The following is a 54,363-nucleotide window of genomic DNA, read 5'->3' on the forward strand; positions in this document are numbered from 1 at the left end:
GATGTTTCCTCTCATACCGTGAGACCGGACGGCCTCACCCAAGATTTCTTGTCTGCACGAACCCGCGGCGAGATCGAGAATCGATTCGCTGCGATCAGTTCGCGCGGTCTGCGCACTGGGACGGCGCACAGCCAAACGCCGAGTCTACGTCAGGATCGCGTCGCGCGCAAACGCCATAGGTTCGTCAGCTTGTATCACGCTCAGCGCTCTAAAGAATGCTGCTCGCGCTGGACCTGCGCGAGACGATTTTCGGCCTGAGCGTATGCGAGCGATTCTTGCTCAAGAGCATACTCGAGATCACCGAGATTCGTCCGTACGATCTTCACGATGTCATCGAGTTCCGCCCGAGCTCCCACCTGCTCGCTGATCCGCCCCTCCGCCTCACGTATTCGCTCGTGCTCAGCCTCCAACGCAGCTTTTGCTTGGCCCAGATTCTGGCGCACAATCTCGGCCTCAGATTCGACCAGGCTCTTCCCGCGTACGAGAGACTGCAGTTCGTCTTCCGCCGCACGTCTCGCGCGATGCAGCCGTTCCGCTTCCTTTTCGGCGAGACGCCGCTCCCATTCTGGAAGCGGCCGGTCGCGTCTCCCGGGCTCCCCCGCGACCGGATATCTCGGTGCAGACGGCAGATCGCTCGTCCCCGCTCCTCGCGGCTGCCCAACGTTGCGCGATATCCAATCCGAAAGCATGGGAGTGGCATTGATATGCCCGCCGACGCTCTCCCGGAGCTCGGGAAACTTCGCGGCGATTTCAGCGAGTTCCGCGGGCCCTGTCATCGGCTTGGACAATAGTTCACGGGCTATGTCAAACGTGATTTTCAAAGTCATGAAGTTTCTATTTCAGGACTCGTCGAACGAGCGCTGCGCCGCGCCGAGAAGCGCCAAACGCTCCTCGAGCTCAACGCGCAACAGCCTCTCCCGACGCTCGCGGTCCTCTGCGGCCGAACGACTGTCGCTCTCCGCGTCGAGTCTCGCCTCGAGTGCCAGGCGCGACTGCGACTCGTCGAAGATCGTCTGTTCCAACTGCCGCGCACGAGTTCGCTCTTCCGTCAGCGCCGCCTCCAGCTCGGTGACGCGCAACTCAAGCTCAGCCTCCGCTGCGACAGTGGCAACCGAACGCTGCTCGGCCTGACGCTCCATCTCGGAGCGAAGCGACTCGAGTTCGTTCTGAACTCCGAGCAGCTGCTCGTTGAGTTCGTACGCCTGCCCCTCGGCGCCCTTTCGAGCGCTTCGCTCGACTGCAACCTGCGCCTCAAGCTCGGTTCGCATGAGCGATTCATTGCGTGCACGAGCCTCCGCCTCCGACCGCGTATCCGCTTCTGCCGCGAGCAACGCTTCCGTCTCGAACGCCAACTGCGAGACGACGGCGAGCCGCTCCTCGAGCGTCGCCCGCTCCCCTTCAAGTTGCTCCAGGTGATCCGCAGCCTGTTCGAGTTCACTCTCGATCGATGCCCGCTGCTGCACCTCGTTCTCGTGCAGCGCTGTCAGATCCTCGATCTCACGTCGCACTTCAACGAGTTGCGCTTCGAGGCTGCGGCACACCTCTGCTTCGTTCCGCGCAAGGGATTCTGCGCGTTCGCGCGCCTCCACTTCAAGCTTGCTCTGCGCCTCTGCTGAAGCACGCGCTCGCGCCTCAGCGAGCGTCTCCTCCTGTGAACGGTCTCGCGCCTCGAACGCGAGCTGCACTCTCGCTTCCGCTTCGAGCCTCGCCTTCACCTCCGCGTCCAGTTGAGTTCGCATCTCCCGGAGTCGATTGTCGGAATATTCGCGCAACTCCGTGTCTCGACCCACGGGCGACCGCGAGTTCTTCTGCTCCTCGAAAGTCGCAGCGTACCGGGCGCGAAGTCTCTCTAGCGAAGTCTGGCTCGAACTCGCCTGGGGCGCGGCGGCACTTGATGCGCCAACCTGCCCGTCGAATGCAGTTTTCGGCTGAGCTTCTGCGGTCCGGACCCCGGTCTTCGGACCGTCCCGGTCCTCCGCGTCACCGCGTGACTGCGCAGTGCCCGCTACCTCAATTCGCTCGTGTGCGGTCGCGGCGTCGGGCCGTCTCGGCGGTACCGCAGCCGGCGACGAAGGAGAATCAGCCTTCCCCTGGTACTCGGGCACGCTCAAGCCGTCGCCGGAGTCATCACCGCTCGACTCACGTTTCGCGACTTCGTCCATCCACTCGATGAGATCCTCGTAGACGTTCGGGTGCTGGCGAATGCGGTCGCGCAATGCCGCGTGTTGCGCGGCTATCTCTGCGAGGATCCGCGAAGACGTGCTCTGATCGGCAACGAGAATCTCCGCGGTCTGATCACTGATCTGCAATCTCATGTCGACACTCCTCCACTATCCGTTGTGACGGTCAGCACTTGCCTGGCGAAGATGCTCTTCGATCTGCGCGATGACGGTCTCCGTCTTTCTCGAAACACGGTGGTCATCGATGAACGTTCGAATGAACTCGGCTTCGTCATTGAGCGCTTCGAACCGCGCTTGAGCACGGGCATGGACCTTGTCCGAGAACATCTCGACCTGATTCACGAGGTTGTTGGAGTAGAGCTGTGCTTGTTCGATGAGGTCGGAGGCACGCTTCCGCGCCTCCGCGTGCTGCCGCTGCACCTCCTCCCGGAGACGCTCATGCAAAGCCTCGCTCTCCTGCCCGACGGCATACGCGCGCTCATTGATCTCCGCCGCCTTGAGGTTCGCCTGGTCCAGGATGGCCGACGAACGCTCAGTTGCCTCTGAAAGAACTCGATCGCACTGGGCTTCGACGTCGGCCTGACGTTCCAGCAGCGCGCGTTCGACTTCGATCGCATGGTGCTCGGTTTCTTCTCGGAGGCGGTGAATCTCTTCGCGCTGCTGGTCGATATGCGCCTGCGCTTCCTGTCGCGCCTGCATGATCTCGCCCTCGGCAACTGCGCGAATGTTCGCTGCGTCACGCTTGGCTTGCGTCACGGCCTCACTGGCCTCTCCCAGCCGAGCGTTCGCGATCGCCGCGACTTCGACAGCTGCCGTTTCTCCTTGTAGTGCTGCGTCTTTCGCTCGACGCTGCGCTTCATTGAGGATCTGCGCCGCCTGTTCCTCGCTGCTTCGGATCAGTCGTTGCGCCGCCGCCTCTGCTTCGACGGTGATCGACTCAGAGCGTCGTTTCGCCTCGTCGAGCATGTGCTCGGCCTGCACTTCCGCAGTGCGGAGCACCTCTTCAAACTTCGAACCCAGTCCAGAAAATGTCGGCTTCTGCGACTGAGCCTTGCTCAGGTTCTTATTGGCGATCTCGAGTTCTGTCTCGATCGCCCGCATACGTTCCATGAGCGAGCTTCGTTCACCCTGGAGTTCGTCGATCGTAGCATCGAGGTTTCTGAGCAGTCGGTCTACTTCGTGGCGAGAGTACCCCTTCCGTTCCGGGGAGATCGCGTAAGTGTGCATACCCATTGCGTGCATGTCTTTCTAGTAGGAGCTTGGCGTACTGCTGCGAATGTGACGTGGCTTGGTTCGCGAGCCAGTACGTCTCAAAATGTCGTCCGGTGACAAATGGAGAGTGCGGTGATCAAGGAAGCGAGAACTCGGAAGACGACAATCTCGGCGTGGGCAATGGCGCGTCATATGTTCATCTCGACATTCGCTCGGATGTATCCGGGAATCTCCGATGCATCGCTCATGGCGTCGGTGCTCTCGGCGAAAACAGGTGAGAAGTACACGTGAGGAAGCGACCAACTGGACATCGCGTTCATGACCGTTGGCAGGGCGAAGACCGCAATCACAGCGATGAGGAGCAGCACGACGAGAATCGCGAGAGCGATGTCCACGAAGCTCCACTTTTCATCGGCGCCCTGCGCATCGGCTTCTGCGACCGTGGTTCCGGCTGCCGCCTGGCCCGATTGCCCCGTCTTCTTCGCTTTGACCGCGGCGCGCATCTGCCGTTTGCGTTCCTTCGCGCGGTGCTTTTCTTCGCGCTCCTCGTGCCGAAGGTACTTCCGAGCATCACGGTCCGCTTTCTTGCGCTCTTTCTTGTCCAGTTCATCGATCGTTTCAGGTGGCTGGAATCCCGCACGCCGACGCGGGGAATCCTCGATCGTCTGCGAATCGCCCGGTTCGTTACGCGTCGAGGGAGCAGAGGTCGGCTCCTTCACCGCCGGTGCTGTAGGCGATGAAGGAGAGGCGAAGAGCTTCTCGGTTCCTGCAGAAGCCGCGGAACCGTCTACCCCGTCGACACGTAGAGTCTCCGGTTCCGCCATCGTATGCTGCGAATCAGCGAGGTTGGCGTCTCCGGCAGTGTGCCCCGCCGACCGAGTTGCTCCCTGTTGATCGGGCTCGAAGATCTCGATGTGAGGGCGTGGCGAATCCCCCGTCCGTTCGCCGTCCTCGACCGGTGTCGGGGACGGCGAACATGCTCGCGGGTTTTCCAGTGGGGAGTGATCTTCCGGCCCCGAGGCCTGCGCCTCGACCACAGCAGGCGCACCTGCACGTGCTTCAGGAGCGGGCACCTCGGGGGCGGGGGCGGGTGCCTGTGACTCGACACGCGGTGAGGGCACCTCGACACGCGGTAGGTCGCGAGTTGCGGCAGCGGCTCTCAACTCTGCCGTGTTTATGAGAGCTGCCCGGTGCGTGACGTCGGCACGGTTCTTCCGCAGAACAGCGACATTCGACTCGATCTTGGTCTGCTGCACCCGAAGATCTTCGAGGGTCGCTCTGACCCGCTCGAGCGCTCTACCCTCATCGGCCAGTCGCTGTTCGACCACGTGGCGCTTCTGAGCTGCCCGCTGAACCTGTCGCTGAACGGCTGCCAACTCCTCTCGAAGTTGCAGAAGCGTGACCTCGGCGGCTGCTTTCTCGCGCAACATTCGCAACAGCTCACGGTCGATCATGGCGCGAGATCGATCATCGCGGAGGGAGCGCGCCTGGGCCGAAGCGCGCCAATGGAAGTCAGTGCTGGTCTCCCCCATCACAGTCTCCCGATTCTTCACCTGCCCTTGGCCTCACGCGCTGGTGAAACTCCGCGTTCATCAGTTGTCACGCTCGGCTGGCACACCATGGAGCCAGCACTCGCACCGAGAAGCACGCCACCGGGTCCTGCACGACCCATCGGGTGAGCATGACTGGAGGCACTCGCATATTTCGGGTAAATGTACTTCGAACTACGTCACTGGCGGAGACGTTGCCCGGGATTTACGTACGATTTCACTGATCTTGCGTGATGCTTGCGCGTCGCCTCGCATTTGAAACGCGTATTTACGCGCTGTGGCTCCCGCAGCTGCGTGCGGCGATGGGCGTAGGCTGGGCCCGTGAGCGAGCCGCACGAAGCCACTGAACGGGCCCCGATCCGGTACGTCGCCATCGGCGATAGTTTCACCGAGGGGGTCGGCGATGAGCGACCCGACGGCTCCGTTCGCGGGTGGGCCGACCTCGTGGCGCAGGGGCTCGCGGATGCAACGGGCGCCGCCGTCGATTACGCGAACCTCGCCATTCGGGGGCGACTGCTCGCTCCCATCATCGCCGAGCAGCTCGAGCCGGCACTCGCCCTGCAGCCGACGGTCGTGACGTTCAACGGCGGCGGCAATGACATGCTGCGCCCGCGCACGAATATCGCGTGGGTCGCCGCGCAGACGGAGCACGCGCTGATGCGCATCCGCGATTCGGGCGCCGAGCCGATTCTGCTCGCCGGCGCCAATCCGACGGCGGGGCTACCCGGCGGTGCCCGTGTGCGAGTGAAAGGCGACGAACTCGTGCGAGCCGCGCGCGCCATCGCCGAGCGCCTCGACGTGCGCTTCGCAGACAACTGGAACGATCCGGAACTCGCCGGCGGGCAGTACTGGTCGCCGGATCGCCTGCACCTCGCGCCGGTCGGGCATCGCCGCGTCGCCGCCAACGTGCTGCGGGCGATGGGCTACACCGCGCCGGCCGATTGGGAGCTGAACGCCGCGGCGATCCCGCGCCCGACTCGGAGGGATCAGCTGCGCTACACCCGTGAGCACGTCGTCCCCTGGGTGCAGCGCCGCCTCACCGGGCGCTCCAGCGGAGACGGACGCACCGCGAAGTACGCCGAGTGGACGCGTGTGGAGCCGCGCGCACTCGGCGCCGACCCCGAGGCATGACCCAGCCCCGCGACTCGAGCGCCGGCCGCACGGGGCCGCTCGCAGCGGCATTGGCGCTCGCCGGGCTGCTGCTCGTCGCCGGCAACCTCCGAGCGAGTCTGACCTCGGTCGGCCCGATCCTCGATCGCCTGCAGACGGAACTCGAACTGAGCTCGCTCGCCGCGTCGATGCTCATCAGCCTGCCGCTGCTCGCGTTCGCCGGCGTTTCACCGTTCATGCCCAGGATCGCGCTCCGCTTCGGGCTCGAACGCCTGCTCGGCGGGAGTCTCGCGCTGCTCGCCGCCGGAATCGCGCTCCGGTCCGTCGGAGGGGTGTGGCTCTGGGCGGGCACCATCGTGCTCGGCGTCGCGATCGCCGCGCTCAACGTCTCCCTGCCCTCGTTGGTGAAGCGGGACTACCCGAAGCGCATCGGGCAGGTGACGGGTGCGTACTCCGTGGTGCAATCGGTCTTCGCGGCGATCGCAGCCGGCGTCTCCGTGCCGCTCGCCGACGCCTCAGAGCTGGGGTGGCGGGCGTCGCTCGGCATCTGGGCGGGGTTCGCACTCCTCGGGCTTGCCGCGCTCCTTCCGCGGATTCTGCGCTCGCGATCACCGCGCAACGAGCCGCCGAGTGAGACCATCGCACTGCCCGGCGGCGGCACCTCGCGCGACCGATTCTCCCCGTGGAGATCGGCACTCGCCTGGCAGCTCACCGCGTTCATGGGCGTGCAATCCGTCGCCTACTACATTCTGATTCTGTGGCTGCCCTCGATCGAGATCGCCGCCGGCATCTCCCCCGCGGCGGCCGGCTTCCACCTGCTCATCATGAACGCCGTCGCCATCGTCGGCAGCACGGTGTGCTCGGCCCTCATCCCCCGGTTCCGCGATCAGCGCGGCCTCGGCGCCGTCTCCGGCGTCTTCTTCGTGGTGGCGGCGGTCGGGTTGGCGTTCGCGCCCGAATGGGGAGCGCTGTGGGCCGGCTGCGGTGGGCTCTCGGGCGGAATCTCCATCGTGCTCACCCTCTCCTTCTTCGGCCTGCGCACGCATCATCACCGTCACGCCGCTGCCGTATCGGGCATGGCCCAAGCGGTGGGGTACCTCTGCGCGGCCGCCGGGCCTCCCGCCATCGGGCTGCTGCACGACGCGACCGGCTCATGGGCGCCGGCGCTCTGGACGCTGGGCGGCATCGGCGTGCTGGTCATGGGCCTCGGCGTGCTCGCGGGCCGCGACCGTTACGTGCGGTGACCGGGGCGGACCCGGCGCACGGAGCCACGCGGGGAGCGCGAATGCCTCGGAGAATCGGCGCGGGAGCCGCTTCCGGCTTCCCGGAATCATCCCGCGGGATGATCCGAAATGGTACCGGAGCACGATGCCGTCGAACGGTTCACCGGCCAAGCTGAAAGGGTTGATCTCGCCGCTCGGCCCGCGCCCGGCTGCGTTCCCCGTCACGCCGCTCCACGATGCACGGTCGCCGACGAATCCTCGGATCCGTCGGCCCCGATCCATCACGCAGTGCGAGACCCCAGCCGAAAGCGTTCATGTCGTTCCTCACGCGCACCAGTCTCAAGAACCGACTCATCGTCGGGCTCACCACCCTCGCGATCGCCGTGATCGGCATCGTCTCGATGGGATCGCTCAAGCAGGAGCTGATGCCCTCGATGCAGGTGCCGATGGCGTATGTCATGGCGCAGTCGCAGGGGCTCGCGCCCGAGGAGATGGCACGCACGGTCACCGAGCCGGTGGAGCAAGCGCTGCTCGCCGTGCCCGGTGTCACGAGCGTGACGTCGACGACGGCCAGCGGTGACGCGCAGATCCTCGCGGAATGGACGTTCGGCACCGACGACGACGAGACGTTGCGCGCCATTCGGAGTGCGGCCGAGGCGCTGCGGCCGACATTCCCCTCGGGCAGCGAGCTGCAGGTCATGTCGGGCGGCGCCGACGACATGCCTGCGATGATGCTCAGTGCTGGAACGTCGGGCGACCAGGAGGCCTTCGGCGACGCGCTCGCCCAGACCGTGGTCCCGGCATTGCAGAACGTCCCCGGCGTGCGCACGGTCGAGCTCGCCGGGCAGGAGGAGCATCGGATCTCGATCGACCTCCGCCCCGCAGACGTCACCCGCCTCGCAGTCGATCCGTCGACGCTGCAGCCCATCCTCCAGGCGAACGGCGCGGCGCTTCCCGCCGGTCAAGCCGAATCCGCCGAGGGGCCGATCTCCGTCACCGTCGGGGCCGCGCTCACGTCGATCGAAGACATCTCGAATCTGCCCGTGCCCACCGCGGAGGGTGCAGTGCGCATCTCCGACTTCGCCGACGTCGAAATGGAAGCGGTTCCCGCGCAGAACATCTCTCGCGTGAACGGCAACCCCTCGCTGACGCTGCAGATCACGCCGTCGCAGGGCGCGAACGTCGTAGACATCTCGCACGCGGTGAACGCCGAGCTCGATCGCCTCGCCCCCACCCTCGACGCCGAGTTCATCACCATCTTCGATCAGGCACCGTACATCGAGCAGTCGATCCACGATCTCTCGGTGGAGGGCGGGCTCGGACTCCTGTTCGCCGTGCTGGTGATTCTCGCGTTCCTCTGGTCGTGGAGGTCGACCATCATCGCCGCGGTGTCCATTCCGCTCTCCCTGCTCATCACCCTCATCGGCCTCTGGTCGAGCGGCAACACGCTCAACATCCTGACCCTCGGCGCGCTCACGATCGCGATCGGCCGTGTCGTCGACGACTCCATCGTGGTCATCGAGAACATCAGCCGACGGAGGGGCGACGGGCCGCTCACGATCGAGGGCGTCGTCGCCTCGGTGCGGCAGGTGGCCGGCGCCATCACCGCATCGACGCTCACCACCGTCGCGGTGTTCCTGCCGATCGCATTCGTGTCGGGCATCGCGGGCCAGCTCTTCCGGCCGTTCGCCATCACGGTATCGATCGCGCTCCTCGCCTCGCTCGTCGTCGCACTCACCATCGTGCCCGTGCTGGCCTTCTGGTTCCTGAAGAACGCCCCCGCCCATCGGGGCGAGCCCAGCGCCGAGACCGACGCGTCGGACGACGCCGAGCAGGATCCCGCCGCGGTCTCCGAACTCGACGAGATCCACACCGCACCCGACCGACTGCAGCGCACCTTCATGCCCGCGCTCAACGCCACCCGGCGCCACCCGGCCATCACGCTCGTCGTGTCTGGCCTGCTGCTCGTCGCCACACTCGGCATGACCGCGTTCATTCAGACGGACTTCCTCGGCTCCTCCGGCCAGGAGAGCCTGCAGCTCACGCAGGCGCCGCCCCAGGAGACCGGCGATGACCTCGTCGCCGCAGCTGAGCCCGTGGAGGCCGCACTCAGTGAGATCCCTGGCATCGCGGATGTGATGACGTCGATCCCCATGCCCACCCCGGGCACCCCGAGCACCATCAGTTACGATCTGCAGCTCGCCGATGACGCAGAGGTCGCCACAGTCGAATCGGCCGTGCAAGACGCGATCGATGCGCTGCCGGACTCGGGCGAGATCTCGCTCGCCTCGCAAGACGCGTTCGTCGCGGGGGCGGGCGACGGCATCGCGCTGCAGATCTCGGGCAACGACTCCGAGGCGCTCCGCGAGGCCAGCGACCTGCTCGAGCAGCAGCTCGCCGACGCCGACGGGGTCCGCTCCGTGACGAGTGAACTCTCGGGGGAACAACCCGTGCTGCGCGTGCGGGTCGACGAGCTCGAAGCGACGCGTCTCGGGTTCGACCGGACGACCATCGCGACAGCGGTGCAAGAGGCCCTCACAGGATCGACCGTGGGCTCGCTCATGCTCGACGGCCAAGAGCGCGACATCATCGTGCGCACCCCCGGCACTGCGCGCGCCGCCGACCAGCTCGGCGAGGTGCTGCTGCCCGTCACAGCTCAACAGACGGCGGAGGCGCAGAAGGCCGCGAACCAGGTGCTCGAGGACAGAGCCAAAGCCGAAGCGGAGACCGCGCGCATCGAGGCGGCGAACGAACTCGACTCCCAGATCGCCGAAGCGGCGAATCAGCGGGCCGAGCTGGTGTCCCAGATCGGAGCGCTGAACGAGCAGCTCGCACAGCTCTCGAGCGCGCCGATCGTCCCGGAGGAGCCGCGCACCCCCGACGAGGATGCGATGCTGCGGGCGCAGCAGGAACGCGCTGAGCAGCTCGCCTCGCTGCAGGGCGCGCTCGAAGGCGCCCAGTCGGGCATCACCGGCATGGATGAGCAGATCGCCTCGCTCCGCCAGGCGCAGAACGATGCGGCGACGCAGCAGGCCGAAGCCGAGGCGGCGGAGGCCGAACAGCGCGCAGCCGCCGAGGTCACCGGCGCCGCGATCCCCCTCTCCGCGATCGCGACCGTCGAGGAGGAACTCACCGCGCCGACGATCACGCGCGCCGATGGCGAGCGTCAGGTCTCGCTGACCGTGACTCCGAAGGAGGGCGAGCTCGAGACCGCGAGCCTCTCGATCGACACCGCGATCGCCGAGACCGAGCTGCCGGCCGGCGTGCAGTTCGAACAGGGCGGCGCGGCGGCCCAGCAAGACGAGGCGTTCGGCCAACTCGGCCTCGCGATGCTCGCCGCGATCATGCTCGTACTGCTCGTGATGGTCGCCACCTTCCGCAGTTTCCGCGGGCCCCTGGTGCTGCTCATCTCGATCCCGTTCGCCGCGACCGGCGCCATCATCGGGTTGCTCGTCACCAACACAGCCCTCGGGCTTCCCGCCCTCATCGGCCTGCTGATGCTCATCGGCATCGTGGTGACGAATGCCATCGTGCTCATGGACCTCGTGAACCGCCTCCGCGAGGCCGGCGCCACCCTCGACGAGGCGGTGGAGCACGGCACCCGACTGCGTCTGCGCCCGATCCTCATGACCGCGGCAGCCACGGTGTTCGCCCTGATCCCGATGTCGCTGGGCCTGACCGGGGGCGGTGTGTTCATCTCGAAGCCCCTCGCGATCGTCGTGATCGGCGGCCTCGTATCATCGACGCTGCTCACGCTCATCCTGGTGCCGATCCTCTACACGCTCGTCGAGCGCCGCCGTGACCGCAAGATCGCGAAGCGCGAGGCGCGTCGCGCGAGAAAGCTGGAGCGGCAGGCCGAGAGTGCGGGCGCTCCCGGCGAGGCCCGCGAGGCCCAGCGAGCATTCGCTGCCGAGCAGCGCTCGGCGAAGGGCTCCGCCCGCGAGGCGAAGCGCGAAGCCAAGCGCGAGGCGAAGGCGGCCCGCCGGGATGCTCGCGCGGCGCGCAGGGAGAGCGGCAGTCGGGAAGACGAGAGCGGCGAGGCAGGTGAGGTCGGGCAGTAGCGCCGCACCTTGGTGCGTCCCGCCCCGCCCCGGGTGCTCGGCTGCGCGGCGCGAAGCTGCGCGGCGCGAAGGCACAGCCTCGGCGCAATGGCGCGACGGGGCGACGGCGCGAGACGCCTGAGCGGTGCCTCACGCCGCGGCCTTCAACCCGGACCCGGTGAGCAGCACGACCGTCGTCTCGGAGGGCAGGACCGCGCCGCGCGCGACGAGCTCGCTCACCGCTGCGGCAGCCGTCGCGCTCGTCGGCTCGGCGTAGAGTCCGTGCGAGGCGAGCTCCGCGTGCGCTGAGCGGATGTCCGCTTCCGGAATCGCCACCGTGCCGCCGCCGCTCTCGCGCAGTGCGTCGAGCATCGCGCCGAGCCGCAGTGGGTGGGAGATCGCCGTGCCTTCGGCGATGGTCGCGCGCACCGGGCGGTTCGGCACCGGTTCTCCTGGTTTCACGTGGAACGCCGCATCCATCGGCGAGCAGTTGAGCGGCTGCGCGGCGTAGAGCCTCGGCACGCGCTCGATCTGGCCGGCGCGCAGCAGTTCGCGGAAGCCGAACGCGCACCCGAGCAGGCTGCTCCCCGCACCCACCGGCAGCACGACGGCGTCGGGAGCGCGGAACCCGAGGTCCTCCCAGATCTCGTAGGCGAGGGTCTTCGTACCCTCCAAGAAGAACGGCTGCCAGTTGTGGCTGGCGTACCAGCCCGCACCGTGCGCAGCCGCAGCGATCGCCGCCTCCTGCGAGGCGACGCGCGGTCCCTCCACCAGCTCGATGCGCGCCCCGTACGCGCGCGCCTGCACGAGCTTGCCGGGCGAGGTGGTCGCCGGCGCGAAGACCGTGACGCCGAGCCCGCCCGCGGCCCCGTAGGCGGAGATCGCGGCTCCGCCGTTGCCCGAGCTGTCCTCGATCACCGCGCGCGCCCCCTGCTGCCGCAGCACCGAGAGCATCACGCTGGCGCCCCGATCCTTGAAGCTGCCGGTCGGGGAGCACCACTCCAGTTTCCACAGCGGCCGAGCGCTCCCCCAGACGCCGGGCACCAGCGGAGTCCGCCCCTCGCCGAGCACGAGTGGTTCGTCGACGTCGAGGGCGAAGGCGGCCCGGTACCGCCAGAGCCCGGGAGCGCCGTGCTCGATATCCGCGCGGGTGATCCCCCGGCCCGGCGCGAGCAGCAGCGGTCCTCCCGAGTCCGAACGCCAGCGACCCGGCTCGAGCGCGTATCGTGCACCCGTCGCCGGGTCGAGGTAGGGAAGGTCGTCGCTCACGTGCGCCTCAGCGAGAGATCAACGGGTCCGGCGGCGGCCACCGGCATCGTCGTCGCCGTCGGTCGCGCCGAGCCCTGCACCGAGCTCACCGCCGATCGAGGCCGCCACCGCTGCCGGCTTGGCCGCGGCCGTCGGCTTTCCGCTGCGCGTCGCTGCGAGCCGGCCTGCACGACGACCGAGCCACGACACCGTGAGGTTGATCGCCAGGTAGATCACGACGGCCACCACCCAGAAGGTGAAGAGGTATCGGTTGCCGTAGAACGTGGACGCCTGCTTCACCGTCGAGGCCAGCTCGGAGTAGGCCACGATGTAGCCGAGCGAGGTGTCCTTCAAGAGCACGACGAGCTGCGCGATGATGATCGGCAGCATCTGAGTGAAGGCCTGCGGGAACTCGATGAGCAAGCGCGTGCGCACCGGGGTCAGACCGATGGAGAGCCCCGCCTCCCGCTGGCCCTTGTTGAGGGCCACGATGCCCGCGCGCAGGGCCTCGCCGATGATCGCCCCGTTGTAGATGATGAGTGCGATGACCACCGCGCCGAACGCACCGGTCGACGCCACGAGCAGGATGAAGAGCATCATCAGCAGCACGGGCATCCCGCGGAAGAATTCGAGCAGCACGGTCGTCGGGATGCGGATGAATGCGTTCGTCGCCAGTCGTCCGAACGCGAAGACCATGCCGAGCAGCACCGCGCCGACCATCGCGACCGCAGCGGCGCGCAGGGTGTTCCACACGCCCCGTCCGATGAACTGCCAGACCTCGCCGTAGGCGAGCACGTCCCAGCGCGACGCGTCGAACATTCCGGGGTTCTCGTTGCCGTTGACCGAGATCTGCGGCTGAGCCAACCGCCAGACCACCCAGCCGAGCAGTGCCGCGAGCGCGATGACTCCGACGACGGAGATGATGCGGGATCGCCGACGCGCTTTCGGGCCGGGGGCGTCGTAGAGAACGGTCGCACTCATCGCAGCACCCGCACCTTCTTCTCGATCTGCCCGGCGAGCAGGCCGAGCGGAATGGTGATCAGGAGATAGAAGCAGGCGACACCGACGAGAATCGGGATCACCGCCTGGCCGTTGCTGTTGGTGAGCTGCCGTGCGGTGGCGAACAGCTCGACCACGAAGAACCCGCCGGCGACCGACGTATTCTTCGTCAGCGCGATGAAGACGTTGATCAGGGGCGGGACGACCATGCGCAGCGCCTGGGGCAGCACGATCAACGAGAGCGTCTGCCCGAAGCCGAGCCCGATGGAACGGGCGGCCTCGGCCTGACCGACGGGCACGCCGTTGATGCCGCTGCGGAGCGCCTCAGCCACGAATGGCGAGGTGTAGACGGCGAGCCCGATGGAGGCGAGCAGCGCGTAAGGCGGCTTGTCCGGCACGATCAGCGGCAGCACGAAGACCATGAAGAGCAGCAGCAGGGTCAGCGGAATATTGCGGATCAGCTCGGTGTATGCCGTCGCGAAGCCGCGCAGCGACGACACCGGGCAGATGCGCAGCACGGCGACGACGAGTCCGATGAGCAGCGCGCCGACACCTCCGAAGAGCAGCAGCTGCAGCGTCATCAGGAAGCCGGCGAGAATGTCGTCGGCGTTCGCCAGTAGGACGTCCACGATCGGGATCCCTTCTTGAGGGCGGATCCCGGGGGCGGCTCGCACCGCCCCCGGGTCAGCTCAGTTCCGAACGAGTGGATGGATAGGAGAAAAGGTGTCGAGCGAGGTCAGTAGCGGTCGATCGCCGGGGGTTCCGGCGTCTCCAGCACCTTGCCGGCGGTCTTCTCCCAGGCCGCCGCCCAGTCGCCGTTGTCGAAGGACTCCTCGAGCGTGTCGTTCACGAAGGCGCGGAACTCGTCGTCGCCCTTCATGAGCCCGATGCCGTAGGGCTCCTCGGTGAACGGGTTCTCGACGACCTCGAACTCGCCCTCGTTCTGGTCGGCGAGGCCGGCGAGGATCACGTTGTCGGTCGACACTGCGACGACCTCACCCGAACGAAGCGGCTCGAGGCAGTTGGAGTAGGTGTCCGTGGCGAGGACCTCGACGCCGGCCTCCTTCAGGTTCTCCTCGGAGGTCGAACCGGTGACCGAGCAGACCTTCTCGCCCTTCACATCGTCGATGCCCGTGATGCCGTCGGGGTTGCCCGAGAGCACGAGGAGGTCCTGACCCGCGGTGTAGTAGGGGCCGCCGAAGTCGATGACCTTCTTGCGGTCGTCGTTGATCGTGTACGTGGCGATGACCAGGTCGACCTCGCCGTTCTCGATGAAGGGCTCGCGGTTCGCGGAGACCGCTTCCTTCCACTCGATCTGGTCTTCCGAGATGCCGAGCTTCGCGGCGATGATCTTGCCCATCTCGACATCGAAGCCCTCGGGGGAGTTCGTGGTGGGGTTCATCAGGCCGAAGAGCGGCTGGTCGTACTTCGTGCCGATCGTGATCTTGCCGGCTTCATTCAGCTTCGCCATGGTCGTGCCGTCTTCGAAGCTGACGTCCTCCGCCGGCGCCGGCGCCGACGATTCCTCGCCGGCGTCGTTCGGCGAGCCGGAGGCGCAAGCGGTGAGGGCCAGGAGTCCTGCTGCGGCGAGGACGGCTCCGTACTGAGCAATTCGCATCATTTCTGCTTTCTCTTCGGTGAGTTGGGGCGCGGTGACGCTGTCGGCCTGCGGCCAGCGGCGTCGAATTCGTTGCGGGGGGGGGACGAGTCAGTGGCCCAGGATCTTCGACAGGAAGTCTTGCGACCGCGACGTCTTCGGGTCGGTGAAGAACTGCTCGGGTGTCGCCTCTTCGACGATCTGGCCATCCGCCATGAAGATGATGCGATCGGCCGCGCGCCGGGCGAAGCCCATCTCGTGCGTCACCACCAGCATCGTCATCCCGTCGTTGGCCAGCCCGATCATCACGTCGAGCACTTCGTTGATCATCTCGGGATCGAGTGCCGAGGTCGGCTCGTCGAGCAGGATGAGCTTCGGATCCATCGCGAGTGAGCGGGCGATGGCGACGCGCTGCTGCTGGCCGCCGGAGAGCTGCGAGGGCAGCTTCTGCGCCTGATTGGCGATGCCGACGCGTTCGAGCAGCGCCATCGCCTTCTCCTCCGCATCCTTGCGAGAGAGCCCGCGCACCTTCATCGGACCGAGGGTGACGTTCTGCAGGATCGACTTGTGCGCGAACAGGTTGAACTGCTGGAACACCATGCCGACGTCGGCGCGCAGCGTGGCGAGCCCGTTCCCCTCTTCGGGAAGCGGCTGGCCGTCGATCGAGATCGTGCCGGAGTCGATCGTCTCAAGGCGATTGATTGCGCGGCAGAGCGTCGATTTTCCGGAGCCCGAGGGCCCGAGCACGACGACCACCTCGCCACGGCCCACCTGCGTGTTGATGTTGTTCAGCACATGCAGATCGCCGTAGTGCTTGTTCACCGAATCGATGATGACGAGCGGCTCCCGATCGTCGCGGACCACTCTGACCGCTGTCGTGTCTCCCATGCTGCGATCGTACAAACAGAGCGGCTCGCGGTGCTAGTTCTTGTGCCACTGCCACAAAGCTGGTTAGGGTGAGGGAAAACGCCTGATGATCGGCCAGAACGCTCGAAGATGCGCACCGAAGTGCCGAGCGTTCTCGAATGAATGCCCGAATCGGTGACGCAATCGTTACCGAGCTGACACCTTCCGGGCGCCCCATACCGCGCAGATGAGGAACATCGCGGTGAGCACGAGCCCGACCGATCCACCCGCCGCGATCGAGAACTCCCTCGAGATCCACAATCCGATCAGACCCCCCGCGATCCCCAGCACGGCCGAGATCACCGGTATCCACTCGAGCCGCTGAGTCAACGCGCGCGCAGCCGCGGCAGGGGCGATGAGCACTGCGACGCCGAGGATCGCGCCGACCGCAGGCATCGCGACGACGACCGATGCGGCGATCACTCCGGTCACGGCGAGCTCGATCGGCCAGCTGCGGAAGCCGGCCGCGGAGAAGCCGACCGGGTCGAACGTGTGGAAGAGCATGCGGCGCCCGAACACCGCGACGAGCACGAGGGCTGCGACCAGCACGCTCGCGGTCACGACGACGTCGGTGAGGCTCACCCCGAGCGGCGAGCCCACGAGCAATGCCTCGACCGGTACGCCGAGCCCGGGGTTCAGTGCGGCGAGCAGCGTGCCGAGCGCGAAGCCGAACGAGAGCACCACTCCGCTCGTGACCTGACGACCCTGTCCGGGAATGCGGGCCAGCACCGTCATGGCGAGCACGAGCACCGCTGCGAAGAGCGCCTGGCCGATCAGCAGGTTCCACCCGGCCAGCGCGAACACCACGCCGCCCGGAAAGGTCGCGTGGCTGAGCGCCACGGCGAAGAACGAGCGCCGGCGCAGCACGATCAGCGTGCCGGCGACTCCGGAGAGCAGGCCGAGCAGCACGAGTTCGAGCGACGCGAGTGCGAAATAACTCATGCCGCGACCGACCTCCGCAGGGCCGCGGCACCTCCGCGGATCAGTGCCGCGACCACATAGGCGGCGACGAGCAGGAGCACCACGACAGCCCCCGGAGACACCGTCGCCCCCAGCGACGTCGACCACTCGAATGAGAGCCACAGCCCCGCGATGCCCGCCCCGAGGGGAAGCAGGATCGCGACGGGGATGAGCAGCGCGAATCCGCGCGTGAGCAGTCGCGCCGCGGCCATCGGAACGGTGAGCAGTGCGATGACCATGAGCACGCCCAGCGCCTGCACCCCGGCCACGACGAGCAGCGCGACGGCGACCGAGAGTGCGAGGTCGGCGCGCAGCACCCGGAACCCCGCGGCCTCAGCCCCGGCGGCGTCGAACGAGCGGAAGAACTGCGCGCGCCAGGTGAGGCCCACGACCGCGACCGCGACGATCGCGACGATGAGGATCTGCCAGAGCTGCGTCTCGGTCACCGTGAGGAGACGCCCGAACAGCAGTTCCTTGAGTTCCGAGACGTAGCCCTCCTGCTTCGACACGAGCACCACGCCGAGGCTGAAGAGCCCGGTGAGCACCACCGCGATCGCCGCGTCGGCCCCGACGCCGCCCCGATGCTCGATGACGGTGAAGAGCACGGCTGCGAGGATCGCGGCGACCACCGCTCCCGGGAGCAGACCGGCGGAGCCGCCGATCGCGGAGCCGACGACGAGGCCGGGAAACACGGAGTGCACGAGACCGTCGCTCACGAACTCGAGTTCCCGAAAGCTGATGAAGAGCCCGACGATGCCGGCCGCGACCGCGAGGATCGCGACGGTGACCAGGGCGCGCCACATGAACGGCAGTGAGAAGATGTCGATCGGACCGAGCAGCATGAGGTGGAAGGCGGGCGACAGCACCGACGGCATCACTCGGTCTCCCGCGTCGTCGTCACGGTGTGGTGATCGAGTTCCACCGTCGTGTCCTGGAACGCGTGCTGCACCGCGTCGAGGGTGAGCGCCTGTTCGACGGGACCGTACGCCGCCGGATGGCCCGGCTGATTCGGGTGGTGACCGCTCGCGAGCAGCAGCGCGTGGGAGCACGCCTCCTGAGCGATCTCCAGATCGTGCGTCGACACGATGATCGTGCGCCCCTCTGCTCGCAGCTCTCTCACGAGACGCAGCAGCACGTCGCGGTTCTCCCGATCGAGCCCGTTGAAGGGTTCGTCGAGGAGGAGGAGCTGCGGGTCGGAGACGAGCGCCCGCGCGAGAATGCCCCGCTGCTGCTGACCGCCCGAGAGCTCGCCGAAACGGCGCGACGCCCAGGCGGAGAGACCCACGCGTTCGAGCGCGCGAGAGACCGCCTCGCGGCCGGTTCGGCCGATCGGGCGCAGTGCTCCGCGCGAGCGGTAGAGACCCATGGTCACGACCTGGCGGAGCGTGACCGGAAGCGTCGCATCGCGGGTGTCCGCCTGCGGCAAGGACCCGATGCGGCGCCTGGCACGATCCGGAGTCTCGCCGAGCACCCGGATCGAACCGCCGGTGAGTTCGGCCAGCCCCAGGATGCCGCGCAGCAGCGTCGATTTGCCCGAGCCGTTCGGTCCGATCAGCGCGACCGCAGCACCCACGGGAACCGCGAGCGTCAGGCCCTCGACCCGCGACGTCCCGTGGTATCCGAAGGCTGCCCCTTCGAGCACCAACGCCGCATCGGAGGCTGCGAGCGCGCCTCTCTCGGCACCCCCGTCGGCCCCGCCTGCCTGCATCGGCTCCGGGGCTGCGCAGTGCTGCGCGTCGCCGGGATCAGATGCTGCTGCGTCGCGTGCGGCCGTCATCCCTGCAGACTATCGGGCACCGCATCCACCTGGGCGCCCCACGCGTCGAGAATGAGTTCCGTGTTGTGCACCGTCGCGCCGATGTAGGTCGCTCCATCGCTGTCGGGTGCGCCCAGCGAATCCGCGTAGAGGTTCTCGGAGTCGACGACCTCGACGCCCGCCTCGTCGGCGATCGTCTGCGCGAGCTTCGGGCTCATCGACGACTCGACGAATACCGCTCGCACGCCGTGCTCTTCGATGGAGGCGACGAGCGCGTCGATTTCGGCGGCGCTCGGCTCGGCGTTGTCTTCGAAGCTGGGCAGGATCGACCCGGCGAACTCGATCCCGTAGTCATGCAGGTAGTACCGGAGCGAATCGTGGCCGCTCACGAGCACCCGCTCGTCTGCCGGCACCCGTTCGAACTGCGCGGCGATCCACGTGTCGAGCTCTTGCAGACGCTCGGTGTACGACGCGGCGCGCTGCTCGTAGTCGCCCGCGTGATCCGCGTCCGCCGCTGCGAGTCCGTCGGCGATCTCCGTCACCATGCCGACGGCGTTCTTCGGCGACGTCCAGATGTGCGGGTTCACGTCGCCGTGATCGTGGTCGTGCTCGGCATCATCCGCGTGATCGTGTTCGTGATCCGCTTCGTCAGCGTGCTCGGCATCGCCAGCGTGCTCGTGCTCGTGCTCGTCCGTTGCGGCACCCTCGGCGGTGATGTGCTTCGCCTCGTCGAGGTCGATGCCATCGGCCGCCGTGATGATGGTGCCGTCGAAGCCGGAGGCATCCACCGCATCGTCGACGAAGCTCTCGAGGTCGGCCCCGTTCACGATCAGCACGTCGGCCTCCCCGAGCGCCAGCAGATCGGCGGGGCTCGGGTCGAAGTGGTGCGCCGAGGCGTTCGGGGCGAGCAGGCCGGTGAGCTCGATGTCGTCGCCCCCCACTTCGCTCGCGAAGTCGGTCAGCTGCGTCGTGGTCGCGACGACCTTGAGCCCGGCGTCGCCGCCGTCGTCGGCATTGGCGCCGCCGCTGCAGGCGGTGAGTGCCAGGAGCGATGCGAGTGCTGCGGCGGCGAGAACGGCGGGTTTCACGGAGCGGGGCTTCTGAGTCATGACACACTTTCTAATGAGAACGAGTATCACTATACACCCCACGCCGGGAACGGCGTCCTCGCTGCACCGGCACCAGGCACCTCGGAGGAACGGACGCGCTTCGACGCGCATTCCCGGCGCTGGCGCTCGTAAGCTGGGCGGATGGAAGACGCGACGGCGGAGACCGCGCTGGCATGGCGCGACGCGCTCCGCCGCGGCGACGTCTCCGCGCGTGAGGTGGCCGAACGGTATCTGCGCCGCATCGAGGCGCACCACGAACTCGGAGCATTCCTCGCGGTCATCGGTGACCAGGCTCACACGGACGCGACGGCAGCCGACGCGCGATTCGCGGCGACATCACGCTCGGAACGCTCGACGCTGCCTCGTCTCCATGGGCTGCCCATCGCCGTCAAGGACCTCGTAGAGGTCGCCGGAATGGCGACGACCCGCGGCAGCGCCGCCCTTCGCCACCGCGTGGCGACCGCCGACGCTCCGGGAGTCGCGATGCTGCGCGCGGCCGGCGCGATTCCGCTCGGGAAGACGCAGGTGTCGGAGCTCGGCCTGACCGGTTACTCCGAGAACGCCATCGCGCCACCCGCGCGCAATCCGCTCGACCCCTCGCGCACTCCGGGCGGATCGTCCGGCGGGAGCGCGGCTGCGGTCGCGGCCGATCTCATCCCCATGGGTCCGGGAACGGATGGCGGCGGTTCGATCCGCATCCCAGCGCTCGCGTGCGGTCTCGTCGGACTCAAGCCGGGTCTCGGCGCGGTGCCAGGGGATCTGGCCGCGGCCGCTCCCTCCCTGCACGACGAGTTCGGTGCGCCGCGGTTGACGGTGAGCGGCCCCTTGGCCCGGGACCCGGCCGACGCGGCGATGCTCTTCGATGCGCAGCGCGGCGCGACGGGGGAGCCAGCCTTGGCGGCCGTGCGCGCCGCCGATGAGCTCACCGGACTCCGCATCGCGTACTCTGCGGCCTCGCCGTTCGCATCGGTGTATCCGATCGCGCTCAGTGCCGAATCAGGCTGCGCGTTCGAGGCGGCCAGGGAGCGCCTCGCCGCCCGCGGTCACCGCATGGATGAGGCGACCTTCGCCTACGACCCCGAGTACCCCGAGGCGTTCACGACCTCGTGGACGGCGGGCCTCTCGCGTCTGGCGCTCGCTCCCGATGCCGCTGCACGCCTGATGCCGCTCACCAGCCTCTTCCGCGAGCGCGCCCGCGCACGAACCGTCGAGGCGCATGAGCGCGCAGGGGCACGGCTGCGCGATTTCGCCGCAGACGCGCGACAGCAGTGGGGCGCCTACGATGCCGTCCTCACTCCCGGACTCACGATGCTCCCCCCGCGCGTCGGCGCCTTCACGTCGATGCATCCGGATGACGACTACCGGCTGCAGTGCGAGTGGGCTCCCTTCACGTCGATGGTGAACGTCTCAGGGCTGCCCGCGGTCGCTGTGCCGGTGATGCGGCTGCCGAACGGGCACGCAATGGGGGTGCAACTCATCGGCAGGATCGGCTCCGAGTCGCAGTTGCTGCAACTCGCGGCGCAGCTCACGTCCCCGTGAGTGCGCCGTCGCGCCCCTCTCGGCAACTCGACCGCGACTGCCGACAGACCGCGATTTTCAGAGATCTTGCAGCGAGCTTCATTAGCACTCTCAGGTACCGAGTGCTAATTTATATTCACATTGAGTGACCTCCACTCAAGCTTCACTGGAAGGAGAAAATCATCATGGCAATGACATTAGATCCCTTCAGCGAGCTGGATCGCTGGGCCGCAGGAGCGCTCCAGCAAGCGCGCTCCGGTCCGCGCCAGATGCCGGTCGACCTCCAGCGCGACCACGAGCGGTACGTCTTGAACGCCGATCTGCCCGGCGTCGACCCGGGCTCGATCGACGTCGATGTCGACGGCCAGCTCCTGACAATCCGCGCGCAGCGCACCGCCGACGTGGCAGAAGGCTCGAAGTGGCTCACGCGTGAGCGCCCCTCCGGCACCTATCTGCGGCAGTTCAGCGTCGGGCAGGGCGTCGACATCGCCGGCATCTCCGCCTCGTACGACAACGGCGTGCTCAGCGTCGTGATCCCCGTGAGCGAGCAGGCGAAGCCGCGCAAGATCGCCGTGCAGGGTCAGTCCGAGCACGTCGAGAGCGACACTCAGAAGTCCCTGACCCACTGATCCGGCACCGTACGCACGCCGCGTGACGCTGTGGGGCGCCGTTCGGGCGCCCCACAGCGTCACGCGCGAACCGGGACGCGCGGACTCGGGAAGCTTCCGATCCGCCGACGCAGCGATCAGGACGCGAGGCGGCCCGGCCGAAGCGGCAGGCCCGCCGCCGTGTACACCTCGTCGATGAGGGCCATCGTACGACGGGAGCGCTCGAGGCCGACGCGCGATCGCTCACCGCTGCGCACCGCTGACCGAATGCGGCGCAGTTGATGGGTGTACGACGACGAGGCGCCCAAGTGCTCCGAACGCTCTTCGACGCCGGCTCCCGTCGTCGTGCGCACGATGAGGCGCCCGTCCTCCTGGGGTTTCACGAAGTTCGGCAGCACGACCTCGCCCAGGCTTCCGTGCACTCGGAGCCCGAAGTTCCATTCGTCGCTCGCCATGCTCGTGTGCATCGACACGGGCACGCCTCCGAGCTCCAATCCGGCGACGACCGTCGCATCGACCCTCGCGTCACCCGTGTGCCCCTCAGCCCGCGCGAAGTCGAGGGTGAGCGGCGCCGCAGTCGGCAGACGCACACCCCCGAGCTCTCCTCCGAGCTGATCTCCGAGCAGGAGCAGGGCGTGCAGCGCGTAGCACCCGAGATCCATCAGCGCGCCGCCGGCGAGATCGAAGCTCCATCGCGGGTCGCGCGGCGCGGGCGCCGGCATGTCCATATGCACGTCGACACCGCGGATCTCCCCGATCGCACCCTCGCGCACGTGACCGATGAGGCGATGCATGGCCGGATGATCGGCGTAGTGGAATGCCTCCCACGCCCAGCCGGCCGAGCGCTCGAGTCTGGCGGCGACGCGATCGAATTCTGCGAGGTTCGCCGCGAACGGCTTCTCGACGAGCACATTGCGTCCGGCTTCGAGCGCTCGTGCCGCCCACTCGGCGTGCAGCCCGTTGGGAAGGCCGATGTAGACGAGGTCGAGCGAGTCGTCTTCGATGAGGGACGCGTAGCTCTCGGCTGCCGCCGAGAAGCCCCGTTCGGCGGCGTAGTGACGAGCGCGCTCGGGATCCCGCGCCGCGACAGCGGCACGAATGTCACCGGTCTCCGCCGTCGCCGCGATGATCGACTCCTCGGCGATGCGCGACGCGCCCAGCATGCCGATGCGCAGCGGCGCACTCATGACGCCTCCGGGATGTCGGTCGCGCCGAGTGCCTCGCGCAGGCAGGCGACGCTGCGGCGCGCGCTGTCGAACGCCGCCACCGCGTCAGCTTCGTGCTCGATGACCGTATCCTGCTCCACCACGTACCATCCGGCATACCCCACGCCGCGCAGCGCGCGGACGATCTCCACGATGCGCGCGTCGCCGGCGCCGAGTGACCGATACATGCCCTGGCGCACCCCCTCGCGGTAGTCGATCTCTCCGGCTCGCACCCGCGCGGCGACGGCGAGACTCACATCCTTCAGGTGCGCGTGCACGATGCGGTCCGCGTACTGCTCCACGAAGGCGACCGGATCGCCGCCGCCGAGCGTGTAATGGCCCGTATCGAGGCACAGGCCGATGCGGGAGCCTGCGATCACGCGCTCCACCGCATTCGGGGCCTCGACCACCGTGCCGAGATGGGGGTGCAGGGTCGCCACCACCCCGACGGCGGCGGCGGCATCGTGCGCACGATCGAGGTTGGCGAGCAGCGTGACCCATTCCGGGTCGCTCAACTCGATCGCACCGTCATACCCTTCCGCTCCCGTCACCGCCGAGAGCACGAGCGTCGTGGCGCCGGAGGCGACGTACGCCTCCAGTTCGCGCTCGATCGCCGGCAGCGGATCCACCGCCGCCCGGTGCAGCACGACCGGGAAGAACCCGCCGACGGCTTCGAGGCCCGCTGCGGCGAGCGCTGCGGCGCGCTCGGCCGGAGCATCGGGCAGAAACCCTTCCGGCCCGAACTCGGTCGCCGTGATCCCGAGCGACACCATCTCGGAGAGCACGCGCTCCCGCTCCAACTGCAGCCCCCAATCCGGGACCTCGATGACGCCCCAGCTGATGGGGGCGGCTGCGATGCGTGCGCGATGTGCCATGTGCGACTCCTTCGTCGGTGCAGTGCGAGTGGATGAGGATCAGGCGCCGGCCGCGGTCGTGCCCTCGACCGGCGTGCTCGACTGCCAGGTGCGCGTCTCGGCCGATCGCTCGGCCGCCGAGACCACCTGGGCCGCCGAGAGCGCATCCTGAATATTCGAGTTGATGGCCTCGCGCCCGAGCACCGCCTGGAGGAACTTCTTGGCCTCGATCACCTTGAGGTCGTCGTATCCCATCGAGGTCCCCGCTCCCGGCTGGAAGCGGTTGAAATCACCCATCCCCGGCCGGGCCATGACGCGCGTGTACCCCTGGTTCTCCGCGCCCAGACCGCCCGAGAGGTGCAGCTCGTTCATGCGCTCGAAGTCCCAGTGCGCCGAGCCGCCCGTGCCGTAGACCTCGATGCCGTAGCTCGCGCGAGGGCCCACCGAGACCCGGGAGGCCTCGAGGGTGCCGACGGCGTGCGCCGCCGGAGCCCCGTCCGCGACTCGCACGAGCATCCCGGCGTAGTCCTCGTTCTCGACCGGTTTCATGTCGCCGTTCTCGATCAGCGCGAAGTGGGTTCCCGTGCCCATCGGAAGCTCGGGGCGCTCGGCGTACACCGTCGAGGTGACTGCGCTGACCTCGCCGATCGGGCCGAGCGTGTACTGGACGAGATCGACCAGGTGGCCCATGAGGTCGCCCAGAACGCCGTTGCCCGCCAGCCCCCGCACGAAGCGCCACGACAGGGCGCCGCGCGGGTCGGCCGAGTAGTCCGCGAACATCTGCCCGCGGACATTCGTGATGCGCCCGAGCCTGCCCTCGGCCACGAGTTCGCGCAGGTACTCGATCGCGGGGGCATGGCGATAGTTGAACCCGATCGACGTGACGACGCCGGCCTCCTTGGCCGCGTCCGCGACCGCGCGGGTCTCGTGCTCGCCGCGGCCGACCGGCTTCTCGATCCAGAAGTGCTTGCCGGCCCGGGCCGCCGCGATGCCGATCTCCGAGTGCAGGAAGTTCGGGGCGCAGATCGACACGACGTCGACGTCTGGATCGTTCAGCACATCGTGGTAGTCCGCCGAAGCCCGCTCGTACCCGAGCACGCGCACCGCCTCATCCGTACGCGCCGGCGCCGGGTCCGCCGCGTGCACCAGGCGGGGTGCGAGCCCGAGATCCGGGTACGCGTACTTGAGGTTGGCGTAGGCGCGGCTGTGCAGCTGGCCCATCCACCCGACGCTGATGAGGCCCACCCCGATCTCGGTGGTGCCGTCTGCACGTGTCCGCATCTTCGCTCGTTTCGTCTTCGTGGTGCCGTGCACCGGTTCTCACTGTGGGGCCGGCCGGGGGCCGGGCCCGGGTCTGGGATCCTCGCCTGTCGACCGGAGTGATCCTGACTCTGGACTTGATTCTGGACCGGTCCAAATTGTACGGACATGGTGGCTGCGGTGTCAACAGTCCCGTGGGACCGAGGGTGTCCGCCGAACCCGAGCGAATCCCGCCGCCCGAATCCCTCGTGCTCAGCACTCGAGCTCGATCTCGGTGCGGGGGCGCCGGTGCAGCGGGGGCGGCCGGTGCGCCCCCGGGATGCAGAACGGGCGCCCGATCCTCGTCCGGATCGGGCGCCCGCCCTCGCGGAACCGAGAGACGCTCAGCGGCGTGAACGCCCTGGGGCGTCCTCCCCGTCGTCCGCGTACTCGCCGGGGACGACGGTGACGGCCTCGGTCACCTGCACGCGTCCCACGCCCGCCGCGGCGTCGCCCTCGATCTCATCGCGGATCGTGCGCACCGCGTCGGTGCTCGTGCCGACATCCCGCAGTTCGTGGACCAGCTGCTCGAGCTCCGCGCCGCCGGCCATGAGCCCGGTGAGCTCCTCGAGCGAGATCGCGGATTTCTCGTGGTACCCGATGCTCTGTCCGCGCTTCAGCAGCAGGAAGCGATCGCCCACCGGGTAGGCGTGGTGCGGATTGTGGGTGATGAAGATCACGCCGAGGCCCCGATCGCGCGCCTGGATGATGTAGCGCAGCACCACACCCGACTGCTTCACGCCGAGCGCGGCGGTCGGCTCGTCGAGGATCAGCACCTTCGCGCCGAAATACACGGCTCGCGCAATGGCCACGCACTGGCGCTCGCCGCCCGAGAGGGTGCCGATCGGCTGATCCACGTCGCGCAGATCGATGCCCATGTCGAGCAGCTCCTGCTTCGCCGTCTTGCGCATGAAGTCGACGTCGAGCCGCTGGAACGGACCCCAGCCCTTCGTCTGCTCCGACCCGAGGAAGAAGTTGCGCCAGACCGGCATGAGGGGCGCGACCGCGAGATCCTGATACACGGTGGCGATGCCCCGGTTCAGCGCCTCGCGCGGCGAGTTGAACTTCACCGGTTCGCCCTCGACGAGGTACTCGCCGGCGGTGTGCTGATGGAGCCCTGCGATGATCTTGATGAGCGTGGACTTGCCGGCGCCGTTGTCGCCGAGCACGCACATCACCTCGCCGCTCGCCACCTGCAGGCTGACGTCGCGGAGCGCGATGATGTTGCCGTACCGCTTCTCGGCGTCGCGCAGCTCGACGAGCGGCGCCTTCGCGGTTGCCGTGGCCGTCGCCGGAGCGGCGGCTGTCGATGTGGCGTTCACTTTTTCCCTCCTCGCGCCGCGCGGCGCTGCAGCGTGAAGTTCAGCACGGTGGCTCCGAGGAGCATGGCGCCGAGGAAGAACTTCAGCCAGTCCGGATTCCACTCCGCGTACACGACGCCCTTGAGCGCCATGCCGTAGATCAGTGCGCCGATCGCGCCGCCGATCGCCGAGCCGTATCCGCCGGTCATGAGGCAGCCGCCGACGACGGCCGCGATGATGTAGAGGAACTCGTTGCCGATGCCCTCACCCGACTGCACCGTCTTGAACGCGAAGAGCTGGTGCATGCCGAGCAGCCACGCGCAGAAGCTGACGCCCATGTAGAGGCCGATCTTCGTCTTCACCACGGGGACGCCCACGGCGCGAGCCGCGTCGGGGGCGCCGCCCGACGAGAAGATCCAGTTGCCGACCTTGGTGCGCTGCAGGATCCAGGTCGCGATGAGCACGAGGATGATCCAGTAGAAGACCGTGATCTTGACGTTGACGCCGAAGACGGGGATGTCGGCCGCGAACACCGCTTCCGCGGAGGCGAACCCGGGCCACTGCGCGATGGAGGGGGCTGCGACGCCGCCCGTGAGCGCGCGCGTCACCCCGAGGTTGAGGCCGGTCAGCATGAAGAAGGTCGCGAGCGTGATGATGAAGCTCGAGAGCTTCGTCTTCGTCAGCAGCCAACCGTTGAGCAGCCCGATCAGCAGCGAGAACACCAGGCCGACGATCGCTCCGACCCAGACGTTCCCCCCGAACCAGTACATGAAGAGGGACGAGGAGAGCGCCGCCGAGATGACGCCGACACCCGCCGACAGGTCGACCTCGCCGCCGATCATCAGGAGCGATACGCCGACCGCCATGATGCCGACGGTCGAGGCGCCGTACAGGATCGTCGCGATCGAGCTCGGCTGGGTGAACTGGGGGGCGACCACGGCGAACATGATCGCGAGTACCAGTGCGGCTGCGGTGGCGCCCGCCTCGGGCTTCGTGAAGAACCTGGTGAACAGGTTGCCAGAGGCGACGCGCTCATCGAGCTTGGGTGCGGTTGCTGTACTCATGGATTCGACCTTCCGGCGCGACCCTTCTCTTACTCTGCCGACTCGTCGTCGCCGCTGCCTTCGAACTGCGCGGAGACGCTGTCGGCGTTTTCGGCGTTGACGACGGTGGGTCCGGTCAGCACGGCCTGGCCGCCGCCGAGCACGTATCCGCCCTCGGTGTAGAGGCGCACCGCTTCAACGGCGGAGTATCCCTGCACGAACGGCTGCTGATCGATGCCGAAGAGGATCGTGCCGTCCTTGATCGCGGTGTAGACGTCGGCGTTGAGGTCGGTCGTGGCGAGCGTCGCGCTGCTGCCGGCGTCGGCGATCGAGTCCATCGCGGTCATCGCGAAGGGTGCTCCGAGGGTGAGCACCGCGTCGATGTCGGAGTTGGTCTGCAGCTTCGACGTGATGGTCGAGGCGACGTTGGTCATGTCGGTGCCCTGCACGTAGAGCACTTCCGATGTGCCCTCGAAGGTGTCCGCGAGCCCCTCGCAGCGGGCTTCGAGGCCGACGTGCCCCTGCTCCTGGATGACGCAGACGGCCTTCTTCAGGCCGGCGTCGTTGAACTGCTCGCCAGCCGCCTGGCCTGCGATGAACTCGTTCTGCCCGAAGTGCGCGAGCACTCCGAGGTCTTTGTAGGCCTCTTCGCCCGCGTTGATGCTGAAGACGGGGATGCCCGCGTCGACGGCCTTCTGCACTTCGCCCGCCATGGCGTCCGACTTCGCGAGCGTCACGACGATGCCGTCCACGCCCTGGTCGACTGCCTGCTGCACGAGCTGAGCCTGGCGCGCACCGTCGGGATCAGAGCTGTAGAGCAGCTCGACGTTATTGCGTTCGGCGGCGTTCTCGGCCCCCGAGCGGATGGTGTCCCAGAAAGTGTCGCCCGGTGCGGCGTGCGTGACGAGTGCAACCTTGATCACTTCTTCGTCGACGCCGCCGCCGCCGCCACCACCTGCAGCACCGCCGCCGGCGCCGGCGGGAGTACCGCACGCAGCGAGGGCCAGTGCTCCGACGCCCGCGAGGCCTGCGAGGCCGATCTTCGACCAACGCCCGAAACGTGATTTCAACATAGCTGCACTCCATCGTGTAATTGAACTAATGTCGTTACAAAGCTTGCGCTCTGCGTTTACAGTACCGTAACTTCCGCGATCCGGCATCTCTTCCGGTAAAGGTTGAATAACGACCACTCGGCACCTCGCTCATGTCTGTTGCAGCCATCCGTACGGTCTCTCGCAGCGTTCCGCGGAGCGCTGCGGCTCACGGGCGATGCCGACAGCGCCGGTCGCTCTCGAGCGCCGCGCGCCAGCCGCAGCTGCCGCGTCGGCTCGCTTTCGAACGGCGAGAAACCCCTCCGCCTCTAGTATCCCGCTGTCCGGCGTCTCCCCCGGGCGCACCGAGCGCGGACGGGTGCGGGACGCGCAGTGCCGGTGACCGCGGCACGCCGTGGCACGATGGGAGCGTGAGCACCCGCGAGCCGGCACCCCGTCGCCCCACGATGCGCGACGTCGCTGCGCGCGTCGGCCTGTCGCGGCAACTGGTCTCGATCGTGCTGCGCGGCGCACCGGGAGCGAGCGACGCGTCTCGCGAGCGGATCCTCGCAGCGGCGCGCGAACTCGGCTACCACCCCGACGATTCAGCTCGCATGCTGCGGCGACGTCGCAGCGGGCAGCTGGGCGTCCTCTTCACCGTGCGGCAGCCGTTCGAGGTCGATCTCGTCGATGCGCTCTACCGTCGCGCCGACGAACACGGGTTCACGCTCGCGCTCGGCGCCATCGGCGAGCAGCGCGATCTCGAGACCGCTCTGTCGGGCCTCATGCGCCAGCGCATCGAGGGCCTGATCGTGCTCGACGCCGGAACCGGCGGGCACGAGATCACCGGGCTCCCCTCCGGCCTTCCCGCGCTGCTGCTGGGAGGCCCGACCTCACCGGACGCGCACGACCGGATCGATATCGAGAACGAGCGAGGGATCAGCCTCGCCGTCGAGCACCTCAGCGCTCTCGGGCACACGAGAATCGCCTATCTCGGTGCGGAGAGCGGGCCGAACGCCGCCTCCAGGCTCGCCGGATACCGGCGCGCGATGGCCTCACGCGGCCTCCCCGGACGCGTCGTTCCGAGCGACTTCACCGAACTCGGCGGTCATCGGGCAGCACTGTCGCTCCTCGCGGATGGGAGCGTCCGGGAGCACAGCCGCGGAGGGGGAGGCACGGCCGACGCGCCTGGCAGGGTGACGGCACTCGTGTGCATGAACGACCACTGCGCGATCGGCGCCCTGCAGACCCTGGTGCGCGCCGGCGTGCGGGTGCCGGAGGAGGTCTCGATCGTCGGCTTCGACGACAGCTCGGCCGCGGCACTGCCCTACGTGGCGCTCACCTCGGTGCGACCCGATCCTGATCATCTGGCGCAGTTGGCCGTCGAGACACTGCGCGCCCGCCTCGCCGACCCGGGAGCGCCCGCGGTCAGGCGCCAGGTGGCTCCGACCCTGTGCACCCGTGCGAGCACCGGTGCAATGAGAACGTGACGACGCAGCGCGCGGGTGGCGCCGTGAGCGGGCAGGCGATGCCGCGCGCGCGGAGCACGAAGCCCAGCCGGCGGCTCGATCATGCGGAGGCGCGCACCACCAGAGCGGGCGGGATCAGCAGTTCGCCGGCCGGCTGATCGGGATCGCCGGCCTGCGCCCCGAGCAGCGCCTCAGCAGCCTCACGACCGATGCGGCGGTTGTCGGGGTCGACGCTCGTCAGCGAGATGCGCGGGATACCCGCGAGTGTGGTGTCGTCGTACCCCACGACCCGGCAGCCGCCGGGCACCGGCACGCCCGCCGTCTCGAGCGCGGTGATGACGGCCACGGCCGTCAGATCGTTGAAGGCCACGATCGCCTGGGGCAGGCGGTCTTCGGCGAGGAGCCGTTCGACGGCCTCGCGCACGCCCTCCTCGGTGAACGCGGCCGGTTCGACCCACGCCCGACCGCCGAACTGGCGGGCCTCGACCGCCGCGCGGAATGCGGCTTCGCGAGCGGCAGCCACCGTCCCGCCGTCGCCCCCGACGAACGCGATGCGCTCGACGCCCCGCGCGGCGAGGTGCGCGATCACGAGATCGAGCCCTGCGTCGTCGTCGGTGCGCACCGTGGCGACCACGTCGTCCGTCGCGTCGATCGCGCTGGCGACCACGGTCGGAATCATCGCGGTCAGTGCGGCGAGCTCCCGGAAGTCGGGGATCGTGCCGACCGCGATGAGCCCCGACGGGCGCAGGTCGCGCAGCACGTCGAGGTTGTCGCGATCCAGCACAGCCCCACCAGCGCCATCATCGACCTGCGCGCTCATGATCATGGTCCGCCGCCCGGCTTCGGCGAGCCGCGCCTTCGCTGCCCCGACGATCTCCGCGAAGAGCGGGTTGTGCAGGTTCGACACGAGAATCGCCACGATGTCGCGGCGCCCCGCCGACAACGACTGCGCGACGAGGTTGGGGCGGTAGCCGAGCTGCGCTGCGGCGTGCAGCACACGGAGACGGCGCTCCTCGCTGACGTTGTCGCCGTTGGTGAAGACGAGGGAGACGAGAGACTTCGAGACACCGGCCACCCGTGCCACATCCCGGATCGTCGGCGGGCGCACGGGGGCGTCAGGCGTCTCGCCCGGTGTGCGCTCCATCGTCCCTCCTCATGCCTCGTTCATCATATGGGGGCCGCACTCATGAGCTCAGGGCGCGAGCGCAACCGGGAACGCGGCCGCGAACGCGTCGAGCGCAGCATCGGCGTCTCCGCTCGCCCAGGCCTCCATGCCGATCACGCCGTCGTATCCGACCTCGCGCAGCACCCGCGCCACGGCCTCGTATCGGATCTCGCCCGTGCCGGGCTCGCAGCGCCCCGGCACGTCGGCGATCTGGATCTCACCGATCCACGGCAGCGCCTCGCGCACGAGCTCGACGAGATTCCCCTCGCCGATCTGCGCGTGGTAGAGGTCGAGATTGAGTCGCAGGTTGGGATGATCGACCCCGCGCACGAGGGCGAGCGTGTCGGCAGCCCTCGCGAACGGTGTGCCCGGATGGTCGACCGCGGTGTTCAGATTCTCGAGCACGAAGGTGCGCCCGGCTGCCGCACCCAGATCGGCCACTCGACGGAGGGTGTCGGCGGCGTGCACCCAGTCCGCTCCCGAGACCCGCGCGCCGGGCACGACCGGCAGGCCGCCCTCGCCGAGACCGGTGCCGTGCAGGTTGAGACGCGGGGCATCGATGACCTCTGCAGCCCGCAACGATTCGCCCGCGGTCGCGAGCAGGGCAGCACGGCCCTCGGCGGTCGTGAGGTCGCCGCGCAGGTAGCCGGTCATCGAAGAGAACTCGGCCCCGGTCGCAGCGAGGGCGGCGAGATCCTTCGTGCCCCAGTCCCAGATCTCCACGAGAAATCCGCGCTCGTGGATGCGTCGCACGCGCTCCGCGATCGGCAGGTCGGTGTACAGCATCTCCGCGCAGGCCGCGAGACGATAGCTCATGCGCGCACTCCCGCCCGCTCGGTGCCCGGGATCACAGCTCGACCGCGACCGCGGCGCCGGTCTCGGCCGATCGCTGCGCCGCATCGGCGAGGATCAACGCCGCGCGCCCATCCTCGAACGTCGGGCTGGTCGACGACTCTCCGCGCACGAGCTTCACGAACTCGCCGAGCTCAGCCGCATACGCCTCCGCGTACCGCTCGAGGAAGAACTCGGGGTAGGGCGGCCGGGCTTCCACGGCGTGCCCGTTCGAGAGCACCACCGTGTTCTGCAGAGGGTTGCCGACCTGCAGCATCCCCTTCGATCCGAAGGCTTCCATGCGCTGGTCGTACCCGATGGCGCTGTGCCGGGAGTTCACGATCGTCACGATCGCGCCCGACGCAGCCCGCAGGGTGGCGACGGCGGTGTCGAAATCTCCGTGCTCGCGGGCGCCGGCGTCGAAGGTGCGCGTGCCGGTGGCGCTGACCGAGACGATGTCGTCGATGAAGAATCGCGCCATGTCGAAGTCGTGGATGGTCATGTCGCGGAAGATGCCGCCCGAGACGCCGATGTAGTCCGCGGGAGGAGCCGCCGGGTCGCGGCTCACGATGATCAGCTGTTCGAGATCGCCGATCTCTCCAGCACGCACCCGCGCCTGCGCGGAGGCGTGATTCGGATCGAACCGGCGGTTGAACCCGAGCGCGACCGGAACGCCGCTCGATGCGACCAACGGCCGGAGGGCGTCGACGCGCGCGATGTCGAGGTCGATCGGCTTCTCGCACAGCACGGGGAGGCCCGCGCGCAGGGAGGCCTCGATGAGGTCGACGTGCGTGGGGGTCGGCGAGGCGATGAGGATCGCGTCGACCTCTCCCGAGGCGATCAGCGTCTCGGCGGATTCGGTCGCCGTTGCGCCGTAGCGCGCAGCGACCGCGTGCGCTCCGTCGACGAATGGGTCGGCGACCCAGGAGAGCGTCGCCTCCGGCGAAGCGGCGATGCTGGCCGCGTGCACCTGGCCGATGCGGCCGGTGCCGATGAGTCCGAAGCGGATGGGCTGTTGCGTCATTGCGATTCCCTTGCGGTGGGTGCCGGGGCGGGCGCTACCGTTTCTGCGCCTAGCACGAGCTAAATTGTTAGTACAAAGTATGATTGTAGGGCCGGCGCAGGCCGAGCGCCACTCGGGTGGCGTGCGCCCGGCTGCGCCCCGGCACGTATGCGCCGAAAGCGCACTTCGTGTCGTACCGAGCGGCGGGGAGAGCCGCAATTGCGCTTTCAGCGCGATCAGACGTGCGGGATCCCCGCCGTCGAGGCGCGCACCACGATGCGCGGCGGGAAGATCCGCGATTCGGCGGCCGTTCCCGACAGCAGCGCGAGCAGCGCCTCCCCCGCAGCCTCGCCGAGCTCCGCGGGGTCTCCGCTGATCGTCGTGAGCGCGATGAGGCCGTAGGCGGCGAGCGGCGAGTCGTCGTACCCCACGACGGAGAGGCCTCTCGGCACCGCGAGCCCGGCATCGACGGCCGCTCCGATCACTCCGACGGCCATCGGATCGTTCACCGCGAAGACGGCCGTCGGCCGCGCTCGTGAGCGTCCGGCGGGGCGTCCTCCGGCGGACGGTCCGGCGAACAGCGGCGCCATCGCCGCGCGGGCGGCGTCCTCTCCGGTCGCATCCGCCGGCACGACGAGCGGTTCGAGGCGGGCTTCGGTCATGGCGGCGACGTACCCGCGCGCACGTTCCGTCGCGCTCGCTCCCGGCCCCGAGACGCAGACGATACGGCGATGACCGAGCCCGAGCAGGTGCCGCGTCGCAAGGCGCCCGCCGGCGGCCTCATCGCTGGCGATCACGGGCACCCGCGGCGCGCTGACGGCTCGCGTGCCGAGCACGACTGCCGGCACTCCCGAGCGCTCGACGGCATCGGCGCTCACCTCGCCGGCGATCACGATCCCGTCGACGCGCAGGGCGCGGAACGCGTCGAGCGGATCGATGTCAAGGTGCGCATTGAGGTGCGCGTCGGCGATGCTGAGTGCGTAGCCGTCGGCGCGGAGTGCCGCCCGGAGACCGGCGAGCGCCTCGACGAACCACAGATTCGAGAAGTCGTCGACCACGACGCCGATGCTGCGCGTGCGGGTTCCCGCGAGACCGGCGGCGAGCCGGCTCGGCGTGTAGTCGAGCTCGGCGACGGCTGCGAGCACCGCCGCGCGCTTCTCGTCGCTGACCTGCGAGGAGTTGCGCATCACGAGCGAGACGAGGGACTTCGAGACGCCGGCGCGCGCGGCAACGTCGTAGATGGTCGGTCGTCGCATCGTTCGCCTTTCGCGCAGCTGGCAGGTCCCCCTGCCGACATCAGGGTACGCGACTTCGGTTCCGGGCGAACGCGGTGGGCTCGGGCGAACGCGGTGGGCTCGGGCGAACGCAGCCTGGGGCGGCCGACGCGCGATCGCACGCCGCGGTCCAATTGACAGGACATGGGCGCCCGGCTACCGTAGTGCCAATTGGAGCGCTCCAATCCACGGCGCGCTGCTGGTGCCCAGCACCGAAGTTCCCCAGCAAGGAAGCCCGAAAGGAACCCCCATGACCACATCACTCGGCGTCGCCGTCATCGGAGCCGGCATGGCCGGCAAAGCTCACGCCGCCGCATACCGGGCCGCCTCGACGGTGTACGCGCCCGTGCTGCCCGAGATCCGACTCGTCGCGATCGGCGACTCCTTCGAGCCCCTGGGCGTCGAGACCGCGAAGCGATTCGGCTTCGAACGGAACGTCGTCGACTGGCGCGACATCGCCGCCGCAGACGACATCGACGTCGTCAGCGTCGTCGTCGCGAACTCGCTGCACCGCGAAATCGTCGAGGGTCTCCTCGCGGCCGGCAAGCACGTGCTCTGCGAGAAGCCCCTCAGCGACACGATCGCAGATGCGCGAGCCATGGCCGAGGCCGCACGATCCGCCGAAGCGCAGGGCCTCGTCGCCCGCATCGGATTCAGCTACCTCCGCTCCCCCGGCATCGCGTTCATGCGGCAGCTCATCGACGACGGACGGCTCGGAGACCTGCTGCACTTCTCCGGCCGCTACTGGACCGACTACGGGTGCCGCCCCGACGCGCCGATCAGCTGGCGCTACCAGGGCCCCCAGGGATCGGGCGCTCTGGGCGACATCGGCAGCCACGTGAGCTACATCGCGGAATACCTGTGCGGACCAGCGCACGACGTCTCCGGCGGTCGCTTCCACACGTCGATCGTCGAGCGCCCGAAGCCGCTCGGCCAGGTGATCGGCCATACCGGGGGCGACGTGAGCGATGAGACATCCCCCGTGACGAATGACGACTACGCGACCTTCAATGCGCGCTTCGCGGCCTGTGTCGGCACGATCGAGGTCTCACGCGTCGCGGCCGGTCACCCGAACGGTCTCGCGCTCGAGATCTTCGGAACGCGCGGGGCCGCACGCTGGTCGCAGACGAACCCGGCGCAGGTCGAGGTCATGCTGCACGACGAGCACGCCGACGTCGCCGGTTACCGCACGATCCCACTGGGGCCGGCGCACCCCCGCTACGCCGGTGGATGGGCGATGGACGCCCCCGGCGTCGGCATCGGCCAGAACGATCTATTCGTGCACCAGGCCCGCGCCTTTCTCGAAGAGGTCGCCGGCGTCCCCGCCGAAGCGTCGCTCCCCCGCTGCAGGAGTTTCGACGACGGCGTGCACAACATGGAATTCCTCGCCGCCGTCGCCGACTCGGCCGCGCACGGCGGCACGACGGTCGCCGTCCGCTGATCCTCCCCGCTTCCACCTCTGGCGAAAAGAGCATTCACATGAAACTCGGCGTGTACAACGCGATCCTCCACGACCGCAGCCTGCCGCAGGCGATCGAGATCGTCCGCTCGCTCGGCCTCACCGGCATCGAGCTCAACTCGGGCGGATTCCTCCCCGCCACGCACATCCCGAACCTCGGGGACGTCCTCGTCTCCGACGTCGCTCGCGACGAGTTCCTCGAGCAGTTCGCCGACACGGGAGTCTCCATCGCGGGCCTCAACTGCAACGGCAACCCGCTGCACCCGAAGCGCGCGATCGGTGAGGCGCACGCGGCAGATGTGCGGCGGTCGATCCGGCTCGCTGAGCGACTCGGCCAGGATCGCGTGGTGACCATGTCGGGTCTTCCCGGCGGCGAACCGGGCGCGACCGTGGTCAACTGGGTGGTCAACGCCTGGAACTCGGCCGCCCTCGACGTGCTCGACTACCAGTGGGATATCGCAGCGGAGTTCTGGCGCGAGATGGACCGCTTCGCCGCCGACCACGGCGTGAAGATCGCACTCGAACTGCACCCGCAGAATCTCGTGTTCAACTCGGCCGACGTGCACAAGCTCATCGAGCTCACGAATGCGACGCACATCGGCGTCGAGCTCGACGCCTCACACCTCTTCTGGCAGCAGATGGATCCCGTGGCCGTCGTACGGCATCTCGGCGAACTCGTCGTGCATGCCGCGGCGAAGGATGTGCGCGTGAACCCCGAGTGGGCGGGGCTCAACGGGGTGCTCGACAACTCGTTCCGCCGCCTCGGCCCCGACGAGCCCCGCACCAATCTCGGCGGCGACGAGTGGGCGAACGAGTGGCCGAAGCGCTCGGCGTGGGACTTCGTCGCGCTCGGGCGCGGCCACGACACCGAGTTCTGGACGGAGTTCCTCCGCGCGATCCGCGATGTCGACCCCGGCATGTGGGTCAACATCGAGCACGAGGACGTCTCGCTCGGGCGCATCGAGGGGCTCGAGGTCGCATCGAAGGTGCTGCTCGAGGCCGACGCGGCGCTGCAGGGCGCCCGCTAGCCGGCCCGGGCGCCCCGGCGGGCCAGCGAGAGCGCAATTGGAGTCGGTGTCCGGGCGGCGGCGCGCACGAACTGCGCTTTCGCGGGACTCGTGGCGGGGGCGCGGGACTCGTGGCGGGCGGCGGGGGGCGCGTGGCGGGCGGCGCGTGGCGGCTTACGGACGCACGGCGACGCGCACCCGTTCCCCGGTCTCAGCGCTCTCGCGAGCCGCATCGAGCACCGCGACCGTGTGCAGCGCTTCATCCAGGGTGACACTCGGCGAGGTGCCGTCGACGAGCGCACGGTGCACGTCGCGGTAGAACTCCGTGTAGTCTCCGCGCAACGACGGGACGCGGATCGCGCCGGCCCCGGTGGTGAGCACGCCCCAGCGCTCCTCCGCTTCGACGCCCCACACGTCCGCGTTCGCGGCGGGGGTCAGGCCCGCGAGCAGCTGGTCGACCTGCACGTCGGCCATGTGCGACTCGTAATTGCCCTCGTGTCCGATGACGATCATGCGCCGATCGTTTCTGCGCGCGCCCTTCGTCGAGGAGACCGAGCTGAATACGCCGGAGGCGTGGTGGAGCCCGAGGAAGAACCCGACATCGACGCGCGCGTCACGCGAGCCGAACCAGTCGAGATGCGCATCGACACGGTCGACGGGCCCGAAGAGCTGCGTGAGCTGGTCGACGACGTGCGCGCCCAGGTCTCGCAGCAGCCCCTCGTCGGGGCCCTGATCGAGCACCGCGCGATCGTCCTGGTCGAGCGCGAAGTCGGCGCGCCAGACGGGCCCGAGCGCACCGGAGTCGAGCACGGATCGCAGGGTGACGAGATCCGTGTCCCATCGCCGGTTGTGGAACACGGTGAGCATGCGGTCCGCCGCGGATGCCGCGGAGATGAGCTCGCGCGCCGTCGCGGCGTCGGGAGCGAACGGCTTGTCGGCGATCACATGCACCCCGCGCTCGAGCGCGCGCAGCACCAGCTCGCGTCGCGTCGCGGGCGGCGTCGTGATGACGACGGCGTCGACGCCGGCGTCGATGAGCGCGTCGAGCGACGCGAACGCGGGCACGCCCGGAGCCGCCTCGGCGAGCGAGGACCGCGTGGCCTCCGATCGGGCGACGACGCCCGTGAGCTCCCATTCGGTCGCGGCCTGAATGTACGGCAGGTGGAAGCGCCGCCCTCCGACGCCGAATCCGACGATCCCGATGCGCACGCGCGCTCCCTACTTGCTTGGCGGCACGTAGATCGCGCCGGTGGTGACTTCTTCTTCGAGCGCTTCGAGCGTACGCCCGCGGGTCTCGGGAATGCACTTCCAGACGAAGAGCAGCGCGAGCGCCCCCACGGCGGCGAACACGAAGAACGTGTTCGAGATCCCGACGCCGTCGACGAGCGGCAGGAAGAAGAGCGCGACGATGCCGTTCATGATCCACAGTGCGAAGACCGAGATGCCCATGCCGATGCCGCGCATGTGCAACGGGAAGATCTCCGAGAGGTACACCCACACGGCGACGTTCAAGAACGTCTGCATGGAGCCGACGAAGATGACGACGAGTGCGAGGATCACCCAGGGGCGGGCAGCGCTCTCAGCCGGCAGCGTCAGCGATGCGACGCCGATGAGCAGGTGGCTCACCGTGGTGAGCGTGAATCCCGTGATGAACGTCTTGCGGCGATCCAGCCGGTCCATCATCTGCAGCGCGATGATCGCGCCGATCACGGCGATGATGCCCGGTGCGACGTTCGCGATGAGGGCAGCGTTCTGCGAGAAGCCCGACTGCTCGAGCACCTGGCTGCCGAAGTACATGATGGAATTGATGCCGGTGAGCTGCTGGGCGATGCCGAGCCCGATGCCGACGAAGATGATCTTCGTCAGGTTGCGGTTCGCGAAGATGGCACGCCATCCGATCTGCGATGCTCCGCGCTCCTCCTCGATGAGTGCGCGGAGTTCGCCGATCTCGGCCGCTGCGCGCTCGGGGGTGCGAACGGTCGCGAGAACCCGCTCGGCGTGCTCGTAGTCGCCCCGGTTGACGAGCCAGCGCGGCGATTCCGGCATGCGCAGCATGCCGAATAAGAGCGCGATCGCCGGCAGCGCGCAGACGGCGAACATGACGCGCCAGATGTTGTCGATGTGTCCCCAGACGTTGCCGATGATCGCGTTGACCACGAACGCGGCGAGCTGACCCACGACGATCATCAGCTCGTTGCGGCCCGCGATGGAGCCGCGGATCTCGTAGGGCGCGAGCTCGGCGAGGAAGACGGGCACGACGGTCGACGCTCCGCCGACCGCGAGGCCGAGCAGCACCCGGCCGAGGATGAGGGTGCCGAATCCGAGTGGCGTGTGCGTTCCGTAGGTCTCGCCGCCCGGGGCGAAGACCACGAACGCGGTGCCGACGAAGAAGAGCACGGCGAGCAGGATGATCGTCTTGCGTCGGCCCCAGCCGTCGGAGAGCCGACCGCACGCCATCGCGCCGAGCGCGGCCGCGAATACGAGCGAACTGGTGAACCAGCCTTCGAGGAACGGCGTCAGACCCAGTTCTTCCGACATCGGGCTGAGCGCGCCGTTGACGACGCCCGTGTCGTAGCCGAAGAGCAGTCCGCCGAAGGTGGCGATGAGCGCCACGAGACCGAGTCGACGTCGATGCGGTCCGTTGCCGAGTGGCGGCAGTGCCGTACGGCTCTCTCCCGCGGTTCCGACTGTCATCTCGTTGACTCCTTCGTCGCCCGGGCCCGTCGAGTAACGGACCGCTCATCCGAGCTTAACAATGTCGTTACATTTGGACAAACTTTGGCGAGCGGTACAGTGGTCCGGTGATGCCAGCCCTCCCCGATCTCGCCCCGCTCGCCTGGGTGGTACTCGGCATCGCAGCGTGCATCGTCGGATTCTCGAAGACGGCGCTCCCGGGCGCGAACACGGTGTCGATCGCGATCTTCGCCGCGATCCTGCCCGCGAAGCAGTCCACGGGGGCACTGCTTCTGCTGCTCATCGTTGGCGATGCCTTCGCGGTGTGGGCCTACCGGAAGCATGCGAGTTGGCCGACGATGCTGCGCCTCGCACCCGCGGTCGTCGCAGGACTCGTGCTGGGCGCCGTGTTCCTCGCGTTCGCCGACGACGACTGGGTGCGCCGCGTGATCGGCGCGATCCTGCTGCTCGTGGTCGCCTTCACGATGTGGAGGCGCTACTTCTCGCTCGGTCGGGGCACGACTGCCTCGCGAGGCTCGGCGGACGGCGCTGCACCTCCCACCGGAGCTGGCAGCGCCACCGGCCGCGGTCTCGCCGGCAGCATCGGCTACGGCTCCCTCGCCGGCTTCACGACGATGGTCGCCAACGCCGGAGGGCCCGTCATGTCGATGTACTTCCTCGCCATGAAGTTCCCCGTGCAGGCGTTCCTCGGCACGGCGGCCTGGTTCTTCGCGATCATCAACATCGCGAAGCTCCCGTTCTCCATCAGCCTCGGCCTGATCGATGCGTCGAGCCTCGCACTCGACCTGGTCCTCGTGCCGGGCGTCGTCATCGGCGCCGTGCTCGGGCGCTGGATCGCGATGCGCATCAAGCAGCGCGTGTTCGAGCGCGCCGTGCTCGCCGTGACGATCCTCGCCGCGCTCTACCTCGTCATCTTCTGAGCCGCGGCGCGGCGGCGGCGGCTCCGGGAGCGGCCTCTCTCAGACCACGCCGGCCAGCTCGCGCAGTTTGGCGAGTTGGAAGCGCGAGATCTCATCTGCGCGCTCGTCTTCGGCGAACACGTTCGACACGATCAGCGCGTCGTCGCGTTCGAGGTACCCCGAGTCTCGGAGCGCGGTGAAGAGCTCGATCCAGTCGACATCGCCGTCGCCGATCGCCAGGTGCTGATGCACGCGCACCGCGTTGCCCGGAGGGTTGGTGATGTAGCGCAGGGCGTTCGACCGCGTGTGGTCGAAGGTGTCGGCCGCGTACACGGCGCCGAGGCGGTTCCCGAGCTGCGGGATCAGGCTCGTCGCCCGGTCGCCGTAATGGAACGTGTGCGCGGCGACGTAGACGAATCCGACGCGGTCGGTGTTCAAACCGCGGATGATGCGCCACGCCTCGAGCCCGTCCTCGACGAAGTCGTCTGGGTGCGGGTCGAAGTTCATGGTGACGCCTTCGCGCTCGAGCACCGGAATGAGACGCTCCATCGCTCGGTAGAACGCGACCTCCGAGTCCTCCTCGCGCTCGGGCCGACCCGAGAACTCGGTGTTGACGATCGGCGCCTCGAGCTCGGCGGCGATCTCGATGTAGCGCGTCGTGTTGAAGACTGCGGCGTCGACCTGGTGCGGCTCCGGGCCTCCGAAGCGCTGCACCGGCAGCAGGGAGGTGATCGTCACCCCGGCGTCCCTCGCCCGCTTCTTCAGCTGTGCGATGAGGGCGCTGTCCATCTTGGGGTGGTGGAAGTGCCGCCCGAAATCTGGGCTGGGCGTCAGCTGCAGGTACTCGTATCCCAGCCGCGCGACGAGGTCGGGGAAGTCGAGCAGGTGCACCGAATCGTTGTACGGCGTGGGGTCGAGTGCGATGCGCACCATGGGGCCTCCTCAGTACTCAGTGTGTTGCTGCGCGCGGGCAGCGCGGGCTTCGGTGAGTGATTCGACATCGGTGAGCGGTGTTCGTGCACATCGCTCCCACCGAAGCCGAATATCTCACGGCGGCAGTGGATCAGGCGTAGAACGCCGGGCGCTCCGGCGCCTCGACCGGCACCACACCGCCGTCGTGCATCGCGGTGACGCCCGCCTCGCACGAGAGCGCGACGAGGTAGCCGTCCCACGCGTTCGGTCCGTCGACGAGGTCGCCGCGGTGCACCGCATCGACCCAGCGCTGGATCTGCTCGTCGTACGCCGCGGCGAAACGCGTGGTGAACGACTCGTGCTCCTGCATGCTGAAGCGCCCGGCGCTCCAGCGCTGCAATCCTGCGGGCTGGCCGATGCGGGCGACGCCCTGCTCGAAGACGGCCTCGGTGGCGACCTGGTAGCCGAACTGCACGCTGACGCTCATCTCCACGTCGACGAGCACGCCGTTCTCGAGCTCCATGAGTACGAGGATCGGCTCGTGCAGCCGCTCCGGCGCGAGCGAGTTGCGGCGCGGGTGCTTCACCTCGACGCTCACGACGCGCGACCCCGCGAGCCACGGCACGACGTCGAACTCGTGCACGACCGAGTCGGTGATGAGCATGTCGTTCGTGTAGGTGTCGGGCACCGAGGGGTTGCGGTGCACGCCGCGCACCATCAGCAGTTCACCGCTCTCGCCCGAGGCGACCAGGTCGCGCAGCGCCTGGTACTCGGCATCGAAGCGGCGCATGAAGCCGACCTGGATGTGCGGCCGGTCGAGCTGCTGTTCGAGCTGCAGCACCTCCCAGGAGCTCGCGGAATCCTGGGTGAGCGGCTTCTCGCAGAGGATCGGCAGCTGCGCTGCCAGCGCCGGAGCGAGCACCGGCGCGTGGAACTGGCCGGGAACGGCGATGAGCACCGCGTCGAGCGCGTCGGCCGCGATGGCCTCCTCGACGCTCGCGAACACCTGCGCGCCGGGCGCGTGCTCAGCGGCCGCGGCCGCTCGGCCGGCGTCGGGCTCGACGACAGCCGAGACGCGAGCGCCGCTGATGCGGGCGGTGATGCGGGCGATGTGGTCGGCGCCCATCTTGCCGGCGCCGACGACGGCGACGCGGAGATCTTCAGTCATGGTCGATGGTTCCTTTCGATTCGAATCCGGGCCCGAGGGCGATCCCTGGACCGGCAGCGCGCGCCGCGATGCGACGCTCGAGCGCTAGCTCCTGGCGAGGTGCGTGCAGGAGAAGATGTGCTCGCGCGTGCGCGTCGCGATGGGCAGCGGGCGGTCGACGTCGCAGCCGTACATGTCCTGCTCGACGATCGCGAAGATGTCGGCGTCGATCTTCGCGACGGCTTCGATCACCGGTGCGAGGTCGGGAACGCCGTTGGGGGGTTCGATCATGATGCCCTGGGTCACCGCTTCGGCGAAGGGGACGTCGTTCTTCAGCACATCGAAGAGCAGCGAGGGGTCGACCTGCTTGAGGTGCAGGTAGCCGATGCGCTCCGGCCGCTCCTCGATGAGCTTCACGTTGTCACCGCCGTAGTAGGCAAAGTGGCCGGTGTCGAGGCACAGGTTGGTGTACCGCTCGTCGGTCTCGTCGAGGAAGCGCAGCACCTCCCGCGTGGTGCCGATGTGGCTGTCGGCGTGGGAGTGGAACTGCTGCTTGACGCCGAACTCCTCGAGCAGGGCCTTGCCGAGGCGATCGTGTCCGGCGCCGAGCTTCGCCCACTGCTCGTCGGTGAGGGTGCGCGGCTCGAGCACTTGACTCGTGGCGTCGCTGCGCCAGAGGTCCGGGATCACGACGAGGTGCTCCGCGCCGAGCTTCGATGCGAGGCCAGCGACGTTCAGCGCCTGGTCCCAGGCACGCTGCCACTCGTCGTCTCCCTTGTGGAAGCCGGTGAACACCGTGCCTGCCGAGAGCTTCAGGCCGCGCTTGCCGAGCTCGTCCTCGAGCTGGTGCGGGTCGGTGGGGAGGTAGCCGTACGGTCCGAGTTCGATCCACTCGTAGCCGGAGGCGACGACCTCGTCGAGGAAGCGCTCCCAGGGCACCTGACCGGGATCGTCGGGAAACCACACGCCCCAGGAGTCGGGGGCGGTGCCGATGCGCAGCCCGGCTTCGTTCGCTGCAGTCATGACCTGTCCTTCGTATTTCGCGGTGAGATTCGGGAGGGATCGGCGCTCAGCCGAGCAGCGGCTTCTGCGCGGCTGCCTGCTCCTCATAGGCGGCTCGCGCGCGCTGCGTCGACTCGAGGGTCGACACCTGCTGCACCGGCACGTCCCACCAGCCGGCGCCGTCGGGGGCGTAGACCAGCGGGTCGCTGTTGATGTGGATGAACGTCGCGCGATCCGACGCCTTCGCCTGAGCGATCGCCCGCTCCAGGTCGGAGATCGCGTCGCTCGTCGGTTCGACCTCGATGACGTCCATGCCGTAACTGCGGGCGTTCATCGCGAGGTCGACCGGCAGCACTCGCTCGCCCTGGAAGTTCTTCGCGGTGTCGTCGTACTCGCGGTACCAGGTGCCGAAGCGCTCGGAGCCGACCGTTTCGGAGAGGTGGCCGATCGAGGCGTAGCCGTGGTTCTGGATGAGGATCACGATGACCTTGATGCCCTCGGCGACCGCGGTCACGAGCTCGCTGTTCAGCATCAGATACGAGCCGTCTCCGACCATGATGATCACGTCGCGGTCGTCACCTGCAGCGGTCAACCCGCGCTTCGCGCCGATACCGCCCGCGATCTCGTAGCCCATGCACGAGTACGCGTACTCGACGTGGTACCCGAGCGCGTCGCGCACGCGCCACAGCTTGTGCAGGTCGCCCGGCAGCGATCCCGCCGCCTGCACGACCACGTCCTCCGCAGCACTCGAGCGCTGCACCGCTCCGATGATCTCCGGCTGGCCGGGCAGCTCCCTGCCGGAGGGGGCGAACGCCTCGTCCACGAGGCCGTCCCACGCCGCTTTCTCCGCGGCGATGCGCTCGGCGTAGGCGGCGTCGACGCCGAGCTGCGCGGCAGAGCCCCCCTCGAGCGCTGCGAGCAGCTCGACGAGCGCCTCTCTGGCGTCGGCGATCACCGGGATCTGCGTGCCGTGCTTGTACGCGTCGAATGACGCCACGTTGATGTTGACGAAGCGCACGCCGGGGTGCTGGAACGCGGTGCGCGACGACGTCGTGAAATCGCTGTAGCGCGTGCCGATCCCGATGATGACATCGGCATCCGCAGCGAGGCGATTGGCCGCGAGGGTGCCGGTCGCCCCGACACCGCCCAGGTACTGCGGATGATCCCAGTCGAGCACGCCGCCGCCGGCCTGCGAGGAGCCGACGGGAATGCCGGTCGCCTCGACGAACGCGCGCAGCTGCTGCTCGGCGTCCGAGTACAGCACGCCTCCGCCCGCGACGATGAACGGGCGTTTCGCCTCGCGGATCGCCTCGAGCGCGACGGCGAACGCATCGCGCTCGGGGCGCGGACGGCGAATGCGCCACTCGCGCGGTTGCAGGAACTCCTCCGGAACATCGACGGCCTCCGCCTGCACGTCTTCGGGGAGCGCGATCGTCACGGCTCCGGTCTCGGCAGGATCGGTGAGCACGCGCATGGCGGCGAGCGCGATCGAGAACAGCTGCTCGGGGCGCTGCACCCGGTCGAAGAACCTGGAGACCGGGCGGAACGCGTCATTCACCGTCAGCCCGATGTCGTGCGGCTGCTCCAGCTGCTGCAGCACGGGGTCGGCGACGCGCGTCGCGAACGTGTCGCTCGGCAGCAGCAGCGCTGGCAGGCGGTTCGTCGTGGCGAGCGCCGCGCCCGTGAGCAGGTTCGTGGCGCCGGGGCCGACCGATGCAGCAGCGGCGTAGGTGCCGCGCCGACGGTGCATGCGGGCGTAGCCGACCGACTGGTGCACCATCGCTTGCTCGTTGCGAGCCTGGTAATAGGGCATGAGGTCGGGCTGCTCGACGTTGACCTGCTTGAGGGCCTGGCCGATTCCGGCGACATTGCCGTGCCCGAAGATGCCGAACGTTCCGGGAATGGTGCGCTCGCGGATCTCGGTTCCGTCGGCCGCGCGATCGACGGTCCACTGGTTCGCGAGGAACTCGATCAGCGCTTGACTCACGGTCATCCGTCGGGTCGTCATCGTGCCTGCTCCGTTTCGGTCACTGGGGTCTGCGGGGTGAAGGGAAGGCGCGCGTCGAGTTCCTGACCCTCCCAGGTGTCGCGCACCCAGCCGTGCGCCGGGTCGTCGCTGATGAGCCAGGTGCGCTCTGGATCGGGGCCGGCCATCACGTTGAGGTAGTACATGTCGTACCCGGGGGCGGCGACGGCGGGCCCGTGGTAGCCGTGCGGCACGAGCGCGATGTCGCCGGTGCGCACCTGCGAGTCGATCTCGATGGGCCCGGCCGGTGAGGCGTACGTGCTGAACAGGCCGAACGCGCGCTCGGGATCGACGCCGGCGGGGGCGTCCTTCGTCGGCGCGACCTCGAAGTAGTAGATCTCCTCGAGCTCCGACTCGTGCCCCGGGATGTGCTCGTCGTGCTTGTGCGGCGGGTACGACGACCAGTTCTCGGCCGGAGTGATGACTTCGACGACGATGAACCGTGCCGCGTCGAGCGACTCCTTGCGGCCGAAGTTGTGCACCTGGCGGCTCGAAGCACCGGCGCCGCGCAGCTCGACCGGCACGTCCTCGACCGCCATGTAGCGGGAGGGGCGCACGAGGGCCGGGTTGTCCGCCGGCACCGGAGAGGTGGCGACGAGGAAGCGCGCTTCGCCCGATGGTGCCGAGGTCGCGGTGACCTCGGCCTCAGCGACCGCCGACAGGTAGAGCACGTCAGTCGGCCCGTCGAAGACGGAGGCGCGTCCGGCGAGATCGACCGTCGTCTCGGTGTCGGCATCGGCCCCGGCAGCAGTCGCGGCCGGCGCGCGGCCGTCTTCGCGGTATCGCACGGAGAACGCGCCGGAGAGGGGAACGATCAGTCGTTCGACGCCGCTCCCGTCGAGGGCGATGGACGCACCCTCGGCGAGCCGGGCGACCCGCACACCCGTGTGCTCCCAGCCGGGGATGCGCTCGTCGACGACGGACTCCCACCCTCCTTCGGCGAGTTCGCCGCGCCGATGGAACCATCGGCCGGTCGGTGCCGTCTGCTGCGCGTCGTGCGTCATGTCGCCCCTCCTCCGGTGCGTTCGATCAGTCGTTCTGGGGGAACCCGAGGTTGATGCCGCCGTGCGTCGCGGGATCGAGCCAGCGACTGGTGATGGCTTTCTCACGGGTGAAGAACTCGAAGCCCTGCACGCCGTACGCCTTCGAGTCGCCGAAGAGCGACGCCTTCCACCCGCCGAAGGAGTGGTATGCGACCGGCACGGGGATCGGGACGTTGATGCCGATCATGCCGACCTGGATCTCGTGCTGGAAGCGGCGGGCCGCACCGCCGTCGTTCGTGAAGATCGCAGTGCCGTTGCCGAACGCGCCCGAGTTGATGAGCTCGACGCCCTCTTCGAACGTCTCGACGCGCACGATCTCGAGCACGGGCCCGAAGATCTCCTCGGTGTAGGCGCGCGACGTCGTCGGCAGGTGATCGATGAGCGTCGGCCCCACGAAGAACCCGTTCTCGTGCCCGTCGACTGAGAAGCCCCGGCCGTCGACGACGATGGTCGCCCCGTCCTGCTCGGCGATGTCGATATAGCCGGTCACCTTGTCGCGATGCGCATCGGTGATGAGCGGCCCCATGTCGGGTTCGGGCGTCGATGCGCCGTTGCCGATCGAGAGGTTCGCGATGCGCTCGGTGATCTTCTCGATGAGCGCGTCGGCGACGGGCTCGACCGCGAGCACGACCGAGATCGCCATGCAGCGCTCGCCTGCGGCGCCGTATCCGGCGTTGATCGCCTGGTCGGCGACGAGGTCGAGGTCGGCATCGGGCAGCACCAGCATGTGGTTCTTCGCTCCGCCCAGAGCCTGCACGCGCTTGCCGTGCTTCGAGGCGGTCTCGTAGATGTACTGCGCGATCGGCGTCGATCCCACGAATGAGATCGAGTGCACGCCCGGGTCGGTGAGCAGGCCGTCGACGGCGAGCTTGTCGCCGTTGAGCACGGTGAAGACGCCGTCGGGCAGGCCGGCCTCCTGCCAGAGCTCGGCGAGCCACAGGGCCGCAGAGGGATCCTTCTCGGAGGGCTTCACGATGACGGCGTTGCCCGCGGCGATCGCGACGGGGAAGAACCACATCGGCACCATGGCCGGGAAGTTGAAGGGGGCGATGATGCCCGCCACGCCGATCGGCTGCTTGATCGAATAGACATCGATGCCGGTCGAGGCGTTCTCGGAGAATGCGCCCTTGATGAGGTGCGGGAATCCTGTGGCGAGTTCCACGACCTCCTGGCCGCGCAGGATCTCGCCCATGGCATCCGAGACGACTTTGCCGTGCTCGCGCGTGATGATCTCGGCGAGCTCGCCCTTGCGGGCGTTCAGCAGCTCGCGGAACTTGAAGATGACGGTCTGGCGCTTCGCCATGGAGAATGCGCTCCAGGCTTCGAAGCCGCGGGTGGCCGAGGAGATCGCCGCGGCGATCTCCGCCTCATCGGCGAGGGCGACGTGCGCCTGCACCTCGCCGGTCGCCGGGTTGAAGACGGGGGCGGTGCGGCCGCTCGTCGAGGCGCGACGTGCGCCGTCGATCCAGTGCGGGATCACGGGGAGGGAATCAGTGCTCATTGCGGGTGTCCTTCGTGTCGTTCGTGTGCGAGATCGAAGCGAGACCGCGTGTCGGCTGCGCCTCGCGAGGAGTTTCGGGGAGATCGCGGTGCACCAGCCGCGCGGCCGTGTCGACCGCGGCGGCGACGTCGCCGTCGTGCGGGTAGAGCAGCGTGCGGCCGACCGTGAGGCCGCGCACGCCGGGCAGGGCGAGGGCGCTCTCCCACGAGGCGAACGTCTCGTCGGGATCGCCGCCGTTGTCGCCGCCGAGCAGCAGCGTCGGCATCGTCGTGGCCTCCATGACGCGCTCCATCTCGGGGACCACCGGCAGCTTCATCCACGTGTAGGCGCTCGAATTGCCGAGCCCGGAGGCGATGGCCGTCGAGAGGATCACCGCGTCCGCCGAGAGATCGTTGATCACCTTTCCGCCGATGCGGCTGCTCATGAACGGCTCGAGCATGATCGGCAGCCCCGCGGCCGCGGCAGCGTCGACGGCGCGAGCGGTCGCCTGGAGCGTCGACGCGGTGCCGGCGTCGTTCAGGTCGACGCGGATGAGCGTCTTCGCGAAATCGAGGCCGTGCCTGACCATTGCGTCGATGTCGTAGGCCGTATACCGGTCGTCGAGCTCGAACGAGGCGCCGCGCAGCCCGCCCCGATTCATCGACCCGACGACGATCTTGTCGTCGAGCAGCCCGAGGGCTGCCAGATCGTCGATGATGTCGGGGGTTCCGAGCACGCCGTCGACGCCGGGGCGCGAGAGCGCCAGCGCCATCCGTTCGAGCAGATCGTAACGATTGGCCATGGCGGTGGCGTGACCGCCAACGGCGATCGCTCCGCGGGCCGGGTGATCCGCGGCCACGATGAAGAGCCTGCCGTCACCGGCGATGACGTCGCGCCGGCGCCGTTCGGCGAGCGCGCGAGTGATGCCGGACGGGTCCGCGGCGCGCAGCTGGCGCAGGCGGTCGAAGTCGAGTGCCACGATCAGGCCCCCTTCGCGAGCAGGGTTTCGACCTCTGCGGCGTCGGGCATCGCCGTCGAGCACTCGCGGCGCGTGGCCACGATCGCTCCTGCGACGTTGGCGAAGCGGAAGATGCGCTCGAGGTCCCAGCCCTCGAGCAGCCCGTGGCAGAGCGCTCCGCCGAAGGCGTCGCCCGAGCCGAGGCCGTTGATCACATCGACGAAGTGCGGGGGCACCTCCACGCGCTCCTCCCGGGTCTTCGCGAGTACGCCCTTGGGCCCCTGCTTCACGATCGCGAGTTGCAGACCGCGATCGAGCAGCGCGTCTGCGGCTCGGTCCGGCTCGGTCTCCCCCACCGCGACCTCGCACTCCTCGCGGTTTCCGACCGCGATCGTCGCGCGGCCGATCGCCGCCGCGACCTGCTCCGTGGCTTCGGCCGCGTCGCCCCAGAACATGGGGCGGTAGTCGAGGTCGAAGATCGTGTGCGCGGCGCCGTCTCGTGCTTCGAGGGCGGCGTGGTGCGTCGACCGGCTCGGCTCCTCGCTCAGTCCGGTGAGCGTGAACCATAGGATGCGCGCCTCGCGGACGGCCTCGAGGTCGAGATCCTCGACCGCGATCTGCAGATCGGGCGCCTTCGGCTTGCGATAGAAGTAGAGCGGGAAGTCGTCCGGCGGGAAGATCTCGCAGAAGGTGACCGGCGTGGGGTACTCGGGGTCGACGCGGACCTCGCGATTGTCGACCCCGAGTCGTTCGAGTTCGCGCAGCAGGTACGTGCCGAAGGGGTCGTCGCCGACGCGTGAGATCAGAGCGCTCGCCCGGCCGTACTTCGCTGCGGCCACTGCGACATTCGCCGCGCTCCCGCCGAGGTACTTGCCGAAGCTGGTGACATCTTCGAGGCCGATCCCGTCTTGCAATGGGTAGATATCGACTCCGAGCCGACCCAGTGCCAGAACGTCATCCCGACGCCGCAGTTCCGACATTCGCTACTCGCCTTCTCGTAGTGACGCAGGCGGGCCCCGTGCACCGCTGCATTTGTCCTAACAATAGCACGAAGCGGCGGGGCGCCACATGCACACTCCGCTCGGGGGTAATGTTGTCATCACAAAGGGGTCGCTCGCGGCCCATCGCATTCGATCCGCGTGCCACCCCAGCGCCGAGGAGCACCGCACATGAGCATTGAACCCGTCTGGCCGAGCGAGCTCTTCACCGATCTCGACCGCAGCGGCCCCATCCCCCTGTACTTCCAGATCTCGAGCCGACTCGAGCGCGCGATCCGCGACGGCATCATCCCAGCCGGCGCTCGCCTCGAGAACGAGATCGCGATCGGGCAGCATCTCGGCCTCTCACGCCCGACCGTGCGACGCGCGATCCAGGAGCTCGTCGACAAGGGCCTGCTCGTACGGCGCCGGGGCATCGGCACCCAGGTCGTGCAGGCCAGGGTGAGCCGACCCGTCGAGCTCACGAGCCTGCAGGAGGATCTCACCCGCGCGGGCCACCACCCGAGCACGCGGGTGCTCTCACTCGAGAAGATCCCCGCGGACGAGGAAGCGGCGGTGCGACTCCGTGTCGACGTCGGCACCGAGATCACGCGCATCCGCCGGCTGCGCAGCGCCGACGGCACCCCGATGGCGATCCTCGAGAACCTCCTGCCGCCCGAGTACGCCGACATCACGTTCGCGGACCTCGAGACGCACGGGCTCTACGAGATGCTGCGAGCGCGCGGCATCGCCATCAAGATCGCGAACCAGACGATCGGAGCGCGGCGCACCCACAGCGACGAGCACGAACTGCTCGACGTCGCGAAGGGCAGCCCCGTGCTCACCATGGATCGCGTCGCCTTCGACCAGGGCGGCAGTGTCATCGAGGCCGGGCATCACTGCTACCGGCCGGATCTGTACTCGTTCGAGACCACACTCGTCTCCCGGTAGCGCGCAGACGGTCCGGACCCCGGCGCCAGACCCCGCTCAGCTCGCTCCTACCGAGCGATCACCTCGCGGTACACCTCGACGAGACGGTCGGCCGACGCCTGCCAGCTGCGCTGCAGCGCGTGCGCGCGTGCCGCATCCCCCATGCGCTTCAACCCGGGGCCGTCGGCGAGCATCTCGCGGATGGTCGACGCCCAGACCTCGTGGTCGTCGCCGGCGATCAGGACGCCCGTCGTCCCGGCGACAACGGCTTCGCGCAACCCGCCGGCGTCACGGGCGATCACGGGCACGCCCGATGCTGCCGCCTCGAGCGCGACGAGGCCGAATGTCTCGGTGTGCGACGGCACGAGCATGAGACTGGCCGACCGAATGCGCTCAGCCAGTTCGCGCCGTCGAAGCGCCCCCTCGAACGCCGTCGTACTGAGCATGCCGTGCGCGACGACCGACTCGTGCAGCGCGCGAGCGTAGTCATCACCGTCGGGAGGGGGCGCGCCGACGATGCGGAGCGTCGGGCGCTCGGCGTGAGGGAGCTGCGCGATCGCCTCGATCGCGAGATCGAATCCCTTGAGGGGGTGCAGGCGGCCGACGAGGATCACCTCGGGCCTCCCTCCTCCGCGCAACCAGTCGCGCTGCTCCTTGCACTCCGCGGTGTCGCACGGTCGGAACAGGTCGGTGTCGACGCCGAGCGGCACCACGCGCACGCGATCCGGATCGCCTTCGAGCCTCGCGAGCACCGTGGCCCGTTCAGCCTCGCTCACCGCGATGATGAGGTCGGCCTCAGCGGCCAGCCGCGCTTCGCCCGTCAGGCGTCCGGGCGACTCCGGGCGCTCCCCGTCACCGAACGGCGACTCGGGCGGCGCGGCGATCGAATGATAGCTCTGGAGCAGCGGAATGCCGCAGTCACGGGCGACCGGCAGTGCGGCGATGCCCGAGAACCAGTGCTCCGCATGCAGCACCTCGACCGGGTCAGCGGTGAGTTCGGTGTGCAGCAGGCGGCTGAAGTCCTCCATCACCTGCTCGTGCTCGCCCTTCGCCAGCAGGCGAGGGGCACCGGCGTCGAGCAGCAGCACGGTCAGGTTCGGCATGAGCTCGACGCGCGCCGGAGTGTCGGTGTCGCTGCGCCTCGTGAAGATGCGCACGCGGTGGCCGGCACGGGCGAGCGCCTCCGCCTGCGCGCGCACGACGACGTTCATTCCGCCGGCATCTTTCGTGCCCGGCACATCGAGCGGCGAGGTGTGCAGCATGACGAAGCCGATCGAAAGTGCTGCGGGAGTCATGCTTCGAGCGTAGTGGCAGGATCGGTGCCTTCCGTCGCACGACCCCGTCGTCATCGGCCGCCCCTCGACGAAAGATACCCCAGGTGGGTATGCTCGAAGTATCCGATCGTGAAGGAGACCCGATGACCGAGCCGCACGAGAGCAGCGACGCCTGCGAGCCCGAGTTCAGCGCCGGGCACCCCTCACGTCCAGGAGAGCACGCCGGCGCCCGCGGATCGCACGCGCACGATCACGGCCTGCAGGGCGCGACCTCCGGCACGGCGAAGCACCGGCGCAAGCTGGTGCTGGTGCTCGTGATCACGCTGACGGTCTTCGTCGTGCAGCTCATCGGCGCCTTCGTCTCGAACTCGCTCTCCCTCCTCGCCGACGCCGGCCACATGCTTACCGACGCCACCGGAGTCGCGATCGCGCTCATCGCGAGCCTCATCGCGGGCGTCGCGGCGACGTCGAAACGCACCTTCGGATATCTGCGGATCGAGATCCTCGCCGCGCTCATCAACGGCATCGTGCTCGGAGTCATCGCGATCGTCATCCTCGTCCAAGCCATCGCTCGCTTCGGCACCGAAGTCGAGGTGCACTCCGTTCCGATGCTGGTCGCCGCCGTCATCGGAGCCATCGCCAACCTGATCTCCCTGCTCATTCTGCAATCGGGGCAGCGCGAAAGCCTCAATGTGCGCGGGGCGTACCTCGAAGTGCTCGGCGACCTGCTCGGCTCCGTCGCCGTCATCGTCGCCGGCACCATCATCCTGTTCACCGGCTGGAACGCGGTCGATCAGATCGCCTCGATCCTCATCGCCCTCCTCATCTTCCCCCGGGCGATCAGCCTGCTGCGCGACGTCGTCGATGTGCTGCTCGAGGCGTCGCCGAAGAACGTCGACGTCGACGCCGCCCGTGCCCACATGGAAGCGGTGCCCGGCGTCGAAGAGGTGCACGACGTGCACGCCTGGACCATTACCTCAGGCGTGCCCGCCTTCTCAGCCCACGTGACGGTGGCCGACGCCGCGTGGAGCGAACGCGGGTACCACGCGATCCTCGACGAGGTGCGCGCCTGTCTGCACGAGCATTTCGACACCGAGCACGTCACGCTCCAGTTGGAGCCGCGCAGCCACGAGACCGCGGGAGAGCGCGTGCACGCCTAGGGTCGGCACCGAGACGTACTCCACCCGTGACGCGGCGCCTCCCCTTCGGCATAATGAGTGTGAGCTGTGTATCTGCACAGAATGCCTGAGACAGTGAGTCGAAGATGACCGGTACCGTTCGCAACGCTGGGGCCGAGGCCCTCGCAACACTGCTGTTCGTCTTCTCGATCGTCGCCGCGATCAACAACGCGGGCGACTTCGCGCCCCTCGCCATCGGGTTCACTCTGATGGTGCTGATCTACGCCACCGGCCACCTCTCCGGCGCCCACCTGAACCCGGCGGTCTCGCTCGGCGCGCTCATCCGCGGTGCGCTGAGCGCAGGCGACTTCGTGGCCTACGTCATCGCTCAGCTCGTCGGCGGCGTGCTCGGCGCGCTGCTCGCCGGACTCATCTTCCCGGCAGCCGCAGCGGCGAAGGAGATCGAGGTCGGGCCGGCCTTCCTGGTCGAGGCGCTCTTCACCTTCATCCTCGTCTACGTCGTGCTCAACGTCGCGACGTCGAAGGACACCGAGGGCAACTCGTTCTACGGCCTCGCCATCGGTTCCGTCGTCGTCGGAGCGTTCGCAGTCGGCCCTGTCTCGGGCGGCGGGTTCAATCCGGCGGTCGCTCTCGGCCTGGCCGTGCACGGCGACTTCGCGTGGTCGAATCTGTGGCTCTACTTCGTCGCCCCGCTCGTCGGCGGTGCACTCGCCGCACTCGCCGCATTCGCCTTCCGCGCCTTCAACCGCCACGACCTCGCCACGGTCGAGGCCTGAGCGGGGCCCGCTCCGTAGGCTCGCATCGCTGAGTTCCCGCGTCGGTGAGAGATTCGGCGACGGTGAGGCCGAAATCCCCGGCGGTTTCATTTGGTCGTTGCAACACCCTTCATTCGAAGGGATGTACCCGCTATGCCTCGTATCAGCAG

General features: G+C 68.5%; 46 protein-coding genes and 1 pseudogene. 12 read left to right on the top strand and 35 right to left on the bottom strand.

Annotation, left to right across the window (positions count from 1 at the left end):
• Window positions 1-200: 200 nt before the first annotated feature.
• The 5 genes and pseudogenes from ABFX18_RS04275 to ABFX18_RS04290 all read right to left on the bottom strand — a co-directional run bounded on the left by ABFX18_RS04275 (window position 201) and on the right by ABFX18_RS04290 (window position 4,924).
• Window positions 201-827 (bottom strand): variant leucine-rich repeat-containing protein, encoded by a 627-nt coding sequence (locus ABFX18_RS04275; protein ID WP_346057513.1) that lies wholly within the window; start codon window positions 825-827, stop codon window positions 201-203.
• Between the two features lie 12 nt (window positions 828-839).
• Window positions 840-1,739 (bottom strand): coiled-coil domain-containing protein, encoded by a 900-nt coding sequence (locus ABFX18_RS04280; protein ID WP_346057514.1) that lies wholly within the window; start codon window positions 1,737-1,739, stop codon window positions 840-842.
• Window positions 1,740-2,156: 417 nt separating this feature from the next.
• Window positions 2,157-2,315: pseudogene (locus tag ABFX18_RS14275) on the bottom strand (variant leucine-rich repeat-containing protein); the annotation flags it as partial.
• A gap of 15 nt (window positions 2,316-2,330) precedes the next feature.
• Window positions 2,331-3,290, bottom strand: a complete 960-nt coding sequence (locus tag ABFX18_RS04285) for a coiled-coil domain-containing protein (RefSeq protein ID WP_346057515.1) — start codon at window positions 3,288-3,290, stop codon at window positions 2,331-2,333.
• Between the two features lie 290 nt (window positions 3,291-3,580).
• On the bottom strand, window positions 3,581-4,924 hold the full coding sequence (locus tag ABFX18_RS04290) for a hypothetical protein (RefSeq protein ID WP_346057516.1): 1,344 nt from the start codon (window positions 4,922-4,924) through the stop codon (window positions 3,581-3,583).
• A gap of 339 nt (window positions 4,925-5,263) precedes the next feature.
• Here ABFX18_RS04290 and ABFX18_RS04295 point away from each other — a divergent pair, with 339 nt between their 5' ends.
• The 3 genes from ABFX18_RS04295 to ABFX18_RS04305 all read left to right on the top strand — a co-directional run bounded on the left by ABFX18_RS04295 (window position 5,264) and on the right by ABFX18_RS04305 (window position 11,336).
• Entirely contained in the window at window positions 5,264-6,073 is an 810-nt protein-coding gene (locus tag ABFX18_RS04295) for an SGNH/GDSL hydrolase family protein (protein ID WP_346057517.1), read from the top strand.
• Window positions 6,070-7,296 (top strand): MFS transporter, encoded by a 1,227-nt coding sequence (locus ABFX18_RS04300; RefSeq protein ID WP_346057518.1) that lies wholly within the window; start codon window positions 6,070-6,072, stop codon window positions 7,294-7,296. Before ABFX18_RS04295 ends, ABFX18_RS04300 begins: the two co-directional genes overlap by 4 nt.
• A 293-nt stretch (window positions 7,297-7,589) precedes the next feature.
• Entirely contained in the window at window positions 7,590-11,336 is a 3,747-nt protein-coding gene (locus ABFX18_RS04305) for an efflux RND transporter permease subunit (RefSeq protein WP_346057519.1), read from the top strand.
• Window positions 11,337-11,465: 129 nt separating this feature from the next.
• Here the strand turns inward: ABFX18_RS04305 and ABFX18_RS04310 are convergent, their stop codons facing one another.
• The 9 genes from ABFX18_RS04310 to ABFX18_RS04350 all read right to left on the bottom strand — a co-directional run bounded on the left by ABFX18_RS04310 (window position 11,466) and on the right by ABFX18_RS04350 (window position 19,890).
• A complete protein-coding gene (locus ABFX18_RS04310; protein ID WP_346057520.1) occupies window positions 11,466-12,584 on the bottom strand; it encodes a threonine synthase in 1,119 nt (372 codons plus the stop codon).
• Window positions 12,585-12,602: 18 nt separating this feature from the next.
• Window positions 12,603-13,544 (bottom strand): amino acid ABC transporter permease, encoded by a 942-nt coding sequence (locus tag ABFX18_RS04315; protein WP_336662267.1) that lies wholly within the window; start codon window positions 13,542-13,544, stop codon window positions 12,603-12,605.
• Window positions 13,541-14,191: an ABC transporter permease subunit gene (locus ABFX18_RS04320; RefSeq protein ID WP_090145895.1), complete on the bottom strand. Its 651-nt coding sequence runs from the start codon at window positions 14,189-14,191 to the stop codon at window positions 13,541-13,543. Before ABFX18_RS04320 ends, ABFX18_RS04315 begins: the two co-directional genes overlap by 4 nt.
• 107 nt (window positions 14,192-14,298) lie before the next feature.
• Window positions 14,299-15,180, bottom strand: a complete 882-nt coding sequence (locus tag ABFX18_RS04325) for a glutamate ABC transporter substrate-binding protein (protein ID WP_090147289.1) — start codon at window positions 15,178-15,180, stop codon at window positions 14,299-14,301.
• A 90-nt stretch (window positions 15,181-15,270) separates the two neighbouring features.
• Window positions 15,271-16,047: an amino acid ABC transporter ATP-binding protein gene (locus ABFX18_RS04330; protein ID WP_090145893.1), complete on the bottom strand. Its 777-nt coding sequence runs from the start codon at window positions 16,045-16,047 to the stop codon at window positions 15,271-15,273.
• Between the two features lie 165 nt (window positions 16,048-16,212).
• Entirely contained in the window at window positions 16,213-17,007 is a 795-nt protein-coding gene (locus ABFX18_RS04335) for a metal ABC transporter permease (protein WP_346057521.1), read from the bottom strand.
• Complete coding sequence (locus ABFX18_RS04340) at window positions 17,004-17,900, bottom strand: metal ABC transporter permease (RefSeq protein WP_336662266.1); 897 nt, start codon at window positions 17,898-17,900, stop codon at window positions 17,004-17,006. Before ABFX18_RS04340 ends, ABFX18_RS04335 begins: the two co-directional genes overlap by 4 nt.
• A complete protein-coding gene (locus tag ABFX18_RS04345) occupies window positions 17,900-18,802 on the bottom strand; it encodes a metal ABC transporter ATP-binding protein (RefSeq protein ID WP_346057522.1) in 903 nt (300 codons plus the stop codon). Before ABFX18_RS04345 ends, ABFX18_RS04340 begins: the two co-directional genes overlap by 1 nt.
• Window positions 18,799-19,890: a metal ABC transporter substrate-binding protein gene (locus tag ABFX18_RS04350; protein WP_346057523.1), complete on the bottom strand. Its 1,092-nt coding sequence runs from the start codon at window positions 19,888-19,890 to the stop codon at window positions 18,799-18,801. Before ABFX18_RS04350 ends, ABFX18_RS04345 begins: the two co-directional genes overlap by 4 nt.
• Window positions 19,891-20,031: 141 nt before the next feature.
• On the opposite strand from ABFX18_RS04350, the gene ABFX18_RS04355 reads away from it, so the two are divergent.
• Both ABFX18_RS04355 and ABFX18_RS04360 read left to right on the top strand, forming a co-directional pair.
• Window positions 20,032-21,429, top strand: a complete 1,398-nt coding sequence (locus ABFX18_RS04355) for an amidase (protein ID WP_336662264.1) — start codon at window positions 20,032-20,034, stop codon at window positions 21,427-21,429.
• A gap of 164 nt (window positions 21,430-21,593) precedes the next feature.
• Complete coding sequence (locus tag ABFX18_RS04360) at window positions 21,594-22,037, top strand: Hsp20/alpha crystallin family protein (RefSeq protein WP_346057524.1); 444 nt, start codon at window positions 21,594-21,596, stop codon at window positions 22,035-22,037.
• Between the two features lie 116 nt (window positions 22,038-22,153).
• Here the strand turns inward: ABFX18_RS04360 and ABFX18_RS04365 are convergent, their stop codons facing one another.
• From ABFX18_RS04365 to ABFX18_RS04390, 6 genes are all read right to left on the bottom strand, one after another.
• Complete coding sequence (locus ABFX18_RS04365; RefSeq protein ID WP_090145881.1) at window positions 22,154-23,203, bottom strand: Gfo/Idh/MocA family oxidoreductase; 1,050 nt, start codon at window positions 23,201-23,203, stop codon at window positions 22,154-22,156.
• On the bottom strand, window positions 23,200-24,096 hold the full coding sequence (locus ABFX18_RS04370; protein WP_200330707.1) for a sugar phosphate isomerase/epimerase family protein: 897 nt from the start codon (window positions 24,094-24,096) through the stop codon (window positions 23,200-23,202). Before ABFX18_RS04370 ends, ABFX18_RS04365 begins: the two co-directional genes overlap by 4 nt.
• 39 nt (window positions 24,097-24,135) lie before the next feature.
• The gene (locus tag ABFX18_RS04375) at window positions 24,136-25,356 is read right to left on the bottom strand and encodes a Gfo/Idh/MocA family protein (RefSeq protein ID WP_346057525.1); all 1,221 of its coding nucleotides are present in this window, start codon (window positions 25,354-25,356) and stop codon (window positions 24,136-24,138) included.
• Window positions 25,357-25,718: 362 nt separating this feature from the next.
• Entirely contained in the window at window positions 25,719-26,696 is a 978-nt protein-coding gene (locus tag ABFX18_RS04380) for an ATP-binding cassette domain-containing protein (RefSeq protein WP_346057526.1), read from the bottom strand.
• Entirely contained in the window at window positions 26,693-27,739 is a 1,047-nt protein-coding gene (locus ABFX18_RS04385; protein WP_090145874.1) for an ABC transporter permease, read from the bottom strand. Before ABFX18_RS04385 ends, ABFX18_RS04380 begins: the two co-directional genes overlap by 4 nt.
• 29 nt (window positions 27,740-27,768) lie before the next feature.
• On the bottom strand, window positions 27,769-28,791 hold the full coding sequence (locus ABFX18_RS04390; protein WP_346057527.1) for a sugar ABC transporter substrate-binding protein: 1,023 nt from the start codon (window positions 28,789-28,791) through the stop codon (window positions 27,769-27,771).
• 389 nt (window positions 28,792-29,180) lie between these two features.
• Between ABFX18_RS04390 and ABFX18_RS04395 the strand changes: the two genes are divergently transcribed.
• Window positions 29,181-30,239, top strand: coding sequence for a LacI family DNA-binding transcriptional regulator (locus ABFX18_RS04395; protein WP_346057528.1), 1,059 nt, complete (start codon window positions 29,181-29,183; stop codon window positions 30,237-30,239).
• 79 nt (window positions 30,240-30,318) lie between these two features.
• On the opposite strand, the gene ABFX18_RS04400 is transcribed toward ABFX18_RS04395, so the two are convergent.
• From ABFX18_RS04400 to ABFX18_RS04415, 4 genes are all read right to left on the bottom strand, one after another.
• Complete coding sequence (locus ABFX18_RS04400; RefSeq protein WP_336662260.1) at window positions 30,319-31,362, bottom strand: LacI family DNA-binding transcriptional regulator; 1,044 nt, start codon at window positions 31,360-31,362, stop codon at window positions 30,319-30,321.
• A 48-nt stretch (window positions 31,363-31,410) separates the two neighbouring features.
• Window positions 31,411-32,199 carry a TIM barrel protein gene (locus tag ABFX18_RS04405; RefSeq protein ID WP_346057529.1) on the bottom strand — a complete coding sequence of 263 codons (789 nt, stop codon included), beginning with the start codon at window positions 32,197-32,199 and terminating at the stop codon, window positions 31,411-31,413.
• Between the two features lie 31 nt (window positions 32,200-32,230).
• Entirely contained in the window at window positions 32,231-33,238 is a 1,008-nt protein-coding gene (gene iolG / locus ABFX18_RS04410) for an inositol 2-dehydrogenase (protein ID WP_336662258.1), read from the bottom strand.
• 215 nt (window positions 33,239-33,453) lie between these two features.
• Complete coding sequence (locus tag ABFX18_RS04415) at window positions 33,454-34,473, bottom strand: LacI family DNA-binding transcriptional regulator (protein ID WP_346057530.1); 1,020 nt, start codon at window positions 34,471-34,473, stop codon at window positions 33,454-33,456.
• A gap of 268 nt (window positions 34,474-34,741) precedes the next feature.
• On the opposite strand from ABFX18_RS04415, the gene ABFX18_RS04420 reads away from it, so the two are divergent.
• Together ABFX18_RS04420 and ABFX18_RS04425 are read left to right on the top strand one after the other, a co-directional pair.
• Window positions 34,742-35,932, top strand: a complete 1,191-nt coding sequence (locus ABFX18_RS04420; RefSeq protein ID WP_346057531.1) for a Gfo/Idh/MocA family protein — start codon at window positions 34,742-34,744, stop codon at window positions 35,930-35,932.
• Window positions 35,933-35,970: 38 nt separating this feature from the next.
• Window positions 35,971-36,978, top strand: coding sequence for a sugar phosphate isomerase/epimerase family protein (locus ABFX18_RS04425; RefSeq protein ID WP_346057532.1), 1,008 nt, complete (start codon window positions 35,971-35,973; stop codon window positions 36,976-36,978).
• Window positions 36,979-37,131: 153 nt separating this feature from the next.
• Here the strand turns inward: ABFX18_RS04425 and ABFX18_RS04430 are convergent, their stop codons facing one another.
• Both ABFX18_RS04430 and ABFX18_RS04435 read right to left on the bottom strand, forming a co-directional pair.
• Window positions 37,132-38,166 (bottom strand): Gfo/Idh/MocA family protein, encoded by a 1,035-nt coding sequence (locus ABFX18_RS04430; RefSeq protein ID WP_346057533.1) that lies wholly within the window; start codon window positions 38,164-38,166, stop codon window positions 37,132-37,134.
• Window positions 38,167-38,175: 9 nt separating this feature from the next.
• Entirely contained in the window at window positions 38,176-39,651 is a 1,476-nt protein-coding gene (locus ABFX18_RS04435) for a sugar porter family MFS transporter (RefSeq protein WP_346057534.1), read from the bottom strand.
• 110 nt (window positions 39,652-39,761) lie between these two features.
• Between ABFX18_RS04435 and ABFX18_RS04440 the strand changes: the two genes are divergently transcribed.
• Window positions 39,762-40,571 carry a sulfite exporter TauE/SafE family protein gene (locus ABFX18_RS04440; RefSeq protein WP_346057535.1) on the top strand — a complete coding sequence of 270 codons (810 nt, stop codon included), beginning with the start codon at window positions 39,762-39,764 and terminating at the stop codon, window positions 40,569-40,571.
• 39 nt (window positions 40,572-40,610) lie between these two features.
• Here ABFX18_RS04440 and ABFX18_RS04445 read toward each other — a convergent pair whose 3' ends face one another.
• The 8 genes from ABFX18_RS04445 to iolC form a co-directional block, all read right to left on the bottom strand.
• The gene (locus ABFX18_RS04445; RefSeq protein WP_346057536.1) at window positions 40,611-41,483 is read right to left on the bottom strand and encodes a sugar phosphate isomerase/epimerase family protein; all 873 of its coding nucleotides are present in this window, start codon (window positions 41,481-41,483) and stop codon (window positions 40,611-40,613) included.
• 130 nt (window positions 41,484-41,613) lie between these two features.
• Window positions 41,614-42,630: a Gfo/Idh/MocA family protein gene (locus ABFX18_RS04450; RefSeq protein WP_090145849.1), complete on the bottom strand. Its 1,017-nt coding sequence runs from the start codon at window positions 42,628-42,630 to the stop codon at window positions 41,614-41,616.
• Window positions 42,631-42,714: 84 nt separating this feature from the next.
• The gene (locus ABFX18_RS04455) at window positions 42,715-43,632 is read right to left on the bottom strand and encodes a sugar phosphate isomerase/epimerase family protein (protein ID WP_346057537.1); all 918 of its coding nucleotides are present in this window, start codon (window positions 43,630-43,632) and stop codon (window positions 42,715-42,717) included.
• 46 nt (window positions 43,633-43,678) lie between these two features.
• Window positions 43,679-45,619 (bottom strand): 3D-(3,5/4)-trihydroxycyclohexane-1,2-dione acylhydrolase (decyclizing), encoded by a 1,941-nt coding sequence (gene iolD / locus ABFX18_RS04460; protein ID WP_346057538.1) that lies wholly within the window; start codon window positions 45,617-45,619, stop codon window positions 43,679-43,681.
• Window positions 45,616-46,641 (bottom strand): 5-deoxy-glucuronate isomerase, encoded by a 1,026-nt coding sequence (gene iolB, locus ABFX18_RS04465; protein WP_346057539.1) that lies wholly within the window; start codon window positions 46,639-46,641, stop codon window positions 45,616-45,618. Before iolB ends, iolD begins: the two co-directional genes overlap by 4 nt.
• A 25-nt stretch (window positions 46,642-46,666) precedes the next feature.
• A complete protein-coding gene (locus ABFX18_RS04470) occupies window positions 46,667-48,181 on the bottom strand; it encodes a CoA-acylating methylmalonate-semialdehyde dehydrogenase (RefSeq protein WP_346057540.1) in 1,515 nt (504 codons plus the stop codon).
• A complete protein-coding gene (locus ABFX18_RS04475) occupies window positions 48,171-49,139 on the bottom strand; it encodes a class I fructose-bisphosphate aldolase (RefSeq protein ID WP_346057541.1) in 969 nt (322 codons plus the stop codon). Before ABFX18_RS04475 ends, ABFX18_RS04470 begins: the two co-directional genes overlap by 11 nt.
• A 2-nt stretch (window positions 49,140-49,141) precedes the next feature.
• Window positions 49,142-50,098, bottom strand: a complete 957-nt coding sequence (gene iolC / locus ABFX18_RS04480; RefSeq protein WP_090145838.1) for a 5-dehydro-2-deoxygluconokinase — start codon at window positions 50,096-50,098, stop codon at window positions 49,142-49,144.
• A gap of 189 nt (window positions 50,099-50,287) precedes the next feature.
• Here iolC and ABFX18_RS04485 point away from each other — a divergent pair, with 189 nt between their 5' ends.
• On the top strand, window positions 50,288-51,046 hold the full coding sequence (locus ABFX18_RS04485) for a GntR family transcriptional regulator (RefSeq protein WP_090145836.1): 759 nt from the start codon (window positions 50,288-50,290) through the stop codon (window positions 51,044-51,046).
• A 47-nt stretch (window positions 51,047-51,093) separates the two neighbouring features.
• Here ABFX18_RS04485 and ABFX18_RS04490 read toward each other — a convergent pair whose 3' ends face one another.
• The gene (locus tag ABFX18_RS04490; RefSeq protein ID WP_346057542.1) at window positions 51,094-52,320 is read right to left on the bottom strand and encodes a glycosyltransferase; all 1,227 of its coding nucleotides are present in this window, start codon (window positions 52,318-52,320) and stop codon (window positions 51,094-51,096) included.
• A gap of 122 nt (window positions 52,321-52,442) precedes the next feature.
• Between ABFX18_RS04490 and ABFX18_RS04495 the strand changes: the two genes are divergently transcribed.
• Together ABFX18_RS04495 and ABFX18_RS04500 are read left to right on the top strand one after the other, a co-directional pair.
• Window positions 52,443-53,459, top strand: a complete 1,017-nt coding sequence (locus ABFX18_RS04495; protein WP_090147282.1) for a cation diffusion facilitator family transporter — start codon at window positions 52,443-52,445, stop codon at window positions 53,457-53,459.
• A 104-nt stretch (window positions 53,460-53,563) separates the two neighbouring features.
• The gene (locus ABFX18_RS04500; protein ID WP_346057543.1) at window positions 53,564-54,214 is read left to right on the top strand and encodes an MIP/aquaporin family protein; all 651 of its coding nucleotides are present in this window, start codon (window positions 53,564-53,566) and stop codon (window positions 54,212-54,214) included.
• Window positions 54,215-54,363 lie beyond the last annotated feature (149 nt).

The organism is Leucobacter alluvii (assembly GCF_039530485.1).
Taxonomy (GTDB): Bacteria; Actinomycetota; Actinomycetes; order Actinomycetales; family Microbacteriaceae; genus Leucobacter; species Leucobacter alluvii.

Coding starts and splice junctions, on each gene's coding strand:
- ABFX18_RS04275 (WP_346057513.1), bottom strand. CDS start 827: ATGACTTTGAAAATCACGTTTGACATAGCCCGTGAACTATTGTCCAAG.
- ABFX18_RS04280 (WP_346057514.1), bottom strand. CDS start 1,739: ATGCGAACTCAACTGGACGCGGAGGTGAAGGCGAGGCTCGAAGCGGAA.
- ABFX18_RS04285 (WP_346057515.1), bottom strand. CDS start 3,290: ATGGAACGTATGCGGGCGATCGAGACAGAACTCGAGATCGCCAATAAG.
- ABFX18_RS04290 (WP_346057516.1), bottom strand. CDS start 4,924: ATGGGGGAGACCAGCACTGACTTCCATTGGCGCGCTTCGGCCCAGGCG.
- ABFX18_RS04300 (WP_346057518.1), top strand. CDS start 6,070: ATGACCCAGCCCCGCGACTCGAGCGCCGGCCGCACGGGGCCGCTCGCA.
- ABFX18_RS04305 (WP_346057519.1), top strand. CDS start 7,590: ATGTCGTTCCTCACGCGCACCAGTCTCAAGAACCGACTCATCGTCGGG.
- ABFX18_RS04315 (WP_336662267.1), bottom strand. CDS start 13,544: ATGAGTGCGACCGTTCTCTACGACGCCCCCGGCCCGAAAGCGCGTCGG.
- ABFX18_RS04325 (WP_090147289.1), bottom strand. CDS start 15,180: ATGCGAATTGCTCAGTACGGAGCCGTCCTCGCCGCAGCAGGACTCCTG.
- ABFX18_RS04330 (WP_090145893.1), bottom strand. CDS start 16,047: ATGGGAGACACGACAGCGGTCAGAGTGGTCCGCGACGATCGGGAGCCG.
- ABFX18_RS04335 (WP_346057521.1), bottom strand. CDS start 17,007: ATGAGTTATTTCGCACTCGCGTCGCTCGAACTCGTGCTGCTCGGCCTG.
- ABFX18_RS04340 (WP_336662266.1), bottom strand. CDS start 17,900: ATGCCGTCGGTGCTGTCGCCCGCCTTCCACCTCATGCTGCTCGGTCCG.
- ABFX18_RS04345 (WP_346057522.1), bottom strand. CDS start 18,802: ATGACGGCCGCACGCGACGCAGCAGCATCTGATCCCGGCGACGCGCAG.
- ABFX18_RS04350 (WP_346057523.1), bottom strand. CDS start 19,890: ATGACTCAGAAGCCCCGCTCCGTGAAACCCGCCGTTCTCGCCGCCGCA.
- ABFX18_RS04355 (WP_336662264.1), top strand. CDS start 20,032: ATGGAAGACGCGACGGCGGAGACCGCGCTGGCATGGCGCGACGCGCTC.
- ABFX18_RS04360 (WP_346057524.1), top strand. CDS start 21,594: ATGGCAATGACATTAGATCCCTTCAGCGAGCTGGATCGCTGGGCCGCA.
- ABFX18_RS04365 (WP_090145881.1), bottom strand. CDS start 23,203: ATGAGTGCGCCGCTGCGCATCGGCATGCTGGGCGCGTCGCGCATCGCC.
- ABFX18_RS04370 (WP_200330707.1), bottom strand. CDS start 24,096: ATGGCACATCGCGCACGCATCGCAGCCGCCCCCATCAGCTGGGGCGTC.
- ABFX18_RS04375 (WP_346057525.1), bottom strand. CDS start 25,356: ATGCGGACACGTGCAGACGGCACCACCGAGATCGGGGTGGGCCTCATC.
- ABFX18_RS04385 (WP_090145874.1), bottom strand. CDS start 27,739: ATGAGTACAGCAACCGCACCCAAGCTCGATGAGCGCGTCGCCTCTGGC.
- ABFX18_RS04390 (WP_346057527.1), bottom strand. CDS start 28,791: ATGTTGAAATCACGTTTCGGGCGTTGGTCGAAGATCGGCCTCGCAGGC.
- ABFX18_RS04400 (WP_336662260.1), bottom strand. CDS start 31,362: ATGGAGCGCACACCGGGCGAGACGCCTGACGCCCCCGTGCGCCCGCCG.
- ABFX18_RS04405 (WP_346057529.1), bottom strand. CDS start 32,199: ATGAGCTATCGTCTCGCGGCCTGCGCGGAGATGCTGTACACCGACCTG.
- iolG (WP_336662258.1), bottom strand. CDS start 33,238: ATGACGCAACAGCCCATCCGCTTCGGACTCATCGGCACCGGCCGCATC.
- ABFX18_RS04415 (WP_346057530.1), bottom strand. CDS start 34,473: ATGCGACGACCGACCATCTACGACGTTGCCGCGCGCGCCGGCGTCTCG.
- ABFX18_RS04420 (WP_346057531.1), top strand. CDS start 34,742: ATGACCACATCACTCGGCGTCGCCGTCATCGGAGCCGGCATGGCCGGC.
- ABFX18_RS04425 (WP_346057532.1), top strand. CDS start 35,971: ATGAAACTCGGCGTGTACAACGCGATCCTCCACGACCGCAGCCTGCCG.
- ABFX18_RS04435 (WP_346057534.1), bottom strand. CDS start 39,651: ATGACAGTCGGAACCGCGGGAGAGAGCCGTACGGCACTGCCGCCACTC.
- ABFX18_RS04440 (WP_346057535.1), top strand. CDS start 39,762: ATGCCAGCCCTCCCCGATCTCGCCCCGCTCGCCTGGGTGGTACTCGGC.
- ABFX18_RS04445 (WP_346057536.1), bottom strand. CDS start 41,483: ATGGTGCGCATCGCACTCGACCCCACGCCGTACAACGATTCGGTGCAC.
- ABFX18_RS04450 (WP_090145849.1), bottom strand. CDS start 42,630: ATGACTGAAGATCTCCGCGTCGCCGTCGTCGGCGCCGGCAAGATGGGC.
- ABFX18_RS04455 (WP_346057537.1), bottom strand. CDS start 43,632: ATGACTGCAGCGAACGAAGCCGGGCTGCGCATCGGCACCGCCCCCGAC.
- iolD (WP_346057538.1), bottom strand. CDS start 45,619: ATGACGACCCGACGGATGACCGTGAGTCAAGCGCTGATCGAGTTCCTC.
- iolB (WP_346057539.1), bottom strand. CDS start 46,641: ATGACGCACGACGCGCAGCAGACGGCACCGACCGGCCGATGGTTCCAT.
- ABFX18_RS04470 (WP_346057540.1), bottom strand. CDS start 48,181: ATGAGCACTGATTCCCTCCCCGTGATCCCGCACTGGATCGACGGCGCA.
- iolC (WP_090145838.1), bottom strand. CDS start 50,098: ATGTCGGAACTGCGGCGTCGGGATGACGTTCTGGCACTGGGTCGGCTC.
- ABFX18_RS04485 (WP_090145836.1), top strand. CDS start 50,288: ATGAGCATTGAACCCGTCTGGCCGAGCGAGCTCTTCACCGATCTCGAC.
- ABFX18_RS04490 (WP_346057542.1), bottom strand. CDS start 52,320: ATGACTCCCGCAGCACTTTCGATCGGCTTCGTCATGCTGCACACCTCG.
- ABFX18_RS04495 (WP_090147282.1), top strand. CDS start 52,443: ATGACCGAGCCGCACGAGAGCAGCGACGCCTGCGAGCCCGAGTTCAGC.
- ABFX18_RS04500 (WP_346057543.1), top strand. CDS start 53,564: ATGACCGGTACCGTTCGCAACGCTGGGGCCGAGGCCCTCGCAACACTG.